Below are 57,671 nucleotides of genomic sequence, written 5' to 3'. Positions count from 1 at the left end.
TTTAGGTGTTTGGGGAGTGTTTACCTTCCTGCTTTTCTTTGGCACCCTAAAACTTAACCGCGCGCTGCAATTTGTATTTGCATCGTTAACGCTGTTGTTTGCCTTATTAACCATCGTTAAAATTACCGGCAGCGAAGAACTGGAGCATATTGCAGGTTACGAAGGTATCATTTGCGGTGCATCGGCTATTTATACCGGTATTGCCAACGTATTAAATGAAGTTTATGGCCGCACGGTATTACCCATTGGGCCGGTAGCTAAATAACCACCTATAATCCTCCCTCCGAAGGAGAGGATTTTAAATCTGCACCTCCTCCAGGTCCTCCTTTCGGGAGAGATTTAGAGGAGGTGGATTTTTTTCCGTTACTTTACCGCTGTGAAAGATTACAAAAAATACTACCTGCTACCTGCAACGCCCGAGGAGATCTATACCGCGCTGACCAATCCTTTTACGATTGAGTTATGGACAGGCGAGCCGGCCGTAATGTCGACCGAACCGGGGACTGAATTTTCCATGTGGGATGGCAGCATATCCGGTAAGAATATAGAATTTATACCCGATACCAGGTTAGTACAGCAATGGTATTTTGACGGGCAGGACGAGCCATCCATCGTTACCATTAAACTGCATCCCGATAAACATGGCACATCTGCCGAGCTAAGGCATACCAATATCCCCGATGAAGCTTTTGCCGATATCAGCAGCGGCTGGGATGAAGCCTATTTTGGTGCGCTGGAAGAGTTTTTTGAGGGAATTTAATAATTATAGTCATGCTGAACTTGTTTCAGCACTTCATTTGCAAGGCGGTTTTACAGTTTACTACCTACCGCATGGGGTGCCGAAACAAGTTCGGCATGACTTAATATAAAACAGGAAAAGGCGCCCGATAGAGCGCCTTTTCCTGTTTTATATTAAAATATCTTAAGCTGTTACCGGTTCTTTAACCAATACCGGCACAACAGCAGCAACAGGCGCAACGGCAACCCGGAAATGTTCGGCGTAGAAACGTTTTTTACAATCGTGATACTCGCTTACGGCGCCTAAAAAATTCATGGTTTTAATGTAATACCAGGCCAGGTCAACCTGGTGCGGTTTAAAGCCGGAACGCGCGCTTTTAGGATACAAGTGGTGATTATTGTGCCATTCGCCGGCTACAATGCCCGGCCAAATTTGGTTTACCGACATATCGTCGCGGTTATAATCAACCCCTTCGCGCCTTTTGTCGTCGCCTTTGCCATGGCCTTCGTAATTAAAGGTACGCACGCCAACAGCCCAAACGCCGGCGGCGCCAAACAAAGTACAGGCCAAAGCATGGCCGCCAATTAAATAGAACGCTAAATACCAGAAAGACCAGCTTAACAATACCGACATTAACGTACGCAATGGGTTAGCCAGGGTACCATATTTCTGGTATTGCGCATAGGTGTTTACGTTTACACCGGTATGCTTCATTAGTTTTACACAACGGCCATAATCTTTAGCGTCCATATTGCGCGCTATAGGCTGGTGGTTTACATCGGCCAGGAAGCAATAAAGAAAGCCTGCCGAAGCGTTATAAGGATCGCCCGCCTGATCTGACTTGGCATGGTGCACATGGTGCGATATCACATAAATTTCTTCGGGGATGATCTTAATAGTTAAGTTTTGTGTAAAAAACCGCCAGAAGTTATTACGGAATTTATATGCCCGGTGCGTGCAATAACGGTGGTGCCAAATGGTACCATGCGTACCTAATATAACCATGCTATATACAAAAGCCGCTATAAACAATTTGATACTAAAAAAATTGAATATGAACAGGAACAGGCATGGCGCGAGTATCAGCACCATGGTCCAGCTCATAAAAGACAGCCAGTTTTTTTTATCACGAAAAACATTAAGCCTTGAGAAAAATTCGGAAATAATTTGTTTCGGGGTGGGTTTAACTAAATTACCGGTATTATCCTTCCATCCATAAGAAGGCTCCTTCAGCACTACATCTAAAAATGTCATTAATACGTTGAATTAGGGTTTGTAATCAATGTTGGGGGATTGTAAATTAGTACAAGGTACCTATTATTAGCTTTGGGTGTACACTTTTCTGAAAAATAAAATGTCAACTAAACAGATTTGTTTAGTGGCCCGGGACAAATAGAGGAAGTGTAAAGAAGAATTTGCAGCCCTCGCCGGCCGCGGTATCAACCCATAAAGTGCCTTTATTCAGCTCAATTAATTCTTTACAAAGCAGCAGGCCCAGGCCTGTACCCTTCTCGCCCGAGGTTCCGGTTTGCGAAAAGTGAAGCTTATGATCAAACAACCGCTCGGTTTGTTCGGGTGTCATCCCTACGCCGTTGTCTTCAACGCAAACCTGCATTTGGCTATCTTTAATAACTGATGTCAGGGTAATCCGGCCATCATTATTTGTAAATTTAATGGCATTGCTGATCAGGTTACGCATAATTACTTTTATGTGATTGGCATCGGCCCAAACATCTGCCTGCGATAAGCAATTATTAATTAACGAGATATTTTTCTGTTGCAGCTGGTGTGCAAATGTTTCCTTCATCTCATCGGCAATTAAACACACATCAACATTTGATGCCCTTACGTTTTGACCGTGCATCTGGCTATCAGCAAAATCCGTCAGGTTGGTTAAGGTTAATTCGGCCCCTTTAATAACCGGCGTTAAATCATGCATCAGTTTGGTTACTTCCTCGGGGGTAATATAATCTACAGCAAACAGGTCGGCAATGCTAATCAGGCTGGCTATCGGTGTACGCAGATCGTGCCCTATAATAGCCAGCAATTTATCCTTTAGCTTGTTCACTTCTTCCAGGTTGGTGCGCTGTATCTCTATTAGTTTTTTCTGATCAAGTAATACCTGGTGCTGTGCCTGCAGCTTATTATTCATCTTGTTTTTTTCCTTGTAATAAACGTATATCACAATTAAAAACGTAACAGCCGTAATTAACGAAACTACCAGTAAAATAATAGTCCGGTTTTGGGTTTTTATCAGCACTTCGTTAGCGCTGTTATTATTGTTGATCTGTTCAATACGGTTAAGCTTAGTATTCAGATCGGCATAGTCCTGTATCAGTTGCAGCGTTTTTGAATCATGAAAATCACTGATGCTTTCGTGAAGTTTGATGGCTTTAGACTGTGATACCAAAGCTTGTTTTAAATTGCCCTGCCTTTGATAAATATCGGTTAATACGTTTAATGCCCGCAACTTTAATTCGGATGAACCAATGGTATCGGCCAGTAAATAACCATCGTTTGCATAAGCGGCTGCTTTTACCAGGTCTTTTTTTAATATAGCTAATCTTGATCGGTCTATTAACAATACGGTACGCAGTCGCTTGTTCTTAATTTTCAGGCTTACCTGGTAACAGGTGTCTAATGCGCGTTCGGCTAAGTCTAACTTGTTTGTACTGATATATATTTGGCCCAGCCGGTTATACAATATACCTATTAAACCAGGGTTATTGGCCATCCGGCTATATTTAAACGCAAATTTAATGTGCATCAGCCCGTTTTCGTAATCGTTGGTAGCATTAAACAACGAGGTTAATTCGGTAAATATCTCGGCCTTACGCGGAATATTTTTGCCGGCTAATTTTATACTTGATTTAAAGTAATGCAAACCCAGTTTATAATCTTTTAAATCAACATAATTGCGTGCTATATTTCTATAGCAATCGCTCAGTGCGCTACTGTCGCCTTTTAAATACGGCACGGCCAGCACCAGATAAAACTGGCTGACCGACAGGCACGACTGCACCCAATAAGTAACGCCAATGGCATTAAAGCTTTGGCCAATACCGCGTTTATAATTGATCTTTTTTGATAGGACTAATGTTTGTTCGGCTATATCACGTGCCGAATCCGGGTTTTTTAGCGTAAGCAGGCGGGCTTGTTTAATAAGCGCGTCTATTTTATGAATAGTGGCTTTATCCGGAATGCTATCTGTTTTTGCGGCCGGATAAGTTGCCTCACAAAATAACATCAGTAAAATTGTCCCTAACCAAATTCTCATTAATGATAGTTTTTACTGATGTTTCTCAAAGTCTATTACGCAACGTTCGTCTGTAAGGTTCTGTTTACATTGATCCAAATCCAAATCGGCCTTAACTTTCAGGGTATTGGCGGCATAATTTTGTTTTTCCAGTTTGCGGCGCCGCGCTTCTTCAAACCTGCGCACCTGTTCCTGGTTTTCCAAAATTAAGCCCGGCACCTCTACAGGTTCGTTGTGCTCATTTTTAGCAACCATGGTAAAATAACTGGTATTAGTGTGTTTAACCACATTGGTCTTTACGTTTTCGGATATTACCCTGATACCCACTACCAGCGATGTTTTGCCTACATAGTTAATGGATGCCATTAAAGAAACCAATTCCCCTACTTCTACCGGGGCCAAAAAGTTAACGGTATCAATAGACGCGGTTACACAGTAGTTGCCGGCATGCTTTGCCGCGCACACATAAGCTACCTTATCCATTAATGATAGTAATATACCGCCATGTATTTTACCGCCGAAGTTAGCGTACGATGGGATCATCAACTCGGTAATCACCGTCCGTGAAAATTGAACAGGTTTATAAAGTTGAGGGCGGTCAGTTAAGGGAGGCATGATCAACAGTATTAATAGTCTACAAGTTTAAACAACAAAACGGGTATTTCATCCATGCAACATAACATTTTATTTTAGCAGGATTATTAAACCGACCTTAAAAATTTGAGTCCAACCTGCTATATTGCCTAAAATCTGTATATCCTGTGAAACTTAATTTTATCACCATCTGCCTTTTGTTGCTATGTACGGGATCTTTTGCACAGGAAACCATAGAGCGGTCGCAAAAATTAATAAAAAAGATCACCGAAGTTTATCATGTATTGCAAAGCGACCCTAACATTAAACATGGCTTATACCAGGCACGGCACGATAAAAAAATAGCTTTGGCCAGTGGCCTTTACGCTCATAATAAAAGAGTAGGTGTATGGCATTTTTTTGATTACGCCGGCAATCTTCTCCAGAATTATAACTACGACCAAAACCTACTTACCTATGAAGCCCCTGACGATAGCGGATCGCGGTTTAAATATCTTTTTGATAAAAAAGTAATCAGTACCGATGTGCTTACCAAGCCGGTTAAAATTGGCGGCCGTTTTTTTGGTTATATCAATTATATGAAGGTATTTAAAAAACCGGCCGATGCGGATTATGAAGATTTAGACCGTGCAAACATAACTATTGAATTACTGATAAGCCCGGGCGGGCACCTGGCTGCTTATACCATACATGTGCGAAACTACAATTACAATAACGATTTAAGCGTAAACATAGACCTGCTGAGCGAAGAAGATAAAACATTTATACCCGCAACCTTAAATAACGAACCGGTATCGGCCCGTATTGTTATACCCTGCCAGTTAGATAGAAATTTCGAGCTGATGTTCTAAACCGTCGCTTAACGGGATCGCAAAACTTTAACTATTACATTCTATCTCGTTATTTTTTTTAATTTTAGCGAAAACTGCAAGCGGTATTGAGAGACTATAGAAAAATAAAGCGGTTCCATAATTTCTTTAAATTCAAAAGGGATTTTAAAACTAATAGTATACGCAAAGTAAACAGCTACCAAATTGTGCTGTTTTGGCTGCGTAACTATCTTAACCGCACACAATTCCTCATCTTATCGGGTATATTAGTGGGCATTACGTCGGGCTTTGCCGGGGTGATCCTAAAACTGCTGGTGCATTATATTCATTATCTTATCACAGCCAAATTCAGGTTCGAGCAGCAGGTGATCTTTTATATCGTATTCCCGCTTTTAGGTATAACTTTAGCTACAGTGCTGGCCATACTATTATTTAAAAAGGGGAACGACCGCAAAGGCATTCCGGGTATACTGTATGATATCGCCCAAAACTCCAGTATGGTGGCGCCGGTGAAAATGTATTCACAAATTGTGCAAAGCGCAATAACAGTCGGTTTCGGTGGTTCAGCCGGTTTAGAAAGCCCAATCGCGGTAACCGGATCAGCTATTGGCGCTAACTTTGCTAAAACTTATCAGTTAGATTATAAAGACCGAACCCTGTTATTAGCAGCAGGTGCCACGGCAGGTATCGCTTCGGCATTTAACGCCCCTATAGCAGGTATGATGTTTGCCTTTGAAATTTTGCTGACCGGTGTAGTTTTCACCGATTTTATTCCTTTGGTGGTGGCAGCCGTATGCGGCAGCCTGGTTTCGCGCATCGTTTTAAACGAGGAGGTGCTGTTTCAATTCCAATCGCGCCACGCGTTTAATTATAAAAACATCCCTTACTATATTCTGCTTGGTATTGCAGCCGGCTTGTACGCCCGTTATTATGTATTGATATCGCACTGGATAGAGCATCGCTTTAAGATTTTAAGGGTTACGCGTTTTCAAAAGGCGATAATCGGCGGTATAATGCTTTCCCTGCTTTGCGTATTGTTCCCACCGCTTTTTGGCGAAGGTTATCAAACCATTAAAGATCTGGCAAACGGGCATATTAAAGATATTATCCAGATCAGTTTTCTTAAATACTTTGACTATCATTCCTGGTTCATCCTGTTATTTCTTGGCCTGATTTGCCTGCTGAAAGTATTTGCCACATCTATAACCCTTTGCAGCGGCGGTACGGGAGGTAACTTTGCCCCTTCGTTATTTGCGGGTGGTGCTTTAGGCTATTTTATAGCCGTGGTTTGCACACAATTAGGTATCCCGCATGTGCCCACAACCAATATGGTATTGGTTGGAATGGGCGGCGTAATGGCGGGCGTAATGTATGCCCCGTTAACTGCTATATTTTTAATTGCCGAATCCAGTTCGGGGTACGATCTGTTTATCCCATTAATGATCGTATCGGTTATGGCATACCTGATCGCTAAAAAGTTTTCGCCCATATCATTAGACCTGAAAAATCTGGTTGAAGATGGTGAAATATTTACCCGCGAGCACGACCGCAACTTATTATCCAGGTTGGAAACAACCGATCTGATTGATAAAGATGTACAAGTGATCGGCATCAACGCGTCGTTTAACGAGCTGATAGATTTAGTGCGGGTTGGCAAACGAAATTTTATAGCTGTAATTAACAACGAAATGTACCTGGAAGGGATTATCCGGCTGGAAGATATCAGGCCGGTTATGTTTAACCGGGAATTATATGAAACACTTGAGGTTAAAAATGTTATGGTGGCCCCGCCCAAACTCATCGATATTAACGATGATATACCCACCATAATTAAAAAGTTTGACGAAACCGCTACCTGGAACCTGCCTGTGGTTCATGAAAACCGTTTTGTTGGTTTTATATCAAAATCGGGCATATTGAACCGGTACCGGCTATTACTAAAGGAATATTCAGCTTAACCGATGCGCCTGCTTTGGACGTTTAATATCTTATCCTAAAAAAACAATTTGTCAGTCTGAGTGAAACGAAGAATCTACCACCAATGCATTACCGCTCTGCTTACGTTAGATTCTTCACTACGTTCAGAATGACAAATTATTAATACGTGGGTAACTTGTTTCAGCATCCATCATACAGGTAACTATGCAAATGGGGTATCGAAACAAGTTCGGCATGACTTTATAAAACAAAAGCAGCCCCCGGGAATCCCGGGGGCTGCTTACTTTTATAAGTAGATTTAGGTTCTCATTACGCCTATTTTTTTGCCGTCCCAATCGGGGAATAAAACCCGATCATTGTTGATCCTTAAATGCTTGTCGGCTACTTCACTAAACACGCTGCGGAAGTCGGTAGTCACCGCTAAATCGCGGCCATCTTCCAGGTTATTAACCGATAGTGGTTTGATATCGCCATGCACTATACCGCCGTTAACATCATTACCTAAAATGAAGTTACATGATGCGCGGCCGTGGTCGGTACCGCCGGTTCCGTTCTGGTGAACGGTGCGGCCAAATTCGGTCATGGTCATTAAGGTAACATCATCCTGGTAGGCTTCAATATCATTCCAAAAAGCAACAATGCAATTACTCAGGTCGTTTACATTACGGGCAAATATGCCGTTATCGCTGCCCTGGTTAAAGTGGGTATCCCAGCCACCCGATTCGGTAAAGGCCACTTCCAGCCCTACATCCATTTTAATCAATTGCGCTATTTGTTTCAGCGAGTTTCCTAAAGCAGTGTTTGGATAAACAGCTTTTGGAGATGGCGTATAATTCTTCACATCATTTTTTTGCAGCATTTTAACCGCATCAAAGCTTTCCTTGCCGGTTTCTTTTAACAGGCTTGATGTGGCTTGTCCGTAAAGGTCTTCAAAACTTTTAGCGGCCATGTTAGCCCCGCTCTGGTTACCGCGCATTTGTATGGCAAAATCCTGCAGGTTGCTGATGGCTACCGACGGGTTATCGCCATAGAACGACCGTGGCAGCGACGAGGTTAAGCTAACCGCACGGAATGGTGTAGCGGCATCGTGGCCCAACAGGCCTACCGCCCTGTTCAACCAGCCGCTGGCAGTACCTTTATTAAAGGGTGTACCGGCTTCCATATAGTCCTGCGCGTCAAAATGCGAGCGGGTATTGTTTGGCGAACCGATACCGTGCACTATGCCTAAACGTTTCTCCCTGAATAAAGGCTCAAAAGCACTCATAGACGGGTGTAAACCAAAACGGCCATCCAAATCAATTAATGATTTTTGCGGACCGGCTTTGGCTGCCGATAAAAACAAGGTTGGCCTGGCGGCTTTCAGGTTTTCGTCAGTAAATGGCGTTACAGCCATTAATCCATCCATGGCCCCGCGCTGGAAAATGCACACCATGATCTTTTTCTTTCTGCCAATTAGCTTATTGCTGGCGGCTGCTTCGGCTAAAAAGGCCGGTATGCCCCCCATCAGGCCTACGCCCAACAAGGCCAGCCCTCCTGATTTGATAAAACCTCTTCTTGATACCATGATCTTATTTTATTTTAATAGGGTGATTATCTTCTTTGAAACTCGGGCGAACCAACAATAATACCAACCACCTGCGCTAACATGGTGTTATTGCCCTGTGCAGTTTGCTGGGCCTGGTATCCGTTCTTTTTACCAAAGTTCTTTTTGCCAGCCTTGCCTTGTTGTGTATCGGCTGCCATCATCATATCCGGACTGCCGGCACTCATATCCTGCTTGGGAGCAGCTTTTTCGGCCGCGTCATTTATCTTTTGCGATAAGGTCGGATCATTCAGCATGGGGGTTAACTGCTTAATGGTAGCTTCGGTATTACGCTCGGGCATAATCAGCTTACTGTAAGTGCGCAGCGCGGCCTCGGGGCTTTCGGGCTCGTGATGATTATTCAGCGCGGCCAGATCAATCCTTACACCCGGGATCCTTTGCGATGCCAGCGCCAAACCAAAGTTCATGCGGTTAAGCAGGGCGCCGGTATTGATCCAGTACTGGCCTTTATCCGGGAAACCGGTTGGCGCCTGGTAGGCATACATTTTTTGGCCCATTTTATTGGCCCAGCTATATAACTGAAAAGGCTGATAGATTTGTCCGTTTAAGCTGCGTATTGAACTGATCACCAACTCGAACGGTGATTTTGTTTTTTCGCGTACCGATGAAGTATTCCAAAACTCAGGCGCCGATGCCATGGTTATCATTACCTCGCGGATATCGCCGTCTTTATCTTTAAATGTTTTTGCCATTTTGTCCAGCAAGCTTTGCGGCGGGGCATCGCTCACAAAACGCACAGCCAGTTTTTTAGTAATAAATTTGGCTGTTGACGCATGGTGTGCCAGCATATTTAATAAATCCACTCCTTCCTGGTAACCTTCGTTACCAAAGTGCTGGCCTAATACAACCTTATTACCGGTATCGTGCCTGCTGGCTGCAAACAGGAAATCGCCGTCGTGAATAAAGCCACGTTCTTTCATTTTTTCTTCGCCACCCATACGTACTAATTGCTGCATCATGCCGGCCCCGCCGCCGCCATATTCTCCCATGGGGTAAACGGTCCAGCCGGTTAACACCCGGGCTGCTTGTGTAACATCCTGCTGGGTATAGCCGCCATCCACACCAAGGGTGTGCAGCTCCATTACCTCGCGCGCATAGTTTTCGTTCAGTCCCTGCGCCTTACGTGCCTTTTGCAATTTTTTCATGGCCTCGGCCATTTGCGGGTTATCGGCGGCCTGTTTTTGCAGCATATCAATACGGCGCTGGGCCTGTGGGGTATTCTGGTTGGCATTAGCGCCCGAGCTTGAAAAATTATCGAGGTAATACAGCATAGCCGGCGATTTGGCGGTGGCCAGCAGCAGATCGCCAAACTTACCGGTTACATTCGGGCGGATCACATCACGCTCGTATGCCGGGATAAACTCGGCACAATCGTTTTTGGTAGTGGATACATTAAAGTGGTTAAACCAAAAATCGGTCAGTACCTCACGTAACTGGTTATTGCTATAAGCTGCGCGCAGCACCTTTTGGTTATATAACTGGCGGAATAATTCCTGCGTCGGTTTTAAACCTTTCTTTTGCATATAAGCGGCCAGTTCGTCGCGGTATTCTTTCCTGTCAACCCTTGCCGAATCTTTGTTAATAACGCCGTCTCTTACGGCCATACGCAGGGCAGCGCCGCCACGTGGATATATAGCCGCTATTTCAGTATTGCTTAGTTTTAAAGCATCATATTGATTTAATAATGTGTTCACCGAATCATCCGGAAGGTTACCATCCAATTGTTGCTCGAACCATTTTTCGAGCCCCATTTTTACCACCGCGTCAATTTGACCGGGCGTTGGCCCGTAACTAAAGCGACTTAATAAATGCGCCGCGGCCTGTCGCTCTGTTAATCCATATTGTTTGTAAGGGAATACCAAACGCGCCTTACCGGCTTTACGAACAGCCAGGAATGATGATAGCACGGCAATACCGCACAGCATCAATACCAATAAGCAGAAGTATTTTAACGGAGTTTTCATAATATGATTCAGTTATTTAATAGGTGTATGTACAATCAGACTGCAACTGATGCCCTAAGGTTTAATTGTATATACATAAAATTATGATTTTTCGCTGACAAAAAGCTTTACACCCTTTTCTGATGCCGCTTTTGTAATAATTTAACACTTTATGCATCTAAAAAGTTACATGATCATTGGTGTAAAATATGGCCCATATCAATGCCATCATGCATTTTTTTGTAACTTAACCCTCCAAATAACTACCCCACTTATGAATGATAAGCCCCTAATCCAGATCAGGAACCTATCTAAATCGTATGGTTCAAAGCTGGCTATCAAACACCTTACACTTGATATATTTCCCGGCCAGGTAATTGGCTATATAGGCCCTAACGGCGCAGGCAAATCTACCACGGTAAAAGTACTGACCGGACTGATCCCCGATTTTAACGGCGAAGTGATTGTTGACGGCATTAACATGACCCAAAATCCGCAGGAGATAAAAAAAATGATAGGCTACGTGCCCGAAAACGCCGAGATATACGATGTACTAACCCCTATGGAATATCTTGATTTTATTGGCAAGCTATATAACATGGAAGAAAAGGTGTTGTACGATCGCGCCAAAAAACTGCTGACGGCTTTTGGCCTGGGCGAAAATATGGATAACCGCATGGATACCTTTAGCAAGGGTATGAAACAAAAAGTGCTGCTGATATCGGGCATTATCCACAACCCTAAGATCATTGTGCTGGACGAACCACTTTCGGGTTTGGATGCCAACGCGGTGATTATGATCAAAGAATTGATCGTACGGTTAAAGGAAGAAGGCAAAACGATCTTCTACTGCTCGCACATGATGGATGTGGTAGAGAAGGTATCAGACCGTATCCTGCTCATTAATAAAGGCGAAATTATTGCCGATGGTACTTTCGAATCGCTGAAGCAAAACCATGCCGACACCCTGGAGCAGATCTTCGCCAAGCTAACCGGCCGCGAGGGATCGGGCACGGAAGCTGATGCTATTATTAACTCTTTTGATTAAGGGCGATGGATAAGATATTTTTACGCTTAGTGGGCTCATTTGATCCTTTGCTGCAAAAAGCCGGGGTAAATACCGATCAGCTACACACCATTTTGCGCGTTAAACTGCTGATGGATAACCGCCGCCCGCGTACCCTTTTTGCCAAAAAACGCAGTAATACCTCATCGGTCACCAACCCGTGGATGGTTACTTTTTTTACCGTATTAATGGGCTTTTTTATTGGCCTGCTATTGTTTTTCACCAATATGCCACTGGCCGGGCACACTTTTTACTTCACCATTTTTATGGTGCTGATGTGCTTTACGCTGGTATCTGATTTTACTACGGTACTGATAGACACCCGCGACCAGTTTATCCTGCTGCCAAGGCCCGTGGACGACAGGACAATTGCCGTGTCGCGCATATTACACATTACCATTTACGTATTAAGGCTGGCCTTATTCCAGGGCTTGCCGGGCATCATTATGGTAGGGTTTGTTGATAAAAGTGTGATATCGCCCATTGTTATTCTGGTAGAGATACTGGAAGCTACTTTTTTAAGCATCTTGTTTGTCAACCTGATTTACCTGGCTATGATGCGCTCGGTTAACCCCCAGCGTTTTAAGGATCTGATCAGTTACTTCCAGATCATTTTTTCTACCCTGATATTTGCTGTTTACTATTTATTACCACGGCTGGTAGATTTCGCGGTGTTGAGGAATATCACACTGCTTAACCATTGGTGGGCCTATATTTTACCACCGGTTTGGATATCCGCGCTTAATGCCGTTGTGGTCCACCCGTCGCAAATAACGGTTGTTACGGCTTTACTGGCATTAGCAGGCCTGGTAACCCCGGTAATTGGTTTATGGCTGGTAGTTAAGGTATTGGCGCCCGGCTTTAACAAAAGGCTGGCGGTACTGGCCACATCCGATGGCACAGATACCACCAACAGCGCGGCTGTAAAAAAAGTATACAAACAAGACTTCAGGGACAAGGTTGCCAACTTTATCAGCCCCGATCCTGTTGAAAATGCCGGCTTCCGCATTACCTGGAAACTGGCCGCCCGTACCCGCGAATTTAAGATGAAGGCCTACCCATCATTTGGTTTTGTGCCGATTATGTTCCTGTATTTTACGCTGAGCGGCAAGGGCCTTAGCATGGGGCAAAAAATATCGAAGATCCAGGATGGATCGGCCTATGTTTTGCTTATCTATCTGAGCACTATCGTATTGTCGTCCATGCTAACCTACATTACACAATCCGAAAAGTATAAATCGGCCTGGGTTTATTACGCCTTGCCTATTGGCCAGCCGGGTAAAATATTATCGGGCATGTACAAGGCTATTGTTACCCTTTACTTTTTGCCGTTTGTGCTGATTTTAGGTGCGGCAATGGTGTTTGTATGGGGCCCTCAGGTGATTAACGATATTATCCTGGCTTTTTTAATCAGCACAATTTATGGTATCCTGATAGCCTTATTTACCGTGAGGGGATTACCCTTCTCTAAACCGGTATTGGCCAAACAGGGCGGCAGGGCTATATCCAACCTGGTTACGCTGGCCCTGGTAGGTGTGTTGGGCTGGGGCCACTATTTAGTGGTTAAATGGGAAATGGTGGTATGGATAGCTATTGTACCTGTAGCAGGGATTTTGTGGATCATGCTGCATTATTATAAAAAAACAAGCTGGAATGATTTAGAATCGTTTGAAGAGAACGAGATAGAAAAACCACCACCCTCCAAAAAAACCCAAAAACCAATATTTCAAATCAAATGAAAAAAATCGCGATTTACCTGTTACTGCTGCTAAGCGCGGCCGCAACAAAGGCCCAGGATGCCGTTAGTTACCAAATGCCGCCAAAAGTTATGGCCGACCTGCTGCTGGCCAAGCCAACGCCCGCCGTAAGTATCGACTCGAAAGCCGAATGGATGCTGCTGAGCGAACGTAACCCCTACCCATCGGTTGAGGAACTGGCCCGGCCCGAATTGCGGATTGCCGGCTTACGTATCGACCCGAATAACTTTTCGTTAAGCAGGCAAAGCTTCATTAATAACTTCACGCTGAAGAATATAAAAACAGGTAAAAGCTATACTATAACAGGTTTGCCATCGCCGCTGTATGCCAATGGTGTTACCTGGAGCCCCGACGAGCATAAAATTGCTTTCACCCAAACCACCCGTAAATCGGTTGATCTGTATGTGATCAATGTGCTTACGCAAAAAGCCATGAAGGTAAATAAGCGCGCCTTAAACGTAGTGCTTGGCAATGGCGTGGTTTGGACGGATAATAACACCATGCTTTATAAAGTGGCCAGCAAGCCCGTAGCCATGGCACCGGCCCAGCCATTAACACCCAAAGGCCCAACTGTGCAGCAAAATTTAGGTAAAGCCGCCCCAAGCGCTACTTACGAGGATTTGATCAAATCGCCCTATGACGAGCAATTGTTTGAGTTTTACGGTACAGCGCAATTGGTGCATAACAAAAATGGTGTGGAAACAGCTATCGGCAAACCGGCCATTTATATCGGGACTACCTTATCGCCCGATAAGCAGTTTATGATGGTACGCACTATTCAAAAACCATACTCTTATTTAGTAACCAGCGGCGGCTTTCCGTCAACCGTATACATTGCCGACCTGACCGGTAAAGTGGTTAAAACATTAGCCATATTGCCATCAACCGAGGGCAGGCCATCGGGCAGCGATAACACCCAAAATGTGCCGCGTAGTTTTGACTGGCGCGATGATGAACCGGCTACCATTACCTGGGCACAACCGCTGGACAGCGGCCTGATCAAAAAGAAGGTTGATTTTCATGATGCCGTATATGAGCTTAATTCGCCATTTAAAGGCGAGCCTAAGGAATTGTTTAAAACACAATACCGTTACCGTGGTATTACCTGGGGCAACGCATCGTTGGCTTTAGTTAACGAGGGGATGCGATCTAAACAGGTGAACAGGGTATCTACCTTTAACCCAACCACCGGCAAGCTGGAAACTTTGTACGAGCGCAGCCAGACCGACGCTTATAACAATCCCGGCACACCGGTATTAACTAAAAACAAATATGGCCGCGATGTGATCCATACTACCGATAACGGCACCAAAATTTTGATGAACAATGTTACCGGCGCCTCAAAAAACGGCGATCTGCCTTTCCTGGCTAAGTTTGACCTGGGCACCAAAAAGAACGAGATCATCTGGCGCTGCACCGAAGGGCATTACGAAATGGTGGTTGATGTGCTTGATCCTGATAAACTGGTATTGTTAACCCGTCGCGAATCGCAAACCGAGGTTCCTAACTATTATATAAAAAACCTGGTGCTGCGTATAGCCGACCGCCAGATCACTAACTTTACCAATCCTTACCCGCAACTGGAAGGGGTTACTAAGGAAAAGATCAAATATAAACGTGCCGATGGCATTGACCTGACCGGCGACCTGTACCTGCCCAAAGGTTATAATAAGGAAAAAGACGGCCCCTTGCCAGTGTTGATATGGGCCTACCCTGCCGAATACAATTCGGCCGATGACGCGGCACAGATCCGCGGTTCTAAAGACCGCTTTACATTAATTGGCGGTGGCAGCCCCATATTTTTTGTAACACAGGGCTATGCTATTTTAAACAATGCCGAAATGCCTATTGTAGCCAAAGCAGGCAAAAAACCTAACGACAGCTTTGTAGAGCAATTGGAATTAAATGCCGAGGCCGCCATCAACAAATTAGCCGAAATGGGCGTAGGCGATAAAAACCGTGTGGCTGTTGGCGGGCATAGCTACGGCGCGTTTATGACGGCTAACTTACTGGCCCACACCAAATTATTTAAAGCTGGCCTGGCCGAAAGCGGCGCGTACAACCGTACCCTTACCCCTTTTGGTTTCCAAAACGAGGAGCGTACCTATTGGGATGACCCGAAACTATATTACGATATGAGTCCGTTTAGCTTTGCCGATAAAATTAAAACCCCTATCCTGCTCATCCATGGCGAGGCCGACGATAACCCCGGTACCTTCCCTATTAACAGCGAGCGTTTGTTTGCAGCTATTAAAGGTTTGGGTGGTACGGTAAGGTTTGTATATCTGCCTTTTGAGGCCCATGGCTATCGTGGTAAGGAAAACCTTTTACACAAACTATGGGAGCAAAATACATGGCTTGATAAGTATGTAAAAAACGCGAAATAGCCATTGAATGAATATAACAGCTAAATTAAAATGGGCCAGGTTTATCATGCTGCTTGCAGCAATTTACAACCTGTTTTGGGGCGCTGTTATTTCACTTTATCCGCAAGTATTATTGTTTGGAAACCCGCCTACCAGCTTCCTGCTCATCATATTAAGATGCATTGGGATGCTGGTAGGTGTTTACGGCATTGCTTACTGGTTTGCCTCGCGCAACCCGCAGCGTTATTGGCCGCTGATACTGGTGGGTTTCATTGGTAAATTCCTGGGGCCGTTTGGTTCGGTGTATTATATTTACATTGGCCAGTTGCCGGTTAGTTTTTTGTGGGTGAACGTTTGGAACGATCTGATCTGGCTATTCCCTTTTGCCTGGATCATGTATTTTGTGCTGATGGAGGAAACAAGTAGAGACAGATGATTATCTGTCTCTTTTAGTTTTAAGGTTGTGAATATCCGGCAAACTGTGTAAAACCTTTCGCCTTTATACTTTCAGCTTTCGGCTTAAAAATTTAATTTCGCTGTTTCAAGAAAAGAGGAAACAGATTTGGATTACTTACAGGGATTAAACCCCGAACAAAGAGGAGCTGTACTACAATTAAAGGGCCCGGTAATGATCATTGCCGGTGCCGGATCGGGCAAAACACGGGTAATTACCTATCGCGTGGCGCATCTGGTACGCAGTGGTGTCGATTCTTTCAATATACTGGTTTTAACATTTACCAATAAGGCCGCCAAGGAAATGCGCGAGCGCATTACCCACGTGGTAGGCACCGAGGCCAAAAACATCTGGATGGGCACCTTCCACTCGGTGTTTGCCAAAATACTGCGTGTAGAAGCCGATAAGCTGGGCTATCCCAATAACTTTACCATTTACGATACCGACGACAGCAAGAGCGTACTGCGGGCCATTTTGAAAGAGATGAACCTGGACGATAAGCTGTACAGCGCCAACTTTGTATACAACCGCATTTCGGCAGCTAAAAACAATTTAATATCGTGGATGGAATATGCCCAGAACGAGCAGATCCAGGCTGACGATAGTTCGAGCGGGCGCCCGTTTTTGGGTAAGATCTACGAAACTTATGCCCAGCGCTGCTATAAAGCCGGCGCAATGGATTTTGACGATTTGCTGTTTAAAACCAACGAGCTATTAAAACGCTACCCTGAGGTACTGAACAAATACCAGCATAAGTTTAAATACATTATGGTGGATGAGTATCAGGATACCAACTTTTCGCAATACCTCATTGTTAAAAAACTGGCTGCCGTTACCGAGAACATTTGCGTGGTGGGCGATGATGCGCAAAGTATCTATGCTTTCCGTGGCGCCAATATTCAAAACATCCTGAACTTTGAAAAGGATTACCCGGATGTAAAGGTGTTTAAACTGGAGCAAAATTACCGTAGTACCCAAAACATTGTAAATATTGCCAACAGTATCATTGCCAACAATAAAGAGCAACTAAAAAAGAACGTTTTCAGTGAGAACGAGGTTGGCGATAAAATTAAGATCATGCGGGCCTTCAGCGATAACGAGGAAGGCAAAATAGTGGCCGAAGCCATTATGCAGGAACGCAGCACCAAAGGACTTAAATGGAATGATTTTGCCATTTTATACCGTACCAACGCCCAATCAAGGGCGATGGAGGAAGCCTTGCGTAAAATGGGTACACCTTATAAAATTTATGGGGGCCTCTCCTTTTATCAGCGTAAGGAGATAAAAGACCTGATAGCGTATTTCCGCCTCACCTTTAATCCTAACGATGAGGTAGCCATGAAGCGGGTAATTAACTATCCAAAACGTGGCATTGGCGATACTACAGTTGATAATATCATTATCAGCGCCGATAAACACCAGGTAACTAATTGGGAAGTAATTACCAATACAGCCCAATACCTGGATGGCCGTAGTTCGGGACAGGTTGCTGCTTTTGGTACACTGATCCAAAGCTTCCAGGTAATTGGCAAAAATATGTCGGCGTATGATGCTGCATTGCATATCGCGCAGCACTCAGGCCTATTAAAGGACCTCTACGAGGATAAATCGATAGAGGGCCTTAACCGTTACGAGAATATCCAGGAGTTACTGAACGGTATCAAGGAGTTCTCGGAGCGTGAGGATATCGAAGATAAGGGCCTGGATGTGTTTATGCAGGATATTGCTTTGCTAACTAACGACGATAACGATAAAAATCCCGATGCCGATACCGTATCACTCATGACCATCCACTCATCCAAAGGGTTAGAATTTCCGCAGGTATACGTGGTGGGTTTGGAAGAGAACCTTTTCCCATCGCAAATGTCGCTTAACTCGCGCAGCGATCTGGAAGAAGAGCGCAGGCTGTTTTACGTGGCCGTTACGCGGGCTAAAAGTAAACTGAGCATTAGCTATGCTACATCGAGGTTTAAATTCGGCACGCTGATCAGTTGCGAGCCGAGCCGTTTTTTGGATGAGATTGATGCCAAGTATCTGGAATTAGACTTTACCGCCAAACCAGCTGCCAGTTCGTTTTTTGATGACGAGCGCGCCGCCTGGAGCCGCAAGTCAGACACGTTTTCAAAACCTAAGGCACCTACCCCATCAGCGCCGCCAAAAACAACATCTATACTGGCTAAAGCACACGTGCCTACCCCAGGCTTTGCACCATCGGATACATCCAAATTACAAACCGGCATGGAGGTTGAACATGAGCGCTTTGGCTTTGGTAAAGTGCTGCAGTTAGAAGGTAATAAACCGGATATTAAAGCCACCATATTTTTTAAAGAAATTGGCCAAAAGCAGTTGCTGCTGAAATTTGCCAAGCTGCGTATAGTAAATTAATGCGTTTAATCAGCATGTAAATTATCAGCGGCAATTGTGAGCAATAATTAACAAACTGCACATAATTACACATTAAGTGGGGATATTATTCCCCACTTTTAAATCTATAATTTAATATTGTATTTTTTATGCTATATGGAGGCTTTTACACTTATGGCATAGCTTTTGGTTATATTTGGTAACCAAATTAATTAAATTATTGATTACCATGAACGAGAACTTCAAAACCCAATCAAACAAATCGGTAGGTAAAAACATACGGGCCGTAAGGCACCAGCATAACTGGAGCCAGGAAGATGTCGCCAATAAATTAGGCATCTCTATCCCCGCCTTTTCAAAAATTGAAACAGGTATTACCGATATCAATTTATCAAGACTGCAACAAATTGCTGATGTTTTTGAAATGAACCTGGTACAATTGCTGGCGTTTGAAGACATACAGGACGAATACCAATCAACCCACTTACTGGATGCCCGGAAAAAACTGGAAACCTGCGAAGGCGAAATTGTAGAGCTGCAACGCAAAGTAATTGGCCTGTATGAAGAATTACGCTACAAAAATGTGACGGCTGTTTAATAAAACCTACAATTAAACTTTCCCATTTTTAACCTATTGGTAAATTAAATAACCTATAACTATTAATTTTTAGTGCTACTTAGTATCTGATTATTTTGACCGCTAACTGAACCTTTTGGTAGACTAATTGCGTACACAAGGCTATATATCCATAATTATATAGCCTATGAAAACGAATTATTTCATATCAATTGGCCAGAATAGTGTTGCACAGCATAACACCATACACGACCCCTGCACGAAGTTAAAAGTTAAAGTAACCAACCTTGTAAAATCACAATTTAAACCACGCGACGGCGAGGTGCAGTATTTTGTAACATCGGGTAGTGAAAAACTGGCGTTTGAAACACAGGGTTATAACAAGCACCGTAATATGCTTATTTTACAAATGATAGCTACCTACTGCGTGTACCTTGGGTTACTGGATGCACGTTTTCATTCAACGCTGCCCTATTAAACTGTGTTGGTCACAGTTAATTAAAAGCCCGCACGGTCGGGGTCGTGCAGCATATCGCTCATATTGATAATTTTATCATCAATTTCCGATACGCACTTGTTCATCATATTAATACATTCCTTTTTATCAACCAGACCCTCCTTTTCCAGGTTCATCAGGCCTTTAAGGGTTGCGATAGGCCCGCGTATCTGATGCGACAGATAGGATGAATATTCGGATAGCTTTTTGTTTTTGATCTGCAGGTCCTTGGTACGCTCGTCAATAATTTCCTCCAGGTGATGATTAATACGGTCGAGGTTATCCTTCTGTCGAGATACCTCTTCATTAAGTTCGGATAGCTTCTTATTAGTCTGCGTTTTACGCTTTACACTTACCACCAATAAAATAGTTAAAATAATAAGTAAACCCGAAGCTACAGCCGTTCCCCATAAAAGGAACAACGTATTATTTTGCTTAATAATAGTAAATTGCTGATTGCGTATTTTAGTTTCCTTTTTATGGTTCTCGTTTAAAAGATCGATCTTTTTGGATACGTAAACAGAATAGTCGGCGCTGTCCAGCTTATAAATATTGGTAAGGTAGGCTAATGCTTTTTCGTAATTTTTACGCTTATATTCTAACTGGTAACGGGTATATTTATAATCGTAATCCATCTTTTTATTTTGCGAATAAGATGAACCTTCGTTGATATATGCTTCTGCCTCAGCAAATTTACCTTCGGCTATATAAATATCTGTCAGTGTAAGATCGATGCTGGATATCGTAGCATTCATATCCAGTTTTTTGGCCCCGGCGTTGGCCTGCAGCAACATGCCCTTGGCTTTATCGTACTGGCCTAAACTATAATAAGCCACACCTGTGTTTTGAAGGCAGCTGATCAGGTTTACATCGTCGTGCAGGTTGGCAAACATCTTCCTGCTGATATCAAACTCGGCCAAAGCGTCAGGATATTGTTTTTTACGCAAATATACATTACCAATATTTAAGTGCAGCGAGGCAAGCAGGGTGGTATCCTTAAGGCTAACCGCAATGCTTAAGCCTTGCTTAAAGTAAGTTAGCGCCCTGTCATATTCATTATCACGATATAAATTTCCAATATTATTATAAACCTTTGCTATACCATTTTTGTTATGTGCATCAGTAAAATGAATTAAGGCTTCCATATAACTGTCAATGGCGCCAACCTGATCATACTGATACCCCAGGCCTATACCAATTACACGGCAGGCTTCGCCCATACCATTATTATATCTTAATTTTGTGGCCAGGGCTAAAGCTTTATTACCAAGCGCAACTGTCTTAGTAGCTTCAGACAGACGGGCTTTGTAAGCTTCTTTATTTAACCTTATCACTTCGTTGGTATCCTGAGCTGTAACATTTTGACTACCAAACACGTACAACGGAGCAAACAAGATGAATAAAAGGAAATAACCTAAATAATTAATTTTCATCAGTGGTAATAAAGAAATAAACTTGTGCCTGAAATTATAGAATTTAACATTAATAATTCTGCTTAATACGTACTAAACTAATAAAAGATATGTAAAATAATTTTGTTAACATTTTTTTTTAATTAAAAAAACATTTATACATTTGTACCATTGGTTTAAATAAGTGCCATAAAACACTTATTAACAGTAAGTTATAATGTTTATTTGAATGACTTTCTATGTTTAATTTTTCAAATTTTAAAACACACAATACAATGAAAAAACTAACTTTTAGCATCATCGCACTAGGTACCATTATGCTATCGGCTTTTACTAAAGATATCCGCCAGCAAAAAACAGTTTCGCACAGTAACAGTATAAAACAGGCCGTTGTTAATTTAAGCAGCAATGATTTTGTTACTAAGCACCAAAATGGCAATAAGGCCAATCTATCGCAAGCCGATGGCGGCGATCAATAACATCCCCTAACCAATAAATTATTGATTAAACGCGTATCCAGCACCCCAAAAAATATGAAAAAATTGATACTTGCAGCAGCTGTAGTATTTAGTACCGCAGTATGCTCATCATGCACTAAAGAGAGTGTAGCCCCAACTCCAAAGGCCATTAAACTGGCAACCGGCGACAAAGGAAACCTGTCGCAAGCTGATTTTGTAAGTGATCCTGATGCCACCACTCCCCCTGCCATTAGCGACAAAGGAAACCTGTCGCAAGCCGATGGCGATGGCGGACACTAAGAACTATCATCCGAATTTCAATTAATTGTACAAAACTTAAAATAAAAGATCATGAAAAAATTAATACTTGCAGCAGCCATCATATTCACAGTAGCACTGTCATCATGCACTAAAGAAAACGTAGCCCCAGCATCAGCAGCACCAACATTAACATCATTTAAACTGGCAACCGGCGATAAAGGAAACCTGTCCCAAGCCGATTTTGTAACCGATTCAGTTGCCCGTACCGGCGATAAAGGAAACCTGTCACAAGCTGATTTCACAGCATCATCTGCTACGCTTGCCGGTGATAAAGGAAACCTTTCACAGGCCGATCTTGCAACCGACAAAGAGAAAACATCGAAAACCAAAACGTCCTACTAATCACATCAATAAATTCAATTAACCCAGATAAAATAATATTAAAATATAAAACATCATGAAAAAATTAATCCTGGCAGTAGCCGTAATATTCTCAGTAGCGCTTTCATCATGCACTAAAGAAAACGTAGCCCCAGCATCAACTCCAAAAGCAACTAAGCTGGCAACCGGCGATAAAGGAAACCTGTCGCAAGCCGATTTCACAGGCGATAAAGGAAATTTATCACAAGCTGATGGTACCGGCGGTAATTAATAAATACCAATTATAAAGTTCAACAACCCCAATAAAATAATATTAAAATATATAAAACATCATGAAAAAATTAATCCTGGCAGCAGCCGTAATATTCTCAGTAGCGCTTTCATCTTGCACCAAAGAAAATGTGGCCCCAACATCAGCACCAAAATCATTTAAGCTGGCAACCGGCGATAAAGGCAACCTGTCGCAAGCTGATTTTACAGGCGATTCAACTTCAACTACGCTTTCTTACACTGGCGATAAAGGAAACTTATCACAAGCTGATGGTACCGGTGGTAATTAATAAATACCAATTATAAAGTTCAATAACCCCAATAAAATAATATTAAAATATAAAATATAATGAAAAAAATAATCCTGGCAGCAGCCATCATATTCTCAGTAGCGCTTTCATCATGTACCAAAGAAAACGTAGCTCCAACATCAACACCAAAATCATTTAAGCTGGCAACCGGCGATAAAGGAAACCTTTCGCAAGCTGATTTTACAGGCGACTCAACCTCAACTGCAATGTCTTACACCGGCGATAAAGGAAACCTATCACAAGCCGATTTTACAACCGGCGATCATTAAGATCCGCAACCAATTAGATTATAGTTTTTATACACATCATTATTATTAATAAAAACATCATGAAAAAATTAGTTATTATATTAGGTATTATCCTAACATCAGGCATTGCAGCTTTAGCTTTATCTCTGGATAAAAGATCTGAAACAAAAACCGCGCAGGTAAAAGCCGATAAGGATGATTTGGCAAGCGTTAAAACCCAGTCGTTCGGCAGCGTTAAAAACAACATTTCAAACGCCGATTAATTAGGTGTTTGAAAGTTTGTGTTATGGTGGCGAAGCCTTTGCTTAAGGCTTATTTCCCGTGCTATGTTTAAATATTATACCTCCGGCGTACTTTTTCGCTGGGGATAATTTTAGCGAATGTGTTTTGTGATAGCTTTTACTAAAGCTATGGCAGAGTTAAAGGATGATGATCTGTGAGTTAAAACGCGGCAACGTGCGCTATTTTACAATTAACAGTTTTTTACTTAACTGCCGGCCGCCTACACGCATTACATAAATGTACATGCCGGCGCTAAGGTCGCCAAGGCTGGCCTGTATTTCATGATAGCCTGCTCCCTGGTATTCATCGGCAAGGGTGCGTACAGGCTTACCTAACATATTATACAATATAATTTGCACTTTACCTGCCTGCGATAGGCTATATCCAATACGGGTAATATCGCGCACCGGGTTAGGATAATTTTGGCCGATACCTATCAGCAACAGCTTTTCTTCAATTGCTTCATTTATCGCATCAAACATTACAAAACTAATTAACTTGTAACCTTTGGCATTAGGGTGCACAAGGTCCTGGTAAAGGCTAAAATCGCGCCCAAGCGACTGATTGACATCGGCCAGGTAAATATGGTAATCCATAGTCAACCGTTTATAAAGGCTATTAATTTGCTTTACCACCAGGTTACAGTTTTTCAAAAACTGGTTATCCTTATCGTTGTAAAATTGTATGGTACCAATAATGGGGATCAGGTTATGTTTTAACGATTCTTCGATATAATACCGCATATTTTTTTCGGTATCAGATAGCTTCATCTTTTTATTTACAATAGCCTGTGCATCGTTAGCGCCCATTAAGATAATTATAAAACCAGTGCGGTTTTCAATTGCCTTTGGGAAACGTGTTAAACCCTGTGTGGTAGTTTCGCCGCCAATACCATTATTGGTGATATCAATGATTTTACCGGTATAACAATTCTCAAAATTTTGCCGCAGGTTGTCCTGAAAACCAAAACCACCAACACCGGCTATTGTACTGGCGCCAAAGGTGGTGATATTGATACTATCCTTGCTGTAAAAACGGGCGGCGGAACTGCAATTCGGCGTTTGAGCACGCGCCGATATGAAAGAGGAGATCAAAATAAGTGTAGCGTAAATTATCTGCCGATAATTACTATTATTCCTTTTCAAAGCCTAACCAATAGTATTTAACAAATATACAAATTACCACAATATTAATAGCCTAACAGTCAACAATCTATTTTAATTTAACCTGGCTATTAATTAATATGCAAATAGGATACCATAGCGCATTTTATCTTATAATTAAAACCATCAGACTTAAAACCGACCACATTTGTTGCACGGCCTGAAAAATAAAGATTTAACGGGGCATTTTAACGGGGAATAAAAAGGAAATATATCCACAATCCGTATTCTCAATAAATAGATTTTATATTTGCTGCAAACTAAATATAATGCAACATATTAAACAGTTTATCGAGGCCAATAAACAGCGCATGCTGGATGAATTGCTGGAATTATTACGCTTCCCATCCGTTAGCGCCGACCCAAAATACAAAGCCGATGTATTAAAAACTGCCGATTACGTAGCCAAAAAGCTAATTGACAGCGGCGCCGATAATGTGGAGGTTTGCCCTACCGCAGGTTACCCTATTGTATACGGCGAAAAGATCATTGACCCTGCCCTGCCTACCGTGTTGGTTTACGGGCATTACGATGTGCAGCCGCCCGATCCGCTGGAACTATGGCATACCCCTCCTTTTGAACCTACCATACGCGACGGTAAAATATTTGCCCGTGGCGCCTGCGATGATAAAGGCCAGTTTTATATGCATGTAAAGGCATTTGAGCTGATGATGCAAACCAATACCCTGCCATGCAACATTAAGTTTATGATTGAGGGCGAAGAGGAAGTTGGATCAAATAACCTGGGTATATATGTTAAAGCTAATAAAGAGCGCTTAAAGGCCGATGTGGTACTGATATCGGATACCTCCATGATCAGTATGGAAGACCCTTCGTTAGAAACCGGGCTGCGTGGCTTATCCTATTTGGAAGTTGAAGTAGTTGGGCCCAACCGCGATTTACACTCGGGCGTATATGGCGGCGCGGTGGCTAACCCGGCAACCATCCTGGCAAAAATGATAGCTTCCCTGCACGATGAAAACAACCACATTACCATTCCGGGGTTTTATGATGATGTACTGGAGCTAACCGGCGATGAAAAAAAAGCGCTGAACTCGGCGCCCTATAACGAGGATGAATATAAAAAAGACCTGGGTGTGGATGAGCTTTGGGGCGAAAAAGGCTATTCAACCTTCGAGCGTACCGGCACCCGCCCAACTTTAGAGGTAAACGGCATTTGGGGCGGCTATATTGGCGAAGGCGCTAAAACCGTACTCCCCTCAAAGGCCAATGCCAAAATTTCCATGCGTTTGGTACCCAACCAGGGATCGGACAAGATAACCAAATTGTTTACCGATCATTTTATCAAAATTGCACCGCCTTATGTTAAGGTTACCGTTACCCCGCATCACGGCGGCGAACCGGTAGTTACCCCCACAGATAGCATCGCTTACCGCGCGGCGCAAAAGGCCATTACCCAATCGTTTGGTAAAGCGCCTATCCCAACACGCGGCGGCGGCAGCATCCCTATTGTGGCCTTGTTTGAAGCCGAATTAGGTATTAAAACCGTATTAATGGGGTTTGGCTTAGATAGCGATGCCCTGCACTCGCCAAACGAAAAGTACGACATTTACAACTATTATAAAGGCATTGAAACCCTGCCGCTGTTCCACAAGTATTTTGCGGAGTTAAGCGCGGCGGCGGAATAGTCATTGAGTCATTAAGTCATTGAGCCATTGAGTCATTGAGTCATTGAGTCATTGAGTCATTGAGTCATTGAGTCATTGAGTCATTAATGGGATTTTTGGGGATAGCGATGGTTTAACACCATCGCTATTTTTATGCGGTAAATTTAAAGGCAGGTACTCATTAATATTTAATAAACCTTTCAGTTCCCAAATAAAACCCTATCTTTATTAAAATTCATCATAACCCACACTCATTCCTATTTACTTAGGCATTGCCAGTTTTCTGATCCGGCAGTATTTAAGCTTTTGCTATACTAACATCAGGACTATCTAACAGGCATTTCATAATAATGCTTTTTTCACTATACCCTTTGTTATCAATTTAACAAGTAGCGGGTTTATTATAAGGCTCTTAACACAAATATATATCCATAAATAACATTACCATGAGTAAAGACAAAGGCGCTAAAAAAGAAACAAAGAAACTACCTAACCCGGTTGGCAAAGGCGCACCATCAGACTATCAGGCAGGCAAAACCCGCTCATCATCAATAGATACCGTACCCAACAAAAAGAAATAATATGGCAACCAATAAAGGAGTAGAAATGCAAGCCACAATGTATGTTTATGATTTAAACAACACCGCGCGCGAATTTGGCTTTAAGCCGGACGAAGGCTGGGAACTAAACGTTGCCACGCAGGACGAAAAGTTGTTTATTGAAAAAAGATACCATCCTACTATCGCTACCAAAGTATTGCCCGAGATCTTATCGGAAATGTTTGGCCTGGTAAAGGATAAACTGATCCAGGTAAAGTCCGACATTCGCAACAACCTGCAAACCGGCGGTACCAACAATACCGAACTGCAATATTTGGTTGCGTTTAACCCCAAAAGGCCGAGACATTAAGGTTAGTGATTAGAGATTAGTTAATTAGAGATTAGGCTTTAACGCGTTTTTCAACTAATCTTTGATTAACTAAACACTAATTAACTCGCATTTTGATAAAAATGCGTCATCCGCATCAGCGCCTATGCCAATGGCATCGGGCATTTTCAGGAAATAACCATCGTAAGTAACACCGTTTACACAAGGATCTTCCAGGTGGCCCAGCTTGCAGGTATCCATATCAAAAAACCTGATGTTTGGGCTGGCGTATACCAAATGCAGCTTGGCGCTTAACGCTATCCTGCTTTCCAGCATCCCGCCCATCATACAGGGAATCCCCCGTTCGGCCGCTCCATCGTGAATTTTTATCGCCTCGTTTATCCCGCCCGATTTTGACAGTTTGATATTGATATAATGGCACGAATTGGTTTTCATCTGTTTCAGCGCGTCGTAATGGTTATACACACTTTCATCGGCCATAATTTTAACCGGCGATAACCGCATCAGTTCGGGCAGTTGGTCGTCAAACCAGGTGCGCATGGGCTGTTCACAAAATTCTATATCATATTGTTCTAAGGCCTGCAGGGCATAAACCGCGTCGTCAAAAGTCCAGCCCTGGTTAGCATCAATACGGATATGCATATCGGGCCCAACCGCCTCCCTGATCTGGCGGATACGCTCGATATCCTCGTCGGCGGTTTTACCCAGCTTTACTTTTAAATAATTAGCCCCTTCGTTACGGAAAGCCAGCGCCCGTTGGGCCATTACTTCGGGTTTAGCTATACCAACAGTAATATCGCTTTCAATCACCCGCGGGTTACCGCCTAAAAACTGCCACAAGGGTAAGCCGGCATTTTTGGCTGCAATATCATATAAGGCCATATCAAACGCGCTTTTTATAGTAGTGTTACCGGCCGTAAAATCGTGTAGTTGCTGCAAGCGGGCGGGGATATCCAGCGGATCCTGACCTTTCCATAGCCGGGCAAAATCCTTCGCCATTACCAGGCAGGTATCCTGCGTTTCGCCAACGATCATCGGGAAAGCCGAGCACTCGCCCACGCCATAAAAACCGGCGTCGGTATGCACACGGATAAAGGTATTTTGCGCATAATCCATAGTGCCGGTAGCAATAGTGAACGGCTCCATGGGTATACTGAAACGGTATATATCTATTTTAGTGATGATCATTTTGTATAAACAGCTTTATTTAATGCCAAACCGGGTTAAATATAAAAAGCGTTTTTTAGGGTTAACACTTTTTTGCCATAAAAAATTACAAATATTTGATAAACAGCAATTTATAAAATAAAAATTCAAAATTGTGTTAAGTTGTGTTAACCCTATCCTGCCATTTTGTTTTGTAAAACAAATGAGGTACATTTGTACTTCTTCTATCATTCAACTTTAGTCGCCCGCTGTTGATTCATCCGGCAGGATCTGTACTAATTTCAGTCTTCATTATACAATATTCATTTAAAATATTAATTATATGGCCTTACAAGAAACGCCTAATTTTGACTATAACTCAACACGGAAAAAACTATTACTGTCTGAATACGGCCGCAACGTTCAGAACATGGTTAAATACATTGTGGAACTCCCTTCAAAAGAAGAACGGAACAAATACGCGCTGGTAGTAATTGACCTGATGGGTTTCCTGAACCCGCACCTGCGCGATGTAGCCGATTTTAAGCATAAGCTTTGGGATCACCTGCATATCATATCCGATTTTAAGATTGATGTAGATTCGCCCTACCCCATACCTTCGGTAGAGGCTATCCATTTAAAGCCCGAACCATTGCGTTATCCGCATCAGCGTATCAGGTACAAGCATTATGGCAAAACCATAGAGCTGATGATAGAAAAAGCAAAAAGCATTGACGAGCCGGCCCGCAAGCAACACATGGTGCAGGCCATTGCCAACTTTATGAAAATGGCTTACGTGCAATGGAACAAAGATTCGGTTGCTGATGAAAGTATCCTGGCCGATTTGCGCGAACTATCAAAAGGCGAATTGAAACTGGAAGACAACATCAACCTGAATAAAGTTGAATACCGTACCGCGCCTGCCAGTAACCCGCGTAATAACAATCCGCGTAACAATAACCCGCGCAATAACAATAATAACAACCAGCGTACCAATAACAACAACCCCCGTAATAATAACAACCAGAACAACCGTAACCGTAACCCCGGCGGCGGCAGGAAATACTAATTGGGCTGCGCCGTTCATGGTTCATAGATCATGGTTCATGGTATAACCAATCTTACCGGCTATGAACTATGAACCATCAGCCATGAACTAATTGTGAACCATCAACTATGAACTAAACATGACTAACGCATTTGAAATAATTGGCGGCAAGCCGCTTAAAGGCGAAATTATACCACAGGGCGCTAAAAATGAGGCGTTGCAGATATTATCAGCCGTATTGCTGACCAGCGAAAAAATGACCATCAGCAATATTCCTGATATTAAGGATGTAAATAAGCTGATTGAGTTATTAGGCGATATGGGCGTGGCTGTTGAGCGCCTTAACGAAGATACCTACACTTTTGAAGCCAGCAATATCGACCTGAATTTTTTCGAGTCGGATGTATTCAGGCAAAAAGGCGGCAGCCTGCGCGGATCGGTAATGATAGTAGGCCCGCTGCTGGCCCGTTTTGGTAAGGCATCTATCCCCAAACCCGGTGGCGATAAAATTGGCCGACGCAGATTGGATACCCACTTTGTAGGCTTTGAAAAATTGGGCGCGCGCTTTGATTTTAATGCAGAAACCGGTTTTTATAATGTAGATGCATCTAACCTGCAGGGTACCTATATTTTGCTGGATGAAGCATCGGTTACCGGTACCGCTAACATTGTGATGACGGCTGTTTTAGCCAAAGGCACCACCACCATTTACAATGCCGCCTGCGAACCCTACCTGCAGCAGCTTTGTAAAATGCTGAACCGCATGGGTGCAAAGATCAGCGGTATAGGCTCTAACTTGCTAACCATTGAAGGTGTAACCGAATTAGGCGGGACAGAACATAGGATGCTGCCCGATATGATAGAGATCGGATCGTTTATTGGCCTTGCGGCGATGACCGGATCCGAGATCACTATTAAGGATGTACATTATAAAGAACTGGGGATGATCCCCGATACGTTTAAACGCCTGGGTATTAAGCTGGAGCTACGTGGCGACGATATTTTTATCCCCGCCCAGGACCATTACGAAATAGAGACTTTTATTGATGGCTCTATCATGACCATTGCCGATGCGCCATGGCCGGGCTTTACCCCCGATCTGATCAGTATTATCCTCGTTGTAGCTATACAAGCTAAAGGCTCGGTATTAATTCATCAAAAAATGTTTGAAAGCCGCCTGTTCTTTGTAGATAAACTGCTGGATATGGGTGCCCAGATTATCCTGTGCGATCCGCACCGTGCTACTGTTATCGGTTTAGATAAACAGGTACAGTTAAGGGGCATCTCCATGACATCGCCCGATATCCGTGCCGGCGTATCGCTGCTGATAGCAGCTTTATCGGCCCAGGGCAAATCAACCATTTATAACATCGAGCAAATAGAACGCGGTTATCAGCATATAGATAAACGCCTGCAAGCGCTTGGCGCAGATATCAAACGGGTGTAAATTACCCTCCTGTTAAAACAAGAAAGGCGGATCAAATTGATCCGCCTTTCTTGTTTTAAAATTCCGCTACAAATGAGGGGGATTTAGAGTGAGGTCTAAAATAAGGTAAACTCAACCCTGCGGTTTTGCTGACGACCGGCAGCTGTTTTGTTAGTAGCTATCGGTTGTGTTTCGCCATAACCTGTAGCTTCAATGCGCGAAGCATTGGCGCCTTTATTTACCAGGTATGATTTGATCGATTCGGCACGGTCTTTTGAAAGCTTCAGATTGGCATCGTTAGAGCCTACATTATCTGTATGCCCGGCCAGTTTCAGGCTAAAATTTTTGCTGACCAGCAGTTCGGCTACCCTATCTAAACTTGGGAATGATTTAGCGCGGATAGTTGCTTTACCAAAATCAAACTCCAGGTTCCTGATGGCTTCCTTAACTACTTTCCTGTCTTCCTCGGTTACATATACCTTTACATCAGGCTTATTAACGGGTAAAGGACAGCCTGCACCATCAACCTTGGTACCCGCAGGTGTATTAGGACATTTATCAAAGAAATCAGGCACACCGTCATTGTCGCTATCCATGGTAAATTTAGCCAGGTTAGCGTTTGTTACGGCTAAGTTTGCGTTAGTAGTGTTCAAATCGTTACGTAACTGGTCGCTTTTAGCTTTCTCTGCCGCAATCTGGTTTTGCAGGGCTATTTCCTTCATGGTATATTCGGTACGCATAGATGCTACCGGGTTATGTGTAGCCAACTGCGGTTTTGATTTTTTGCCTAAGGCAAATTCCAACCCGATATGCCCGTATGAGAACTGATCGTAATTGCCACCGGTAGTATAGCCATCAAGATTATCGCTATGCATAAAATTAACCTGGTAACCCAGATCGATATTTACACCCGATGCAATATTGAATTTTAAGCCAACACCAACCGGCACATAAAATTCTTTAATGTTTTCACCGTTACGGTAACCGGGAGTTGCTACGCCCGATGCATTATATAAAGTTGGCTTATAACCGCTTAAACCACCACCGGCAGTTATATAAGGTTGCATACCGCCCTGTTGGTTACTCCAGCTAATATTAGCAAGGGTAATTACCGCGCTAAGGTCGGCCGCGTAATTAATATCTGTTTTATACTTTTTAAATGTGGTACCTAACGCGGGGTCGGTCCCTTCAATTTGCCCTCTGAAAAAATTAGCCTGTATGCCAAATGAATGCCATATCTGCTTTTTAATATAAGCGCCATAGCCCAAATTTATTTTTTGAGTATGCCAATCTTCCTTACCTTGAAAAGGTGTGTAATTTGATGCAGAGCCACCATGTATACCTATTGACCAGGTACGAAAGGAACTGGCCGGTGAAAATGGTTTAACATAAGTTGCGGTGGCAATTGAATCGGGTGATTGCGCGAAAAGGCTTCCCCCGATAAAAAGACCCGACAATAATAGCGATGTTCTTTTTAAATGTAGTTTCATGATTTTTTTTAGATTTATAATACTATGGTAGTATTCTGAGTTTATACATGCTTTGATATCAAAACATATAATAGTATATTCAACATCAGTGCCAGTAACTACAACGCCCGCTTATTAACGATGGATTAATAGCGTAAAACCTTTTAGTATACATAAGCACAGGCAATTGATCCTGTACAGCACCAGGAGAGAGCCGAATTTGTTTATTATAGAGAAACAATAAAATAGTACTAAAAGCCCTACAAGTTGATGTTAATACGAATCGGCCTAAGGATTATTTGAATTTTGAGTAGAAAGCATCCGTAAAAACTCCGGCATTTTTGAATGTAGCAGATCTATCGCTTCAACACTTTTACCATTCAAGTTACCTTTCATAGTTTTTCGGATCAACTTATTTTCATGTATATAATAACGCCCTTCAAAGGCCGTCTTTAACTTCGTATAATCTAATGAATTTGTTTTTTTATTAGGTACGAAATTTTGTTGTCGCTCATAAATAAATATTACGTTTTGATCTTCCAGATAAAAATCAAATGTTTTTATGCAGAATGACAAACCTAACGAGTAGGTGACTTTAACAAGTTTACTATCTTTAAAATATCCGGTTAACACCTGTCCATTATCTGTAGGCCGATAATTAGGATCGATTCCCGATAGCTTATCAGTCTCAATATCAATCTTTTTAAGTGTTTTGTCCGAATTGATATTTTGAAATACAGACCGTATATGTGCTATGCGGTCAGCATTAGTTTGAGTGAATGCCCCAAATGGAAATATCAGAATAGAGAGAATGATGATAATTCCGGTCCTCATCGCCCCTATTCAGCCGGATGTATAAATACCTGCCAGTTTACAGCAGCGCCGGCGTTCTTTAACGTAGCGGCAACAGAGCAGTATTTATCAACGGATAACTCAACGGCGCGTTTGGCCTTATCTTCATCAATATCTCCGTAAAGGTGAAACTCCATCGTAACATCTTTCCATAATGATGGCTCAACGCCAGCCTCGCGGTCGCCGTTCACTACCATTTTATAGTCTTTTACATCCTGACGCTGTTTTTTCAGGATACTGATCACATCAATAGCCGAACAGCCCGCCAAACCCATCAGTAGCATTTGCATGGGGCGTACGCCAAAGTTTTTACCGCCGCTTTCGGGGCTGGTATCCATTTTAACAGTGTGACCGTTTTGGTCGCTGGCCTCGAAGCCAAAATCGTCGCTAACGCGTGAAAGATTGATTGTAACAGACATGGTAAAATTATTGTTGCAAAGTTATGGTTTTAATTTTTTTTACTATTGATTAATTCAATTTAAAAGCCTTAACTTTAATATATAATCGCAAACGTATGAAAACATTAATTTTATTTATGTCATTTTTTTGCGTTTCTTTCATCTGCTTCGCGCAAAAGCAACTCATCTCTTACGAAGACCTGAAATACTTATTGGAAAACAACCTGGGTAAGGCCGATACCTTCCTGACGGCAAAGGGCTATGCTATTGTTAAGATCAATAAAAAAACCAATAACCGGCGGTATCTGACCAGCATGCCCGGCGGCACAAAATCGGCGGTTGAATTACGCTCGGATGGCAGAAAGGTTTTTGTTGAGATCATTACAGATGATGTTTCGCAGTTTAACATGATCCATAATTCTATCTCATCGTTTTTATTAGCCAGTACCAGCTACAGCGATATCCAAACCTACAATGTAAAGGATTTGGGTACAATTTATATTTCCGTTAATGATACAGTGCCCTACAGCCCTATCCGGAAGGATTATGCTATCCACCTGGTGGCCGAAAAAGGGATAACGAGTTTGAATTAATATTAAAAGTGTGGTAAAGAGCGATCTCTAAGCGATAATTATTAACGTATAAGATTCTCTCTCCATTCCAAATAGCATGATAAAAGAAAGGCCGGCTGCTTGCGCAAACCGGCCTTTTCCATCACTAATCAAACCACTCTACTCTTATGAAAACGCTCTTTTAATTATTTCACAGCAATTTCGCGCGACTGAATTTTAGCTTCTTCCTTTTTAGCTATGTTCAGGTTTAATATACCATCGGTATACTGGGCTTCAATTTTTGCGTAATCAGCACTATCAGGCAAGGTGAACGACCTTACGAATGATTGGTAACTGTACTCGCGTTTGCTGTATTTTTTAGTCTCTTCGGTTTCTTCCGATTTCTTTTCAACCGATACGCTTAATACGTTTTTGTCTAAGCTGATCTTGAAATCTTCTTTCTTTAAGCCGGGAGCGGCCAGCTCAATATGAAATTCATTTTCGGTTTCGGCAATGTTAACGGCCGGGCTTTTGCTTTGTAATTTGCCGTTGATAAACGAGTCGTTAACTATCGCGTCAAATACATCATTAAACCATGGATTAACTGCATGTTGTTTGTGGCCGTTGTTAAATTTTACTAAAGTCATTTTATATCCTCCTAAGGTTTTGTTTTTTATTATTTTCGTAAATGGTTAATCAAAGCAAATACCAACGCGTTTTTTAACCCATATAGCAGACAAAATGTCCGCTATACTTAATAATCTACCGACAAAAAGACATACAATGGCTGAAAATTTAGCTGATTATAAATTTAGCACCCCTATACACATCCGTTTTTCGGATATCGATGCTTTCGGAAATGTGAGTAATACGATCTACCTTACTTATTTTGAAATTGCCAGGCAAACTTATTGGAAAGAAATTATCCAGTGGGATATGAGCCAGGCCGGGGTAATTTTAGGTAAATCTGAAATTAATTACCTGAAACCGCTGGTTTTGGAAGACCAGGTAAAATGCTACGTACGTACATCGCGCATTGGCAACAGCAGCTTTGATGTGATGCACATACTGGTAAAAGTAACCCCCAACGGCGAGGAAATTTGCACCACAGGAAAAAGCCTGTGCGTAAGCTATGATTACAGCGCTAAAAAACCTATAGGCATCCCCAAACACGAGCGCCAGCGGATGATTGAGTATGATGAGCCAGGGTTGATTACGAATACGAATTGAGCGCCTTCGGCGAGTGATTGGAGATTAGTGATTAGAGATTAGGTTAAAAGTTTGTCATTGCGAGGTACGAAGCAATCGCGAACTTTGCAAGATCGCTCTTTGAGTGTGCGATTGCTTCGTACCTCGCAATAACATGGTGTAAATTAGAATATCTTCCCCGGATTCATGATCCCATTAGGATCAAACACCGCTTTAATTCCACGCATCAGTCCGAGGTGCATTTCCGAATACTTTAGCGGCATATATTCCTTTTGTACCAGGCCAATGCCGTGCTCGCCGCTGAGGGTGCCGCCAAGGGCTATCGTCAACTCAAATATCTCGCGGATGCCGCCTTTTAGTTTGGTGTTCCAGTCCTCATCGCTCATTTGGCCTTTAATGATGTTAACGTGCAGGTTACCATCGCCGGCATGACCATAGCAAACCGACTCGAAACCGTAGCGCGAACCAACTTCCTTAATTCCATTGATCAGTTGCGGTAAAGCCGCGCGGGGAACTACCGTATCCTCCTCTTTATAAACCGAATTTGATTTTACCGATTCGGCCATGGTACGGCGCATACGCCATAACTCTTCTTTTTGGGCGGCGGTATCGGCAAATAAAACATCCTTACAATCAAATTCCTCCAGTACCAGGTTTATCTTTTCGCAGGCATCAAATATCACATCCATATTGGTACCGTCAACCTCTATTAATAGAAACGCGCCGATGCCATCGTGCAAATCAAATACAATGTTATCATGCTCAATTACCCACTCCACTCCCCTGCGCTCCATAAACTCCAAAGCCGATGGCACAATACCCGCCCTAAATATAGCCGATACCGCCCCACAAGCCGCCTCGTTAGTAGTAAACGAGGCCAGCATTAAAGCCGTTTGTGTTGGCGCCGGTATCAGTTTCACCACAATTTTGGTAACGATACCCAACGTCCCCTCCGATCCGATAAATAATTGGGTCAGGTTATAACCCGATGCGTATTTCAGGGTGTTGGCCCCCGTCCACATGATCTCGCCGTTGGGCAATACCACTTGCAGGTTAAGGATATATTCGCGGATAGTACCATACTTTACCACCCTTGGCCCGCCCGATCCGTGCGATACGTTACCACCGATAAAGCAACTCCCCTTGCTGGCCGGATCAACCGGGTATAACAGGCCTTTTTCTGCCACCGCATCAATAAACATTTCGGTTATTACGCCGGGTTCAACGGTTGCCTGCAGGTTATCCTCGTCAATTTTAATAATGTTATTAAAGCGTTCCATGCTGATCAGCAAGCCGCCTAATATGGGCAACGCGCCGCCGCTTAAGCCCGTGCCCGCTCCACGTGGCGTAACGGGGATCAGGTTATCATTACAAAGCTTTAACAGGGCCGATACCTGCCCTGGCGTATTCGGTTTAGCCACAACCTCGGGATAGTAATGCAGGTCCTCGGTTTCATCGTGACTGTATTTCTCCAGGTCTTCGTGTAAAGTTATTACAGCGGCATCCCCAACAACTGCCGTTATCGCCTTTAAAATATCTTCAGTTATTTTGTTGTATTGCATCAGTACTATTTATCGTTAGTAACCGTAACCGACGAGTAGGCCACACGGCCTTTTAGCGGCGGGTTCAGTTTTTTTAGTTCCACACGGATATTATCTACATAAGGATAACCGGCCCTGATCCTATCGGCTATGGATTGCGCCACGGCTTCCAGCAGTTTGCGGGTATGTCGCATTTCCTCTTCGGCAATAGCATAAAGCTGCTCGTAATTTACCGTATCGGCAATATGATCGCCGGTCAGGTCGGCCCCGGTATAAAACACCACGTCAATATCCAGCACAAATTTATTTCCCAGCAATTGCTCTTCGGGGTAAAAGCCGTGCAGGGCAAAAAACTCGGCGCCGTGTAAACTAACCTTGATCATTTGCCAAAGGTAATAATTTTGTTAATCCGCGCTCTTATTAACCTGCAACCGGGCCCCTATTTAAACGTCCTCCATTTTAGAATGCTTGCGCGTATCGCCCATTGTGCAATAGATTACCAGCGATATCGCGATACAGATGGTTACATACCAGTAAAACCACTCCTGGTGGCCGTGGTTTTTAAACTCCAATGCTACCCACTCTGCCGAACCACCAAAAATAGATACCGCAATGGCATAAGGGAAACCCACACCCAGCGCGCGGATATGCGCCGGGAAAAGCTCGGCTTTTACAATAGCATTGATAGAGGTATAACCGCTTACTATAACCAGCGCGGCCATTAATAACCAAAAAGCTGTCCACGTTTGATGTGTATTGCCTAAACTATACATCAACGGCACTGTTGTCAATGCCCCTAATATCCCGAAAGCGATGAGCAATGGCTTGCGGCCTATCCTGTCAGACAGTAAGCCGAATAAAGGCTGCAACAACATAAAAATAAACAGCGTTGCCGATGATATCAGCGTAGCCGTGTTTTTGCTAAAGCCCGAAGTAACCACCAAAAACTTTTGCATATAGGTGGTATAGGTATAAAAAGCTACCGTACCGCCCAGCGTTAAACCAATAACCGTTAATACCGCGCGGGGGTGTTGTATTAATGCCTTAAGGGTGCCCCTGTCCGGCTTATGCCCGTTATTTATCTCTACCGATTCCTGCAAACTGCGGCGCAGGTACATCACCGTAATGGCCAAAAACGCGCCGATAGCAAAAGGGATGCGCCAGCCCCATTGATGCAGTTGCGCCGATGTAAGGAATACACGCTGCAATAATATCAGCACACCAAGGGCTGTGAGCTGGCCCATAATCAACGTTACATATTGAAAACTCGAGTAAAAACCACGGTGCTTTTTAGTTGCCATTTCGCTGAGATAGGTGGCGCTGGTGCCGTATTCGCCACCCACGCTAAGGCCTTGAATAACGCGGGCAATTACCAATATAATGGGCGCGGCTATGCCAATTTGATTGTATGCCGGCACCACGGCTATCATTAACGAGCCAATGCTCATTAACATTACTGATGCTGTCAGGGCTGCCTTGCGCCCTTTACGATCGGCATAGGTACCCATTACCCAACCGCCTATAGGCCGCATCAGGAAACCAAGGGCGAAAACACCCGCTGCATATAACAACTGCGCTACCTGGTTATCCGATGGAAAAAACGAATCGGCAAAGTAAAGGGAGAAGGCCGAATACACATACCAATCGTACCATTCTACCAGATTGCCCAGCGAGCCGCCGACAATGGATTTAATGCGATGGGTGGTGGTTTGTGGAGTATTCATAAGAGTTTATTGACGATTTAAACTTAATGATTTTAGTGTGGATTTTACGGCGATTTAACCACAAAGCGCACAAAGATTTTTTCACAAAGTACACTAAGGCCCTTAGTGATGAATAGTAAGTAAAAGTTAAATACTATTGAAAATACCTTAAATCTTTGCGCTCTTTGTGGTTCTCCCTTTGTGCGCTTTGTGGTTAAATTTTAAATAATATTCTATTGTAACATAACATTTAGATATTTGTCTAAATAACTAATAACAACAAAATTGAACTCACTTTTTAAAGCCCTTAACGATCCAACCCGCCGCGAGATACTGGAAATGCTGAAAGATAAGGATATGACTGCCGGCGATATTGCCGACCGCTTCCATATCTCCAAGCCCAGCATCTCGCATCACCTCGACTTGTTGCGGCAGGCGGGGCTGGTGGTTTCGGTTAAGGAAGGACAGTTTATCAGCTACTCGCTTAACACTACCGTGCTGGACGAAATGCTGAAATGGATTATGCAATTCACACAAAACAATAAATAATAACACAATGAAAAAGTTTAATGCCCTTGACGGCGCTGCTATCATCATTTGGCTGTTGCCGATGATATACCTTTATATGATCTACAGTTCGTTGCCTGCCGTTGTGCCGATGCATTATGGCGCTGATGGGCAGCCAAATGGCTACGGCAGCCGCAACAGCTTTGTAATGGCCGAATTATTGATATCCGGAGTTGGCGCGCTGATGTACCTGTTAATGCGTTTCCTACCCAGTATCGACCCTAAAAAACAGGCCAAATATGGCGAATCGGTTTATGGTAAACTGGCTTTGGGTGTGTTATTGTTTTTAACGGCGCTTAGTATTGCCATTACTTATGCCACCATACATAAGGGACTTAAAATAGATAAAATATTATTCCCGCTAATGGGCTTGCTGTTTGCATTTATGGGGAATATGATGAATAATATTAAGCCAAATTATTTTGCCGGCATCCGCACCCCCTGGACATTGGAGGACGAGGATACCTGGCGCGTCACACATCGCCTGGCAGCAAAAGTTTGGTTTGTTGGCGGTATTGCACTTACCATTTGTACCCTGCTTTTAACAGGTACAATAACCAGTATAATTTTCCTCGCCGCAGTAGCAATTATGGTGCTTGTGCCGGTTATTTACTCGTATATCTATTATAAAAACCATCGCCCGGCTTAAAAAAATGCTTAGTTTTGGGTATGCGTAAATATCTGTTCCCTGCCGTTTTTTTGTTTAGCCTAAGCACTTTTACCGCCAATGCCCAACACCAGGCCCTGCGGGATGAGATTAGCCGCATTGCCGCTTCATCAAAAGGTAAAGTTGGTGTGGCTGTGCGTGTACTGGAAACGGGCGATACCCTTACCTACCACAATCAGGACCGCTATGTATTGCATAGCGTAGCCAAACTGGCCATAGCCATGACCGTACTGCGCGAGGTTGACCGTGGCCGCTTTAAACTGAACCAGCCTATCCATATCACTAAAGCCGACCTGCCCCCTACTTACAGCCCCCTGGGCGATAAATATCCGGAAGGTAATGTAGATGTGCCTGTTGATATTTTAATCAATTACATGATATCGCTAAGTGATAATAATGCCTGCGATATTTTGCTGAAACAGTTAGGCGGCACTAAACCGGTAGAAGATTTTGTGCACAGCCTGGGCATCAGCGCTATTGCTATTAAAGCGTCCGAAGCGCAAATGGCGGCGGCATGGCCGGTACAGTATAGCAATTGGTGCCAGCCCTATACCCAAGTGCAGCTTTTAAACAACATCTTCAACAGGTCGGTACTATCACAAAGCAGCAGCGACTTTTTGTGGCGGGCCTTGCTGGCTACATCAACCGGGCCAAAACGGCTGAAAGGCATGATGCCTGTCAGTACGCCCGTTGCCCATAAAACAGGCACTTCGCCCACTAACGATAAAGGCTTGACACCTGCAACCAACGATGTGGGGATCATCATCCTGCCGAACGGACGCCATCTGGCCATAGCTGTTTTTATTACCGATTCCTACGATCCTTTAGCTATCCGTGAATTGATTATTGCCCGGATTGCAAGGGCAGCACATGATGAGTTTTTGAAACGTTGAGATCTATTAATTTGTCATTTCGAACATAGTGAGAAATCTTATACGCGCAGACTGTCTGCGCGTATAAGATTTCTCTTTCGCCCCTACGCATCACCCACCCCCTGCTCTATCGAAATGACAAAAAATTAGCAAAAAAGTCCGCCGGTATTAACCAGGCGGACTTTGATTTTTGGGGTAATTTCCTATTAAGCTTCCGCTAATTCAGCTTCTTCCACTTTCTCTTTTTTCCCGAACAACCTGTTCTTCATGTTCACCCTGATCAGGTACATACATGGCACCAATATCAGTGTAATGATGGTTGCAAAACCAAGACCGAAGATCATGGTCCAGGCCAGTGGGCCCCAGAAGGCAACGTTATCACCACCAAAGTGGATATGTGGTTCAAAGTGTGTGAACATCCTCACAAAGTCGATATTGAAACCTACGGCCAGTGGCAATAGGCCCAATATAGCGGCGGTAGCGGTTAATAGTACCGGTGTCATACGGGTATGGCCCGCTTCTACAACGGCATCATGTACGCTTACGCCCTGCTCTATCAGCATATCCGTAAACTCAACCAGCAGGATACCATTTCGGACTACCACACCTGCAAGGGCTATGATACCGATACCCGTCATTACAATGGTCATAGTCATGCCACAGATACTGATACCCAGCAATACACCAATGATACTGAAGAAGATCTCGCTGATGATGATAAACGTTTTACCAATCGAGTTAAACTGGATCATCAGGATAATCAGGATCAGCCCGAAGGATGTTGCTAAGGCGCTTAATAAGAAGATCATGGCTTCCATCTGGTCTTCCTGGCCGCCACCCTGCCTGATAATTACACTATCCGACTTTTTAAAATCAGGTAACGAACGCAATATTGCGGCATTAACATCATTAGGGTTATAAGGTTTAATAACGCTTGATCCCAAGGTTAACACACGGCGTTGTTGCTTACGCTTAATGTTGCTATAAGTGTTGGTATACCTTACATCGGTAAAGGCCGATATGGGTACCTGACGGATAGCGCCACCTGTAGCCATATCACGATAAGTGATCTTGATGTTACGCAGCTCATCAATATTGCTGCGCTGATTTTCAAGCGCCCTTACCTTTATTTGGTAATCATCTTCCTTGGTATTCCTGTAATCGGCTGCCTTAGTCCCAAAAATAGCCGTATTCAATGCTTGCGTAATCTGCGCGCTGCTGATACCTTCACGATTGGCCCGCTCACGGTCAATATCAAATACTACTTCTGGTTTGTCGCTTTGCACGTCAGCCACCAGGTTTTCAATACCTGGGATATTTTGCTTAGCGATATATGCTTTTAAACGGTTACCGGTTGCTACCAGCGTATCAATATTATCGCCAATAATTTCGATACTAATATCCTTTTGTACCGGCGGACCACTATTTTCCTGCATTACAGAAATTTTTGCGCCCGGCACACCCTGCACCGCCGCGCGGATATTTTGCAGGATCTTTTTGGTATCCTTACCCTTACGCTTGCCAAATTCAACAAACGCAACGGTTACTTTACCCTTGTTCTGGTAATCGCCCTGATCTTCATCGGTAGGGTCGGTAACACCTTTGGTTACGTTTGATATTACAGAAGATACAATATCCTTATCGGGTTCAACCACCTGGGCTACACGTTTCTCTAACTGGCGGGTTACCTCGTTAGTTGTAGCCTGATCGGTACCTATTGGCATGGTGATATATACATAGGCAAAGTTAGGGTCGCCCGAAGGGAAAAACACCGGTGTTTTTCCTAAATAATGGTTAACCACAAAGGCTAAAATAAACAAGCCAAACGTACCTGTTAGTACAGTACCCGGGCGGTGCACAGCCCGCTCCAGCCATTTAGCATACCATTGCTGAAATTTCGGCCATATGTTATTCTGAAATTTATCTATCACCCGCAGCAACACAAAGTGGTTAAGCAGGTATAAAAGGATACACAACACCAGGAAGTTACCCATACCCATAGTCCATTTACCGGCAGCAAACATCAGGTAGCTTAACACCGTCAGTACCGCTAAAACAAGTAGGGTACGTTTGGTCTTTTTGTCAAACTTCATATGGTCGTGCTCACCTTTAAAATGTGGTTTCATAAAATCAACCGCAAATACCGGGTTCATGATATAAGCCACCACTAACGATGCCAGTAACGTTATAATGAGCGTTATAGGCAGGAAGAACATAAAGTGCCCTATCAGGCTATTCCAGAAAGCCAGCGGGATAAACGGGGCCAGGGTAGTCATTGTGCCCGAAAATACCGGCATAAATACCTCGCCTGCAGCCATTTTAGCGGCTTCTTTAATTGGCACTTTACCATTATCAAAAATACGGTGCGTATTCTCAATTACCACAATGGCATCATCCACCACAATACCCAGCGCCAGCAGGAACGAGAACAGTACGATCATATTCAGCGTAAAGCCAATGGCCGGCATAATCAGGAAGGCGATAAAGCAGGATAACGGAACCGATAGCGCCACAAATATGGCGTTGGTAGTACCCATAAAAAACATCAGGATCACAGTTACCAGTATAAAACCAATTACAATGGTATTGATCAAGTCGTTCAGCGTGGTACGTGTTTTATCGCTCTGATCGCCGGTAACGGTAATGGCTAAGCCTTTCGGGAAAACTGTTTTTTGCTTCAGCTTGATCAATTCGTTGATCTTGTCTGATGCCTCGATCAGGTTTTCGCCGGCCCTTTTACTTACGTTAAGGGTTATTACATTTTTAAAATTAGGGTTATCGGGCGTTTTTAAACGGGCATAACTTTCCTGCTCCAAAAACGAGTCCTTAATTTCTGCAATATCGCGCAGATAAATAGCCTGGCCCTTAGGGTTACGGATAGCCATGGCCTGTATTTCGTCGGCATTTTTAAAATCCTGCTTCACATCAATACTACGGCGGATGCCATCTGTTTTAATAGTACCAACCGATGCCAGGATGTTTTCGCTGCCTATAGCACGGGTAATATCATCAAAACTAACCTGCGCCGCTGTCATCTTATTCAAATCAACATTGATCTGAATTTCGGGGGTTAAGGCGCCAACTTCTTCAACTTTTGATATTTCCTTATAGCTTTCTATCTCATCCTTCAAAATATCGGCATATTCCTTTAACCTTTTCAGGTCGTAATCGCCGGAGATATTGATATACAGTATAGGCAAATCGGCTACGTTAATATCTGATATTTCCGACTCTTTCAGGTTATTATCATTTTGAGGTAAATCCTGCTTGGCTTTATCCACCGCATCTTTTACATCTATCTTCGCATCCTTAATTTTCACATTTGCCTGAAATTCGGCTGTAATAATAGATACGTTTTGTACTGAGTTTGAGGTAACCTTTTTTAAACCTTTAAGTGATTTTAACTGCTTTTCGATTTGACGGGTAACCAAATTCTCTACGTTTTGCGGAGATTGCCCCCCCCAGACAGTAGTTACAAACACCTTCGATTGGGCGATATCCGGAAAATTCTCTTTCGGCAAATTATTATAGCTAACCAGGCCCAGTACCGTGATTAAAAATATAAGCACGTAAATGGCGGTTTTATTTTCGATGGCCCAGCTTGAGGGGCCAAATTCTTTGTGAACGTCTTTCATAGTCAAAAGATCAAATTGTTTAATAATTAATTACCCGGAGCTAAAACTTTGATCCTGTCGCCATCTTCTATATCGCTGGCACCCGCGGTTATTAAGGCATCGCCAATTTTTAAGCCTGATAGTATTTCGGTTTGGCCGCCGTAGGTTGCCCCGGCTTTAACGATCAGCTTTTTAGCTACTCCGTTATTGTTCACAAAAACAAAATCACCTGTTTCCGATTTCTGGATAGCTTTAACCGGTACCACAATAGCGTTGTTTTTAGTATAGCTGGCTATTTTTAAAATAGCGGTCATGTTAGGGCGCAGGGTTTTACGCTCGGGCAATTTAACTTCAATAGCAAAACTGCGCGATGTTGGGTCGATCACCTTGGCGGCAAATGTTAAATTAGTAGTTAACGAGTCGCTTGCATCCGGCACTAATATGATCACTTTGTTACCTTGCGCTACTACACCCGAGTATGATTCGGGCACATCAGCCTTCACCTTTAAAATATCGGCATTAACAATACGGATCCCTGTTTGTCCCGGCACAGCTACCTGGCCCAGTTTCAGGTCCATTTGGTCGATACTACCGCTGATTGGCGATTTAATGGTATACAAAGCCGATTGCTGGCGTAAGGCTGCTACCTGTTTTTGGCCAGCTTCGTAATTTGTTTTAGCCTGCAAAAACTGAACTTCGGTACCGATCTTTTGGTCCCACAAATTCTTTTGGCGCTGATATACCGTATTAGTCAGGCCCAATTGTGCTTCGGCCTGTGCAATTTGTTGCTGTAATACGTTGTTATCCAACTGAACCAACAGCTGGCCTTTACCAACATGCTGACCGGGTTTTACATAAATACTGGTAATAGTGGCCTGCACCTGCGGATAGGCAGTTACGTTATCCTGGGCATCAATTTTACCTTGTATTTGCACGTAGTTAGTAAACTGCGATGTTTTAATATCCACCACCCTTACATCCGTAACTTTTGATGAATCGGGCGCGGGGTGTTCTTCTTCTATTTTGGCAATCTTTGAAGCCACATCAGCCTGTTGTTTTTTAAGATCGGCTAATTCTGTTTTATAATCTTTAGGTTTCGAGCCGCAAGCTGCCAAAACCGTTGCTAATGCTATGAATAATATTTTTTTCATTTTGTATAGTGTTTTCGTGTGATTAAGATTTTTATTGAATACGGCCATAAGCTTTATCAAGGTCAACTTTACTTACCAGTGCATCGTACAGGCCTTGTATATAACTATTATCGGCGCTTTCTAAAGCGGTTTGTGCCTGGGTAACCTCTATGCTGGAACCTACCCCCTGCTGATATTTAATTTTTGATACCCGTAAAACTTCGCGGGCCAGTTCCTGGCTTTTTTGCTGATTTTTTAATGTTTGCAAACCATTAACATACATAATCGATGCCTGACTGGCTTGCAACATCAGTGCGTTTTTGGCATTATCCAAATCATTCTGCGCTTTTTGAACCGTAATTTGCGATTGCTTTACCTGGTTGGCACGTTGCCCGCCATTGTATATTGGGATGTTTAACGTTAACCCAATAAAGCTTGATGGAAAACTGGCACTATACAAATTACCGAAGCTGTTATTTTGATACGATAAAGAGTAGTTACCATTAGCGGTTAGCTTAGGCAAGTATTGCGCTTTTTTGCTTTGCAAATCGTACTCATTTAATCGTTTTTGGCTTTCCAGCAAACTATACTCAACCCGGTTGCGATAAAAAGTGGTATCGGCGCCAACCTGCGGCAGGTTATCTTCCAGTTTAATATCCTCCAGCTTATCCTTTAGTACCAGGCTGTTTTCAATAGGCATCCCCATCTGAAATTTTAACAGCTGATAGTTCAGGGCTAATAAACGCAGCACGTTTTCGCGGTTGGTAACCAGGTTATTGTATTGTACAGTTAAACGGTCAACATCAATTTTTTCGGCAAAACCCTGTTTGTTTTGGGCTGTTGTTTCATCAAGTTGTTGTTTGAGCTGTTTAATGTTGGCATCCAGCAAAGCAATCTGCTTATCGCTTACCAATACCTGGTAATAAGCTTTGGTTACGCTTACATTAACCTCAATTTTTGAACGGGTATAATTACGTTCTGATAGTTCCTTATAGGTTTTACGTGCCTTTAGGCCAACAAAGTAGTTACCATCAAAAATGATCTGGCTAACATTTAATCCCAGGCTTGATTGATACTTTACACCAAATTTAACCGGTATAAACGTACCCGGAGGCCCGCTGAAAATTTCTGCCGGCAAAAGCGTGGTCGGGATTTTCAGATAATCCTGAAACGATGCTGTACCATTAATTTGAGGTAAACCCGAACCGGTTATCTCTTTTAGCCTGTAATCGGTGCTTTTATTATCCAGATCGGCATTCTTAACATCGTTTTGATGCTGATAAGCATAACTGATACACTCGGCAAGCGTAAAACTTTTAGGCGAATTATCGGGCGGCGCCTGTTGTGCCATGCCTTTCAGCACGGTTAGGCCCCACATTAACATTATTATTGCTATTTTTCTCATATATGATAAAGTGTATTTGTGTGATGTATGTTATTAATTATTCAAAGTTGCCATGCGGTAGTGACACCCCTATGTCAACAGCTTTTAATCGTGTTTAATTAAGTTTTTATATTGTTCTAACAATTTATAGCCTTCGAGTGTGCAAATACCATAGTTAAAATGCTCCATCAGCTGGAACTGAACGCTCCAGGGACTAAAATCCGACAGGGGAAATATTTCGGTATTAAAACCCATTTCTACCTGGTTAACACGCATGCGGGCCAATACCTTCACATTAATATCCGGCCTGATATAACCCTGATCAATACCCGTGTTCAATAACCGCTCCAGCATGCCAATCATTACACCCGCTTTAAACTGCTGGAAAACATCCCAGGCCTGGGGGTGGTATTTTTGCAAATCGTGCATCAGGATAGGGTTGACACGTGATAAGATCTCTTCGGCGCAACGCATCATTTTTAGCAATTGCTCTATCACGTTGCTATCCGGCTGCGCAATAATCTCTTCCATCTGCTCCCGGTCTTCCTGCATTTTTTTGGTTACCAGGGCAATTACCAGTTCGTTTTTATCAGTAAAAAACTGGTAAATGGTTTTTTTAGATACCGCCAGGTGTTTGGCTATATCATCCATGGTGACGCTCTTAATTCCTGCACGGAAAAAAAGCTCCAGGCTGCCTGTTAATATTCTATCTTTTTGACTCATTGACTTACCGGGTCAAAACTAAGGAAACATTTTTTGATTTCAAAGTTTCCATATTGTTAAGTTTAAAGTTCGGAGTCAAAAGTCGTAAGTCTGACAATTGTGTGATAATACTCAATTTCACAGTCTTAAGACTTAGGACTTAAGACTTTCGACTTGAAAAACTATCTTTGCAAAAAATACGCTTATCTATATGTCAACGCTCACGCCACTGCTGGCCATCTCTCCTGTCGACGGTCGTTATCACAACGCAACTGCTGAATTAGCCGATTATTTTTCGGAATACGCGCTGATCAAGTACCGTGTGTTTGTAGAGATCGAATATTTTATAGCGCTGTACCAGCATCCGCTGCCGCAGTTACAGGATTTTGATAAAAGTTTAAAAGAAAAGTTACAGGGCATTTATCAAAATTTCAGTACAGATGATGCCGAAACCATTAAACTGATAGAGAAAACAACCAACCACGATGTAAAGGCTGTTGAGTATTTTATCAAGAAAAAGTTTGACGAATTAGGTCTGGCCGAATACAAGGAGTTTATCCACTTTGGTTTGACATCGCAGGATATTAATAATACCGCCATTCCCTATAGCTTTAAAACGGCTTTAAATAATGTGTATTATCCGGCTATCACTAACCTGATATCCATTTTAGTGCAACGTGCCAGCGAATGGGAAAACGTACCGATGCTGGCCCATACGCATGGACAACCAGCATCGCCTACACGGTTGGGTAAAGAGATCAGGGTGTTTATCGAGCGTTTGGAAAAGCAATTGGCTTTGCTTGAGCAAGTACCTGTATCGGCCAAGTTTGGCGGGGCTACGGGCAACTTTAACGCTCACCATGTAGCCTACCCGCAAATTAACTGGCAGGAGTTTGGGAACAAATTTGTGGACGAACAATTAGGCCTCAGCCGCTCGCAATACACAACGCAGATTGAACATTACGATAATTTTGCCGCCCAATGCGATGCCCTGAAACGCATTAATAATATCCTGATAGATTTAGACCGCGACATGTGGACCTATATCAGCATGAATTATTTTAAGCAGCAGATCAAGGCCGGCGAGGTAGGATCATCGGCCATGCCGCATAAGGTAAACCCGATTGATTTTGAAAATTCGGAAGGCAACCTGGGCATAGCCAACGCCGTTTTTGAGCATTTGGCGGCCAAATTGCCCATCTCCCGCCTGCAACGCGATTTAACCGATAGTACCGTGCTGCGCAATATTGGCGTGCCGGTAGCGCATACGCTGATCGCCATTAAATCAACCATCAGGGGGTTAAATAAACTATTGCTTAACGAGGCCGCTATTAATGCCCATTTAGAAGCTAACTGGGCGGTAGTTGCCGAGGCTATACAAACCATCCTGCGCCGTGAAGGCTACCCTAATCCATACGAGGCTTTGAAGGAACTAACCCGCACCAATACACAGGTAAACGCGCAAACTATGGCGAGTTTTATTGATACTTTGGCGGTGAGCGATGCGGTGAAGAATGAATTGAAAGCGATTACGCCTGGGAATTATACGGGAATATAAACAGCTATGAAAAGGCTGCATTCACCGCTTGTCATTGCGAGCGATAGCGCGGCAATCTCGTAGTTTGATCTGCGTACAACGAGATTGCCGCGTCGCCCCCATCTCACTGCCTCGGCCGGCTCCTCGCAATGACAAACGGATTTTCAATGGAGTTTAAGTAAGTCATTTTGGAGTAAAAGTAACCGATACCTGCACTTGCAATCAAAATCCTGAGTACATTTGTTAAGTATTAAAATTGCACCGTCATGAATATCAACGTATATACCGAAACAACGCCTAACCCGGCAACCATGAAGTTCATTGTCAACAAGTTGTTGATCAATGGCAGCGCCGACTTTGCAACTAAGGAAAGCGCCGAGAAATCGCCTTTTGCCAAGGAGCTATATAAATTCTCGTTTGTGAACGGCGTATTCTTCGCCAGCAACTTTGTAACCGTTACCAAAACCGAAGGTACCGAGTGGGCCGATATCGAAGCTATTGTTAAAGAGTTTGTAAAAGGTGCTGTTGAAAGCGAATTAAAGATCCAGGCCGAAGAACAGGCTGAAGATGTGGTATTTGAAGGAACCGAATCAGAAATAAAGATTCAGCAGATCTTACACGATTACGTTCGCCCGGCGGTTGAGCAGGATGGCGGCGCCATCAGCTATAAATCGTTTGATGCAGGTGTGGTTACGGTAGAGTTGCGCGGATCGTGCAGCGGTTGCCCATCATCAACCATTACCCTTAAAGCCGGTATCGAAAACCTGCTAAAACGTATGGTACCCGAAGTTACCGAAGTGGTATCAGAGGCGATGTAAAAATTAGTCCGAAAGGCGGGAAGACCGAAAGTCCGAAAGATATATAATTAAAAAAGCCACTTAACGCGGCTTTTTTAGTTATATACAACTTGTCATTGCGAGGTACGAAGCAATCGCACATCCAAAGAGCGACCTTGCATAGTTCGCGATTGCTTCGTACCTCGCAATGACAAGTTGCTGTTTATCAAAAATACTTCTGTACCACTTCCAACATCTCGCCCGTTATTTTCCCATTGGTAGCCAGTAGTTCCCGGGTATCCATTACTTCATCACCACCTTTATAATTCACCACATCGCCGCCAGCCTGGCGAACAATCACTACCCCGGCAGCAATATCCCAGGCATTCAGGTTATACTCGTAAAAGGCTTCAAAACGACCACATGCGGTGTAAGCCAGATCAACCGCGGCCGAGCCTAAGCGGCGCAGGCCGTGGCAGCTTTTCATCAGTTCGGTAAACAATGCTATATAGGCTGGTTGCTTACTGAAATCATAATACGGGAAACCGGTGGCTATCAGGCTGTCGGCTATTTTGGGTTTATTGCTTACGCGGATCTCTTTGCCGTTCAGGTATGCCGGCTGGCCTTTGCAGGCATAAAAGCACTCGTCAAGGTTTACCTCGTACACTACGCCTAAAACGGGTTCACTATATTCTTTCAAAGCAATACTCACCGAAAAGCATGGCAAACCATGGATAAAGTTAGTTGTGCCATCCAGCGGATCAATAACCCAGTTGTAGCGTTCGGCTACGTTGGTTTTGGTTTGTTCCTCGGTAATAAAGCCGGCTTCGGGCAGTAGCTGCTCTAAAGCTGTTACGATGATCTGCTCGGCGGTTTTATCCACATACGATACCATATCGTTCAAGCCTTTGTACTCAATCTTATCCGGATCAAATTTGGCGCGTTCCTGCCGGATAAAATCGCCGGCTTGTTTTGCTATTTCAACTACTTTGGGAAGAATCTGTTGCAGCATGATGACGTAATGATAAACTGAATGAAAATGCTTTATGAATAAAAAAACTGGCGAAAAACAAACTCAATGCCGCAATTGGCCGGGCTACAGGCGGGTAAAAGTTTAACTGGTTCACAAATATTTCCAACAAAAACTGATTGGCAAAAAAGCCGATAATGGCCACCGCCGTAAATCTGAAAAATTGTTTGGAAAAACTGGTTTTCGATTCGGTAAACACAATATAACGGGTCATTAAAAAATTAACCAGCACACCTAAAAAGAATGATACTGCCAGCGATACCGTAAAGTTACGTAAGTGCATCCCTAATACCCAGTAGTAGCGTTTTTCAAAAATATTATGATAAAACAGGTAGAAACAAATAATATCAACCACAAAACCAGTGCCGGCAGATAGTACAAACCTTACCACCTGGTTTTTTGAGATATGTTTAATATAGGCTACAGTCATTCTAAGCCCCTGCATGTGTTTTAGAATGCGTGCGGCCATTATAAATGAGCCATATACCACCCAGTATCAGTATCAATGAGATCATTTCGGCCTGGGTAAAGGGAATCCCGGCCACATGGTATTTGGTGTTTACACGGATCAGTTCGATAAAGAAACGCTCCACCCCGGTTAAAATAAGGTAAATGCCAAACAATACGCCCGGCGCCTTTACTTTATGACGGATCTGCCATAAAAATATAAACAGCAGGATACAGATCACACTTTCGTAAAATGGTGTTGGATACACAGGTGCAGGTAACACATGGCAAAACTTGCAGGTTTCTACCATACGCCCATTCACCATAGCCATTTTAGAAAAACCGGTCATGATCTCGCCGGTATCATTTACGTTATGCGGGTACCTGAACGCCCACATCCAATCGGGTGCCCAGCTTAGCCAGCCCGGTTTGGGAGCAAGGTTATCTATCCCCCAATCCCCATCGCCCGACATTTGGCAGCCAATACGGCCAACGCCGTAAGCCAGCATCATACCCGGCCCGCCAACATCCAGCATATTTAGCGGTTTAATACCATGCTTATTGGCTATATATAGTACAGCTGCTCCGCCGCATATCAAGCCGCCGTAAAAAGTTAACCCGCTAAAACCTACCAGCATCCCCACCGGATCGCGCATAAACTCGTCCCAGTTTTCCAGCGCGTTAAATAATTTGGCGCCTGCAAAGCCGGCAACAGCGGCCCAAAGCAGCAAGTTGCCCATTAATTCGTACGGATGCACGGTAACTTCCTGTCGCTTAGGCGCAGGTAATTGTTGCTTTTTAGCTTCATAATAGGCCCAGTAGGCAAATACGCCGGCAAATAAGATCCCGCCAACCCAGTTGCCCCGGCTTGAGAGCAGGAATCCCTGGGTATCATCAATCAGGGCATGATAGTTTAACGCGGCGTCTACCAGTTTATAGCCTAACAAAAAACCAAAGATCCCGTTGCCGGCAATTTCGGTAGCGGTAGGCGCCTCGCCAACAGTTACCGTACGTTTAAAAGAATGGACATATCCCAGGTTTTCCTTTCGCTTCATCTCCTGCGAGAAAGCCCAATAACCTGCCATAAATGCCAGCGCCACAAAAAACCCGAATGTTTGGAATGGCAGCAGTATATGTATCCCGGTAAAATATTCTATTAAGGACGAAAGGGTTGGAAACATCGTTTATAATTTACAGCGAATATATCATTAATGCACAAATATTTCTACAGCTTCGGTTATCTCCATATCCCCGTCGGCTGCAATATTTGTTAATTGTACGTGCTTCACTTCGTTTACCAGTATGGGGTCATACTTAGCCTTTACTTTCACGTAATTGCGGGTGAAACCGTGCATAAAGCCTTCTTTAATATCGCCCTCAAAAAGCACTTCGGCGTGTTTATTGATCTGAGTTTCGTAAAAGGCACGGCGTTTTTTATCGCTCAGGATATGCAGCATCTTACTGCGCTCGGCACGGGTTGATCCGGGCACGGTACCGCTCATTTCGGCAGCGGGTGTATTTTCACGTTCGCTATAAGTAAATACGTGCAGGTAAGAGATCTCCAGATCGTTCAGGAAGTTATAGGTATCGATAAATTCCTCGCGGGTTTCGCCGGGGAACCCGACGATCACATCCACACCAATGCAGCAATCGGGCATCAGTTGTTTGATCTTGGTTACCCGTTCGCTATATAATTCGCGGCGGTAACGGCGGCGCATCAACCCTAATATTTTGTTATTTCCGCTTTGCAGCGGAATATGGAAGTGCGGCACAAAACGTTTGGACTGCGCTACAAACTCAATAATCTCGTCGGTGAGCAAATTAGGCTCAATGCTGGAGATCCGGATCCGGTCGATACCTTCTACCCCATCCAGCGCCTTTACCAAATCCACAAACTTATCTTTACGCTCACCATCGCGAATACCGAAATCGCCAAGGTTTACACCGGTTAAAACAATCTCTTTTACGCCTGAGGCGGCTATATCTTTCGCTTGTTGCACTGCATTCTCAATAGTATCGCTACGACTTGCACCGCGGGCCAGCGGGATGGTACAAAAGGTACAAGAGTAATCGCAGCCGTCCTGAACTTTCAGAAAGGTGCGGGTACGGTCGCCAAAGGAATAGGCCGAAACAAAGGTATTGGCTTCGCTCACCGGCTGGTTATACACCACGGCTTTGGCATTTTTGGTCAGGTCGGTAATCACATCAACTATCCGAAACTTCTCGGCAGCGCCTAAAACCATATCAACACCGGGTATTTCGGCAATCTCTTTTGGCTTTAGCTGGGCATAACAACCTACAATAGTAACATAAGCGTTAGGCGATACCTTTAACGCTTCCTTCACTACCTTTTTGCACTTTTTATCGGCATTATCGGTAACCGAACAGGTATTGATCACATATACATCGGGCGTATCGGTAAAGTCGACAGTTTGGTAACCGGCCTGGGTAAACAGGCGGCCAATGCTGGACGTTTCCGAATAATTCAGCTTACAGCCTAAGGTATAAAATGCTACTTTTTTATTCATTCTAAAGGCTGCAAAGATAGTTAATTAGTCAATTAGTTGATCGGAGATTAGGTTTTTTGGCTTTGCGGTTACAATTATGCGGTCTTGTTAATCGCCATCGCCTACCTCAGTCTCCTTAATTACATCGCGGATGCGCTGGTCAAGATCATGCGCGGCGGTATCCATTTTTTGCAACACCTCTTTATCCACTTCGTAATTATGGGCCTTAATAATATTCATCAACCCTAATATAGATGCCAGCGGCTGCCTGATATGGTGCGATTGGATATGGGCAATTTTCAGCAGCGCGTCGTTCAACTGTTCGTTACTGGCTTTCATCAGTTTACTATTGCGGTGGATCAGCACATTCTGGTAAAGTATGATGATCAGCAGCGCCAAAAAGAAAAACATCCCAATGGATATCCATACAATTTTGCGGTTTTTGCCACTGTTTAAATCATCCAATACCGCTATTTGCTTATCCTTTTTCCCGGTTTCGTATTTCAACTGCAGTTCGCTGATCTGTTTTTCGTTCTTGGCAATTTGAAGCGAGTCGCGCATTTTATTAAACCTGTTGAGGCTTGCAATGGCCGGCTCGTAATCTTTAGCCGACATATAACACCAGTGCATCGATTCGTAGATTTCCATTTGCCGGAAAGGTAATGCAGACCGCCGCGAAATAGCTATGGCGCTGTCTAAATAGGCTATCCCCTTTTGGCGCTGCCCCATATAATAATAAGCTTCGCCCAGCCAGTTGTAGGAGTACGTTAATGAGCGGGGCTGGTTGTACTTATTGGCTAACACCACTGCTTTGTTAGCATACATCAGCGTTTTATCGTATGCTTTGTTCTCCTTATAAGCCTGAGCTATGTTATTGTAAAACCGGATGCGCATCCGCTCGTATTTTGGGCTCGACTCGGCTATTTTTAATGCTTCAAATTGTAATTGCAAACTGGTATGATCATCCTGCGGATGGCCGTTTTTACGGTAATAGCCGTGCGTAAACATGGCCCTTAAACCCAGCAGGGAAATAATGGACGCCGTATCGCGGTTCTGTTTAGCTTCGTTTAACCCCTTTATGCAATCCTGGAAAGCGGCGGTATAGTTGCCATTTTCCTTATGCATATTAGCCATAATAGAATAAATCTCGGGAATAGGCTGGCGGATCTTCCACTTTTCGGCATTGGTAAGCGCCTGCAGGGTAACCTTCATAGCGGTAGCATAATCGGTGGTGAACCAGTAATAATAGGCTTTAAACATACCGGCGTAGATCATCCCGGTTTTATCATCGCGTAAATTACTTACACTCTCTAATTCCCAGGCAATGCCCGGCAGGGAGTCGGCATTACCATTCTGAAATTTTTTACCCTTTTCTATCAGCGTTTTAATTTGCAGGCTGTCTGCCATTAACGACGAACCGCCGTAGCTGTGCGTATCTTTTGCAGCCTGGCGACAGGCCACCATGCAAAATAATAAAACAATAATAGTTAATATGTAATAGGGCTTTAACATCTGATTGAAAATCAGACTAAGATAGGATATATTTCGGATTATGAAATTTTGATTTGTTGATGAGTTAATATCTGTCGCCCAGAGTAATAGAAATAGCTATTCCTCACTCCACCTGTAGCTCTCATTTTCTAAACCCATCAGGTCTATCACCCGGTTTACCACAGTCATAGCCAGTTCTTCAACGGTTGCAGGTTTGCTGTAAAATGATGGCACAGCCGGGCAAATAATACCACCGGCTTCGGTAATGGTTTGCATATTGCGGATGTGGATCAGGTTTAAAGGCGTATCGCGGGCCACCAATATCAGCTTCCGGCGTTCCTTCAGTATCACATCGGCGGCGCGGGTGGTCAGGTCGTTTGATATGCCGGTGGCGATACGGCCCAGCGTGCCCATGCTACAGGGAATGATCACCATGGTATCAAACCTGGCGGATCCGGATGCGAATGGCGCCATAAAATCGGCCTTATCATAAAACTTAAACGAATAATTCTGATAGTCGTGATTATCCAGTTCCAGTTGCCAAACCTGGCGGGCATTGTCGCTCATTACTACACCAACCTCGGTAATTTGCGTGCCCATTTGCTGCAGCTTATCCAGCAAAAGTTTGGCATAAATGGCCCCGCTGGCCCCTGTAACGGCGATTATGATTTTTTTACCCATACTATTAATCACAACAAAGTTAAAGAATAAAAGTTACGGGCATAAAAAAGGGTCGAATACAAGTACTCGACCCTACATCTACCTATGAAAAACATACCCTATGAAAGGGTAAGTACAAAGGTATAACACTTTTTTATTTATTAACAAATATTTTACATTTTTTTAAACGGAAGAACCATGGTACTCATCTATCAGCGTTTGGATAATCCCGTCGACCATGCCAACGCTGGGCACATAAATATTTTTGATGCCTCCCCATTTCAATACACTAAGATAGATCTCGCAGGCGGGTATAATTACATCGGCCCGATCCTGGTTAAGGCCAAGCACATTAATGCGGTCTTTCAGCGAAAATGAGTTGAGATAATTGTATAAACTTTTCAGTTTTGCAAATGATAACGGGCTTCCTTCCTTTTCATCGGCCAGCTTATACAACTTATTGATATTACCGCCGGTACCAATACCCGACAGGTTTTTATAGTGTTTGGTATGCACACGCAAAAACTCCCTCATCTCCTCCCAGGTCTCGTCCTTGTCCTGGTTATCCAGTATGCGGATGGTGCCCAGGTTAAACGATTTAGAAACCACCATTTCCCCGTCCGAGAATAGCGACAACTCGGTACTGCCGCCGCCAACATCAATATACAAATAGTTTTTGCTTTTATCTATGTTTTGCTCTACATGGCTGGCATAAATGATATTGGCCTCTACCTCGCCGTGCACTATTTCCAGGTTAATATCTGCCTCATCCTTAATGGTGCGTACAATATCAGGCCCGTTCTTAGCTTCACGCATGGCCGATGTAGCGCAGGCCCGGTACTGACTCACTTTATAAACATCCATCAGGTTTTTAAAGGCCTGCATGGTTTTCACCAGGTCGGCAGCTTTTTTTGGCGAGATCTGCTGATTTAAAAAGGCGTCGTCTCCCAAACGCAGCGGCACCCTGATCAGCGTATTCTTTTTAAACGTTACCGACCCGTTACTCTCGTTTATATCGGCTATCAGTAACCTAACCGCGTTCGATCCTATATCAACTGCTGCGTATCTCAATTTTTGTTGTATTTATTTTTCAGATAATTGTAAATATCCATTTGTGCCCTAACCAGCACATCCGATTTTGTTTTGTGGTATTTATTGGTATTGCCGGCGTTAATTTCGCGGGCCTTGGTATTATCCGCTAACTGGATATTAATAATATCGCGGATCTCCTTACGCAGTTCTTCGCTGTAAATGGGGAAACCTACCTCTACCCGGTTATCAATATTACGGGTCATAAAATCGGCCGACGTGAGGTAGATCAGCTCTTTACCGCCATTGCCGTATATCTGCACACGGGCATGCTCCAGGTATTTATCAACAATACTAATCACGCTGATGTTTTCGCTCACATCCTTCACGCCCGGCACCAAACAGCACATCCCCCTGATGATCAGCTGTATCTTTACCCCTGCTTTGCCGGCCTGGTATAGTTTTTCTATCAACTCTTCATCGGCCAGGCTGTTCATTTTCAAGATCATATAGGCTGGCTTGCCATTTTTAGCCTGGGCTATCTCATTATCTATCAGTTTATAAATAGCCGGCCGCGAATCAATTGGCGAAACGATCAGATGTTTCATATCCCGTGGCAGGATACCTTTG

57 protein-coding genes (2 of these 57 only partly in view) are annotated in these 57,671 nt (G+C 43.4%); 30 read left to right on the top strand and 27 right to left on the bottom strand.

Annotated features, from left to right (window positions below; genetic code table 11):
- Together AC07M6_RS03690 and AC07M6_RS03685 are read left to right on the top strand one after the other, a co-directional pair.
- Window positions 1-265, top strand: partial view of an acetate uptake transporter gene (locus tag AC07M6_RS03690; protein WP_494887565.1) — the 3' portion only. The gene continues 326 nt to the left of window position 1, outside the view; 265 of the gene's 591 nt are visible here — the last part of the coding sequence; its start codon lies beyond the left edge, outside the window; the stop codon is at window positions 263-265.
- A 111-nt stretch (window positions 266-376) separates the two neighbouring features.
- A complete protein-coding gene (locus tag AC07M6_RS03685; RefSeq protein ID WP_494887564.1) occupies window positions 377-760 on the top strand; it encodes an SRPBCC domain-containing protein in 384 nt (127 codons plus the stop codon).
- 162 nt (window positions 761-922) lie between these two features.
- Here AC07M6_RS03685 and AC07M6_RS03680 read toward each other — a convergent pair whose 3' ends face one another.
- From AC07M6_RS03680 to AC07M6_RS03670, 3 genes are all read right to left on the bottom strand, one after another.
- Window positions 923-1,993, bottom strand: coding sequence for a fatty acid desaturase (locus tag AC07M6_RS03680; RefSeq protein WP_494887563.1), 1,071 nt, complete (start codon window positions 1,991-1,993; stop codon window positions 923-925).
- A gap of 121 nt (window positions 1,994-2,114) precedes the next feature.
- On the bottom strand, window positions 2,115-4,016 hold the full coding sequence (locus tag AC07M6_RS03675) for a tetratricopeptide repeat-containing sensor histidine kinase (RefSeq protein ID WP_494887562.1): 1,902 nt from the start codon (window positions 4,014-4,016) through the stop codon (window positions 2,115-2,117).
- A gap of 12 nt (window positions 4,017-4,028) precedes the next feature.
- On the bottom strand, window positions 4,029-4,610 hold the full coding sequence (locus tag AC07M6_RS03670; protein WP_494887561.1) for an acyl-CoA thioesterase: 582 nt from the start codon (window positions 4,608-4,610) through the stop codon (window positions 4,029-4,031).
- Window positions 4,611-4,756: 146 nt separating this feature from the next.
- On the opposite strand from AC07M6_RS03670, the gene AC07M6_RS03665 reads away from it, so the two are divergent.
- Both AC07M6_RS03665 and AC07M6_RS03660 read left to right on the top strand, forming a co-directional pair.
- Window positions 4,757-5,440, top strand: a complete 684-nt coding sequence (locus AC07M6_RS03665; protein WP_494887560.1) for a hypothetical protein — start codon at window positions 4,757-4,759, stop codon at window positions 5,438-5,440.
- An 86-nt stretch (window positions 5,441-5,526) separates the two neighbouring features.
- Window positions 5,527-7,377 (top strand): chloride channel protein, encoded by a 1,851-nt coding sequence (locus AC07M6_RS03660; RefSeq protein ID WP_494887559.1) that lies wholly within the window; start codon window positions 5,527-5,529, stop codon window positions 7,375-7,377.
- 278 nt (window positions 7,378-7,655) lie between these two features.
- On the opposite strand, the gene AC07M6_RS03655 is transcribed toward AC07M6_RS03660, so the two are convergent.
- Together AC07M6_RS03655 and AC07M6_RS03650 are read right to left on the bottom strand one after the other, a co-directional pair.
- Window positions 7,656-8,921 carry a DUF1501 domain-containing protein gene (locus tag AC07M6_RS03655; RefSeq protein ID WP_494887558.1) on the bottom strand — a complete coding sequence of 422 codons (1,266 nt, stop codon included), beginning with the start codon at window positions 8,919-8,921 and terminating at the stop codon, window positions 7,656-7,658.
- A 26-nt stretch (window positions 8,922-8,947) separates the two neighbouring features.
- Window positions 8,948-10,924, bottom strand: a complete 1,977-nt coding sequence (locus AC07M6_RS03650; RefSeq protein WP_494887557.1) for a DUF1800 domain-containing protein — start codon at window positions 10,922-10,924, stop codon at window positions 8,948-8,950.
- Window positions 10,925-11,177: 253 nt separating this feature from the next.
- Here AC07M6_RS03650 and AC07M6_RS03645 point away from each other — a divergent pair, with 253 nt between their 5' ends.
- From AC07M6_RS03645 to AC07M6_RS03615, 7 genes are all read left to right on the top strand, one after another.
- Window positions 11,178-11,951, top strand: coding sequence for an ABC transporter ATP-binding protein (locus AC07M6_RS03645; protein WP_494887556.1), 774 nt, complete (start codon window positions 11,178-11,180; stop codon window positions 11,949-11,951).
- Between the two features lie 5 nt (window positions 11,952-11,956).
- A complete protein-coding gene (locus AC07M6_RS03640) occupies window positions 11,957-13,708 on the top strand; it encodes a hypothetical protein (protein WP_494887555.1) in 1,752 nt (583 codons plus the stop codon).
- Complete coding sequence (locus AC07M6_RS03635) at window positions 13,705-16,113, top strand: alpha/beta hydrolase family protein (RefSeq protein ID WP_494887554.1); 2,409 nt, start codon at window positions 13,705-13,707, stop codon at window positions 16,111-16,113. Before AC07M6_RS03640 ends, AC07M6_RS03635 begins: the two co-directional genes overlap by 4 nt.
- A 7-nt stretch (window positions 16,114-16,120) precedes the next feature.
- Window positions 16,121-16,528 (top strand): hypothetical protein, encoded by a 408-nt coding sequence (locus tag AC07M6_RS03630; protein ID WP_494887553.1) that lies wholly within the window; start codon window positions 16,121-16,123, stop codon window positions 16,526-16,528.
- Between the two features lie 126 nt (window positions 16,529-16,654).
- Window positions 16,655-18,931, top strand: coding sequence for an ATP-dependent helicase (locus tag AC07M6_RS03625; protein WP_494887552.1), 2,277 nt, complete (start codon window positions 16,655-16,657; stop codon window positions 18,929-18,931).
- Window positions 18,932-19,139: 208 nt separating this feature from the next.
- Window positions 19,140-19,508, top strand: coding sequence for a helix-turn-helix domain-containing protein (locus AC07M6_RS03620; RefSeq protein WP_494887551.1), 369 nt, complete (start codon window positions 19,140-19,142; stop codon window positions 19,506-19,508).
- Window positions 19,509-19,674: 166 nt separating this feature from the next.
- The gene (locus tag AC07M6_RS03615) at window positions 19,675-19,965 is read left to right on the top strand and encodes a hypothetical protein (RefSeq protein ID WP_494887550.1); all 291 of its coding nucleotides are present in this window, start codon (window positions 19,675-19,677) and stop codon (window positions 19,963-19,965) included.
- 20 nt (window positions 19,966-19,985) lie between these two features.
- On the opposite strand, the gene AC07M6_RS03610 is transcribed toward AC07M6_RS03615, so the two are convergent.
- On the bottom strand, window positions 19,986-21,416 hold the full coding sequence (locus AC07M6_RS03610) for a tetratricopeptide repeat protein (protein ID WP_494887549.1): 1,431 nt from the start codon (window positions 21,414-21,416) through the stop codon (window positions 19,986-19,988).
- A gap of 254 nt (window positions 21,417-21,670) precedes the next feature.
- On the opposite strand from AC07M6_RS03610, the gene AC07M6_RS03605 reads away from it, so the two are divergent.
- From AC07M6_RS03605 to AC07M6_RS03575, 7 genes are all read left to right on the top strand, one after another.
- Window positions 21,671-21,874: a hypothetical protein gene (locus tag AC07M6_RS03605; RefSeq protein ID WP_494887548.1), complete on the top strand. Its 204-nt coding sequence runs from the start codon at window positions 21,671-21,673 to the stop codon at window positions 21,872-21,874.
- Window positions 21,875-21,928: 54 nt separating this feature from the next.
- Window positions 21,929-22,153 carry a hypothetical protein gene (locus tag AC07M6_RS03600; protein WP_494887547.1) on the top strand — a complete coding sequence of 75 codons (225 nt, stop codon included), beginning with the start codon at window positions 21,929-21,931 and terminating at the stop codon, window positions 22,151-22,153.
- Window positions 22,154-22,204: 51 nt separating this feature from the next.
- Entirely contained in the window at window positions 22,205-22,516 is a 312-nt protein-coding gene (locus AC07M6_RS03595; protein WP_494887546.1) for a hypothetical protein, read from the top strand.
- Between the two features lie 55 nt (window positions 22,517-22,571).
- Window positions 22,572-22,766 (top strand): hypothetical protein, encoded by a 195-nt coding sequence (locus tag AC07M6_RS03590; RefSeq protein ID WP_494887545.1) that lies wholly within the window; start codon window positions 22,572-22,574, stop codon window positions 22,764-22,766.
- Window positions 22,767-22,827: 61 nt separating this feature from the next.
- Complete coding sequence (locus tag AC07M6_RS03585; protein ID WP_494887544.1) at window positions 22,828-23,055, top strand: hypothetical protein; 228 nt, start codon at window positions 22,828-22,830, stop codon at window positions 23,053-23,055.
- A gap of 59 nt (window positions 23,056-23,114) precedes the next feature.
- The gene (locus AC07M6_RS03580; protein ID WP_494887543.1) at window positions 23,115-23,345 is read left to right on the top strand and encodes a hypothetical protein; all 231 of its coding nucleotides are present in this window, start codon (window positions 23,115-23,117) and stop codon (window positions 23,343-23,345) included.
- A 59-nt stretch (window positions 23,346-23,404) separates the two neighbouring features.
- On the top strand, window positions 23,405-23,587 hold the full coding sequence (locus AC07M6_RS03575; protein WP_494887542.1) for a hypothetical protein: 183 nt from the start codon (window positions 23,405-23,407) through the stop codon (window positions 23,585-23,587).
- Between the two features lie 198 nt (window positions 23,588-23,785).
- Here the strand turns inward: AC07M6_RS03575 and AC07M6_RS03570 are convergent, their stop codons facing one another.
- Complete coding sequence (locus AC07M6_RS03570) at window positions 23,786-24,700, bottom strand: SGNH/GDSL hydrolase family protein (protein ID WP_494887541.1); 915 nt, start codon at window positions 24,698-24,700, stop codon at window positions 23,786-23,788.
- Window positions 24,701-25,038: 338 nt separating this feature from the next.
- Here AC07M6_RS03570 and AC07M6_RS03565 point away from each other — a divergent pair, with 338 nt between their 5' ends.
- From AC07M6_RS03565 to AC07M6_RS03555, 3 genes are all read left to right on the top strand, one after another.
- Window positions 25,039-26,418 (top strand): dipeptidase, encoded by a 1,380-nt coding sequence (locus AC07M6_RS03565; RefSeq protein ID WP_494887540.1) that lies wholly within the window; start codon window positions 25,039-25,041, stop codon window positions 26,416-26,418.
- Between the two features lie 425 nt (window positions 26,419-26,843).
- Entirely contained in the window at window positions 26,844-26,978 is a 135-nt protein-coding gene (locus AC07M6_RS03560; protein WP_494887539.1) for a hypothetical protein, read from the top strand.
- Window position 26,979: 1 nt separating this feature from the next.
- Complete coding sequence (locus tag AC07M6_RS03555) at window positions 26,980-27,306, top strand: hypothetical protein (RefSeq protein WP_494887538.1); 327 nt, start codon at window positions 26,980-26,982, stop codon at window positions 27,304-27,306.
- A gap of 69 nt (window positions 27,307-27,375) precedes the next feature.
- Here AC07M6_RS03555 and AC07M6_RS03550 read toward each other — a convergent pair whose 3' ends face one another.
- Window positions 27,376-28,473 carry a mandelate racemase/muconate lactonizing enzyme family protein gene (locus AC07M6_RS03550; RefSeq protein ID WP_494887537.1) on the bottom strand — a complete coding sequence of 366 codons (1,098 nt, stop codon included), beginning with the start codon at window positions 28,471-28,473 and terminating at the stop codon, window positions 27,376-27,378.
- A gap of 301 nt (window positions 28,474-28,774) precedes the next feature.
- On the opposite strand from AC07M6_RS03550, the gene AC07M6_RS03545 reads away from it, so the two are divergent.
- Both AC07M6_RS03545 and murA read left to right on the top strand, forming a co-directional pair.
- The gene (locus tag AC07M6_RS03545) at window positions 28,775-29,500 is read left to right on the top strand and encodes a DUF4290 domain-containing protein (protein WP_494887536.1); all 726 of its coding nucleotides are present in this window, start codon (window positions 28,775-28,777) and stop codon (window positions 29,498-29,500) included.
- Between the two features lie 118 nt (window positions 29,501-29,618).
- On the top strand, window positions 29,619-30,926 hold the full coding sequence (gene murA, locus AC07M6_RS03540; RefSeq protein ID WP_494887535.1) for a UDP-N-acetylglucosamine 1-carboxyvinyltransferase: 1,308 nt from the start codon (window positions 29,619-29,621) through the stop codon (window positions 30,924-30,926).
- A gap of 95 nt (window positions 30,927-31,021) precedes the next feature.
- Here the strand turns inward: murA and AC07M6_RS03535 are convergent, their stop codons facing one another.
- From AC07M6_RS03535 to AC07M6_RS03525, 3 genes are all read right to left on the bottom strand, one after another.
- Entirely contained in the window at window positions 31,022-32,395 is a 1,374-nt protein-coding gene (locus AC07M6_RS03535; protein WP_494887534.1) for an OmpA family protein, read from the bottom strand.
- Between the two features lie 267 nt (window positions 32,396-32,662).
- Entirely contained in the window at window positions 32,663-33,208 is a 546-nt protein-coding gene (locus tag AC07M6_RS03530; protein WP_494887533.1) for a hypothetical protein, read from the bottom strand.
- A gap of 5 nt (window positions 33,209-33,213) precedes the next feature.
- A complete protein-coding gene (locus AC07M6_RS03525; protein ID WP_494887532.1) occupies window positions 33,214-33,645 on the bottom strand; it encodes an OsmC family protein in 432 nt (143 codons plus the stop codon).
- Window positions 33,646-33,740: 95 nt separating this feature from the next.
- Here AC07M6_RS03525 and AC07M6_RS03520 point away from each other — a divergent pair, with 95 nt between their 5' ends.
- Complete coding sequence (locus AC07M6_RS03520; protein WP_494887531.1) at window positions 33,741-34,217, top strand: hypothetical protein; 477 nt, start codon at window positions 33,741-33,743, stop codon at window positions 34,215-34,217.
- 164 nt (window positions 34,218-34,381) lie between these two features.
- On the opposite strand, the gene AC07M6_RS03515 is transcribed toward AC07M6_RS03520, so the two are convergent.
- Window positions 34,382-34,822 carry an Hsp20/alpha crystallin family protein gene (locus tag AC07M6_RS03515; RefSeq protein WP_494887530.1) on the bottom strand — a complete coding sequence of 147 codons (441 nt, stop codon included), beginning with the start codon at window positions 34,820-34,822 and terminating at the stop codon, window positions 34,382-34,384.
- 136 nt (window positions 34,823-34,958) lie between these two features.
- Here AC07M6_RS03515 and AC07M6_RS03510 point away from each other — a divergent pair, with 136 nt between their 5' ends.
- Entirely contained in the window at window positions 34,959-35,405 is a 447-nt protein-coding gene (locus AC07M6_RS03510; protein ID WP_494887529.1) for an acyl-CoA thioesterase, read from the top strand.
- Window positions 35,406-35,548: 143 nt separating this feature from the next.
- On the opposite strand, the gene AC07M6_RS03505 is transcribed toward AC07M6_RS03510, so the two are convergent.
- From AC07M6_RS03505 to AC07M6_RS03495, 3 genes are read right to left on the bottom strand one after another with little or no spacing between them, the layout of a single operon-like run.
- Window positions 35,549-36,946 (bottom strand): FAD-binding oxidoreductase, encoded by a 1,398-nt coding sequence (locus tag AC07M6_RS03505; protein ID WP_494887528.1) that lies wholly within the window; start codon window positions 36,944-36,946, stop codon window positions 35,549-35,551.
- A 5-nt stretch (window positions 36,947-36,951) separates the two neighbouring features.
- A complete protein-coding gene (folB, locus tag AC07M6_RS03500; protein WP_494887527.1) occupies window positions 36,952-37,308 on the bottom strand; it encodes a dihydroneopterin aldolase in 357 nt (118 codons plus the stop codon).
- 60 nt (window positions 37,309-37,368) lie between these two features.
- Window positions 37,369-38,649, bottom strand: coding sequence for an MFS transporter (locus tag AC07M6_RS03495; RefSeq protein ID WP_494887526.1), 1,281 nt, complete (start codon window positions 38,647-38,649; stop codon window positions 37,369-37,371).
- 264 nt (window positions 38,650-38,913) lie between these two features.
- On the opposite strand from AC07M6_RS03495, the gene AC07M6_RS03490 reads away from it, so the two are divergent.
- The 3 genes from AC07M6_RS03490 to bla are packed head-to-tail and all read left to right on the top strand — an operon-like array spanning window position 38,914 to window position 40,755.
- On the top strand, window positions 38,914-39,177 hold the full coding sequence (locus AC07M6_RS03490; protein WP_494887525.1) for an autorepressor SdpR family transcription factor: 264 nt from the start codon (window positions 38,914-38,916) through the stop codon (window positions 39,175-39,177).
- Between the two features lie 7 nt (window positions 39,178-39,184).
- Window positions 39,185-39,844 carry an SdpI family protein gene (locus AC07M6_RS03485; protein ID WP_494887524.1) on the top strand — a complete coding sequence of 220 codons (660 nt, stop codon included), beginning with the start codon at window positions 39,185-39,187 and terminating at the stop codon, window positions 39,842-39,844.
- Window positions 39,845-39,864: 20 nt separating this feature from the next.
- Window positions 39,865-40,755, top strand: a complete 891-nt coding sequence (bla, locus tag AC07M6_RS03480; protein ID WP_494887523.1) for a class A beta-lactamase — start codon at window positions 39,865-39,867, stop codon at window positions 40,753-40,755.
- A gap of 185 nt (window positions 40,756-40,940) precedes the next feature.
- On the opposite strand, the gene AC07M6_RS03475 is transcribed toward bla, so the two are convergent.
- From AC07M6_RS03475 to AC07M6_RS03460, 4 genes are all read right to left on the bottom strand, one after another.
- Window positions 40,941-44,369 carry an efflux RND transporter permease subunit gene (locus tag AC07M6_RS03475; protein WP_494887522.1) on the bottom strand — a complete coding sequence of 1,143 codons (3,429 nt, stop codon included), beginning with the start codon at window positions 44,367-44,369 and terminating at the stop codon, window positions 40,941-40,943.
- A 26-nt stretch (window positions 44,370-44,395) separates the two neighbouring features.
- Complete coding sequence (locus AC07M6_RS03470) at window positions 44,396-45,499, bottom strand: efflux RND transporter periplasmic adaptor subunit (RefSeq protein WP_494887521.1); 1,104 nt, start codon at window positions 45,497-45,499, stop codon at window positions 44,396-44,398.
- Window positions 45,500-45,530: 31 nt separating this feature from the next.
- Complete coding sequence (locus tag AC07M6_RS03465; protein WP_494887520.1) at window positions 45,531-46,862, bottom strand: TolC family protein; 1,332 nt, start codon at window positions 46,860-46,862, stop codon at window positions 45,531-45,533.
- A gap of 105 nt (window positions 46,863-46,967) precedes the next feature.
- Complete coding sequence (locus tag AC07M6_RS03460; protein ID WP_494887519.1) at window positions 46,968-47,585, bottom strand: TetR/AcrR family transcriptional regulator; 618 nt, start codon at window positions 47,583-47,585, stop codon at window positions 46,968-46,970.
- A gap of 190 nt (window positions 47,586-47,775) precedes the next feature.
- Between AC07M6_RS03460 and purB the strand changes: the two genes are divergently transcribed.
- Window positions 47,776-49,122, top strand: coding sequence for an adenylosuccinate lyase (purB, locus tag AC07M6_RS03455; protein ID WP_494887518.1), 1,347 nt, complete (start codon window positions 47,776-47,778; stop codon window positions 49,120-49,122).
- 245 nt (window positions 49,123-49,367) lie between these two features.
- On the top strand, window positions 49,368-49,919 hold the full coding sequence (locus AC07M6_RS03450; RefSeq protein ID WP_494887517.1) for a NifU family protein: 552 nt from the start codon (window positions 49,368-49,370) through the stop codon (window positions 49,917-49,919).
- 184 nt (window positions 49,920-50,103) lie between these two features.
- On the opposite strand, the gene AC07M6_RS03445 is transcribed toward AC07M6_RS03450, so the two are convergent.
- The 8 genes from AC07M6_RS03445 to ppk1 form a co-directional block, all read right to left on the bottom strand.
- The gene (locus tag AC07M6_RS03445; protein WP_494887516.1) at window positions 50,104-50,889 is read right to left on the bottom strand and encodes an inositol monophosphatase family protein; all 786 of its coding nucleotides are present in this window, start codon (window positions 50,887-50,889) and stop codon (window positions 50,104-50,106) included.
- Window positions 50,858-51,337 carry a GtrA family protein gene (locus AC07M6_RS03440; protein ID WP_494887515.1) on the bottom strand — a complete coding sequence of 160 codons (480 nt, stop codon included), beginning with the start codon at window positions 51,335-51,337 and terminating at the stop codon, window positions 50,858-50,860. The genes AC07M6_RS03445 and AC07M6_RS03440 overlap by 32 nt, the downstream gene beginning before the upstream one ends.
- 1 nt (window position 51,338) lies before the next feature.
- Complete coding sequence (locus tag AC07M6_RS03435; RefSeq protein ID WP_494887514.1) at window positions 51,339-52,535, bottom strand: prolipoprotein diacylglyceryl transferase; 1,197 nt, start codon at window positions 52,533-52,535, stop codon at window positions 51,339-51,341.
- 27 nt (window positions 52,536-52,562) lie between these two features.
- Window positions 52,563-53,882 (bottom strand): tRNA (N(6)-L-threonylcarbamoyladenosine(37)-C(2))-methylthiotransferase MtaB, encoded by a 1,320-nt coding sequence (gene mtaB / locus AC07M6_RS03430; protein WP_494887513.1) that lies wholly within the window; start codon window positions 53,880-53,882, stop codon window positions 52,563-52,565.
- Between the two features lie 87 nt (window positions 53,883-53,969).
- Window positions 53,970-55,373, bottom strand: a complete 1,404-nt coding sequence (locus tag AC07M6_RS03425; RefSeq protein ID WP_494887512.1) for a tetratricopeptide repeat protein — start codon at window positions 55,371-55,373, stop codon at window positions 53,970-53,972.
- Window positions 55,374-55,469: 96 nt separating this feature from the next.
- Window positions 55,470-56,033 carry a UbiX family flavin prenyltransferase gene (locus AC07M6_RS03420; protein WP_494887511.1) on the bottom strand — a complete coding sequence of 188 codons (564 nt, stop codon included), beginning with the start codon at window positions 56,031-56,033 and terminating at the stop codon, window positions 55,470-55,472.
- Between the two features lie 162 nt (window positions 56,034-56,195).
- Window positions 56,196-57,083, bottom strand: coding sequence for a Ppx/GppA phosphatase family protein (locus AC07M6_RS03415; RefSeq protein ID WP_494887510.1), 888 nt, complete (start codon window positions 57,081-57,083; stop codon window positions 56,196-56,198).
- On the bottom strand, window positions 57,080-57,671 hold the 3' portion of the coding sequence (gene ppk1, locus AC07M6_RS03410) for a polyphosphate kinase 1 (RefSeq protein ID WP_494887509.1). Its footprint extends 1,463 nt past the window's final position; the window shows 592 of its 2,055 coding nt (coding positions 1,464-2,055); its start codon lies beyond the right edge, outside the window; its stop codon occupies window positions 57,080-57,082. The genes AC07M6_RS03415 and ppk1 overlap by 4 nt, the downstream gene beginning before the upstream one ends.

The sequence above is a fragment of the Mucilaginibacter sp. GW821-FHT07H05 genome (genome assembly GCF_059418485.1).
Note: the sequence above shows the minus strand (reverse complement) of the source record. Positions and strands in the feature narration are given on the sequence as shown.

Excerpts from the sequence above, each read along its gene's own strand:
- AC07M6_RS03680 (WP_494887563.1), bottom strand. The coding sequence starts at position 1,993 with ATGACATTTTTAGATGTAGTGCTGAAGGAGCCTTCTTATGGATGGAAG.
- AC07M6_RS03675 (WP_494887562.1), bottom strand. The coding sequence starts at position 4,016 with ATGAGAATTTGGTTAGGGACAATTTTACTGATGTTATTTTGTGAGGCA.
- AC07M6_RS03670 (WP_494887561.1), bottom strand. The coding sequence starts at position 4,610 with ATGCCTCCCTTAACTGACCGCCCTCAACTTTATAAACCTGTTCAATTT.
- AC07M6_RS03655 (WP_494887558.1), bottom strand. The coding sequence starts at position 8,921 with ATGGTATCAAGAAGAGGTTTTATCAAATCAGGAGGGCTGGCCTTGTTG.
- AC07M6_RS03650 (WP_494887557.1), bottom strand. The coding sequence starts at position 10,924 with ATGAAAACTCCGTTAAAATACTTCTGCTTATTGGTATTGATGCTGTGC.
- AC07M6_RS03645 (WP_494887556.1), top strand. The coding sequence starts at position 11,178 with ATGAATGATAAGCCCCTAATCCAGATCAGGAACCTATCTAAATCGTAT.
- AC07M6_RS03640 (WP_494887555.1), top strand. The coding sequence starts at position 11,957 with ATGGATAAGATATTTTTACGCTTAGTGGGCTCATTTGATCCTTTGCTG.
- AC07M6_RS03635 (WP_494887554.1), top strand. The coding sequence starts at position 13,705 with ATGAAAAAAATCGCGATTTACCTGTTACTGCTGCTAAGCGCGGCCGCA.
- AC07M6_RS03630 (WP_494887553.1), top strand. The coding sequence starts at position 16,121 with ATGAATATAACAGCTAAATTAAAATGGGCCAGGTTTATCATGCTGCTT.
- AC07M6_RS03620 (WP_494887551.1), top strand. The coding sequence starts at position 19,140 with ATGAACGAGAACTTCAAAACCCAATCAAACAAATCGGTAGGTAAAAAC.
- AC07M6_RS03615 (WP_494887550.1), top strand. The coding sequence starts at position 19,675 with ATGAAAACGAATTATTTCATATCAATTGGCCAGAATAGTGTTGCACAG.
- AC07M6_RS03610 (WP_494887549.1), bottom strand. The coding sequence starts at position 21,416 with ATGAAAATTAATTATTTAGGTTATTTCCTTTTATTCATCTTGTTTGCT.
- AC07M6_RS03605 (WP_494887548.1), top strand. The coding sequence starts at position 21,671 with ATGAAAAAACTAACTTTTAGCATCATCGCACTAGGTACCATTATGCTA.
- AC07M6_RS03600 (WP_494887547.1), top strand. The coding sequence starts at position 21,929 with ATGAAAAAATTGATACTTGCAGCAGCTGTAGTATTTAGTACCGCAGTA.
- AC07M6_RS03595 (WP_494887546.1), top strand. The coding sequence starts at position 22,205 with ATGAAAAAATTAATACTTGCAGCAGCCATCATATTCACAGTAGCACTG.
- AC07M6_RS03590 (WP_494887545.1), top strand. The coding sequence starts at position 22,572 with ATGAAAAAATTAATCCTGGCAGTAGCCGTAATATTCTCAGTAGCGCTT.
- AC07M6_RS03585 (WP_494887544.1), top strand. The coding sequence starts at position 22,828 with ATGAAAAAATTAATCCTGGCAGCAGCCGTAATATTCTCAGTAGCGCTT.
- AC07M6_RS03580 (WP_494887543.1), top strand. The coding sequence starts at position 23,115 with ATGAAAAAAATAATCCTGGCAGCAGCCATCATATTCTCAGTAGCGCTT.
- AC07M6_RS03575 (WP_494887542.1), top strand. The coding sequence starts at position 23,405 with ATGAAAAAATTAGTTATTATATTAGGTATTATCCTAACATCAGGCATT.
- AC07M6_RS03565 (WP_494887540.1), top strand. The coding sequence starts at position 25,039 with ATGCAACATATTAAACAGTTTATCGAGGCCAATAAACAGCGCATGCTG.
- AC07M6_RS03560 (WP_494887539.1), top strand. The coding sequence starts at position 26,844 with ATGAGTAAAGACAAAGGCGCTAAAAAAGAAACAAAGAAACTACCTAAC.
- AC07M6_RS03555 (WP_494887538.1), top strand. The coding sequence starts at position 26,980 with ATGGCAACCAATAAAGGAGTAGAAATGCAAGCCACAATGTATGTTTAT.
- AC07M6_RS03550 (WP_494887537.1), bottom strand. The coding sequence starts at position 28,473 with ATGATCATCACTAAAATAGATATATACCGTTTCAGTATACCCATGGAG.
- AC07M6_RS03545 (WP_494887536.1), top strand. The coding sequence starts at position 28,775 with ATGGCCTTACAAGAAACGCCTAATTTTGACTATAACTCAACACGGAAA.
- murA (WP_494887535.1), top strand. The coding sequence starts at position 29,619 with ATGACTAACGCATTTGAAATAATTGGCGGCAAGCCGCTTAAAGGCGAA.
- AC07M6_RS03535 (WP_494887534.1), bottom strand. The coding sequence starts at position 32,395 with ATGAAACTACATTTAAAAAGAACATCGCTATTATTGTCGGGTCTTTTT.
- AC07M6_RS03530 (WP_494887533.1), bottom strand. The coding sequence starts at position 33,208 with ATGAGGACCGGAATTATCATCATTCTCTCTATTCTGATATTTCCATTT.
- AC07M6_RS03525 (WP_494887532.1), bottom strand. The coding sequence starts at position 33,645 with ATGTCTGTTACAATCAATCTTTCACGCGTTAGCGACGATTTTGGCTTC.
- AC07M6_RS03520 (WP_494887531.1), top strand. The coding sequence starts at position 33,741 with ATGAAAACATTAATTTTATTTATGTCATTTTTTTGCGTTTCTTTCATC.
- AC07M6_RS03515 (WP_494887530.1), bottom strand. The coding sequence starts at position 34,822 with ATGACTTTAGTAAAATTTAACAACGGCCACAAACAACATGCAGTTAAT.
- AC07M6_RS03510 (WP_494887529.1), top strand. The coding sequence starts at position 34,959 with ATGGCTGAAAATTTAGCTGATTATAAATTTAGCACCCCTATACACATC.
- AC07M6_RS03505 (WP_494887528.1), bottom strand. The coding sequence starts at position 36,946 with ATGCAATACAACAAAATAACTGAAGATATTTTAAAGGCGATAACGGCA.
- folB (WP_494887527.1), bottom strand. The coding sequence starts at position 37,308 with ATGATCAAGGTTAGTTTACACGGCGCCGAGTTTTTTGCCCTGCACGGC.
- AC07M6_RS03495 (WP_494887526.1), bottom strand. The coding sequence starts at position 38,649 with ATGAATACTCCACAAACCACCACCCATCGCATTAAATCCATTGTCGGC.
- AC07M6_RS03485 (WP_494887524.1), top strand. The coding sequence starts at position 39,185 with ATGAAAAAGTTTAATGCCCTTGACGGCGCTGCTATCATCATTTGGCTG.
- bla (WP_494887523.1), top strand. The coding sequence starts at position 39,865 with ATGCGTAAATATCTGTTCCCTGCCGTTTTTTTGTTTAGCCTAAGCACT.
- AC07M6_RS03475 (WP_494887522.1), bottom strand. The coding sequence starts at position 44,369 with ATGAAAGACGTTCACAAAGAATTTGGCCCCTCAAGCTGGGCCATCGAA.
- AC07M6_RS03470 (WP_494887521.1), bottom strand. The coding sequence starts at position 45,499 with ATGAAAAAAATATTATTCATAGCATTAGCAACGGTTTTGGCAGCTTGC.
- AC07M6_RS03465 (WP_494887520.1), bottom strand. The coding sequence starts at position 46,862 with ATGTTAATGTGGGGCCTAACCGTGCTGAAAGGCATGGCACAACAGGCG.
- AC07M6_RS03460 (WP_494887519.1), bottom strand. The coding sequence starts at position 47,585 with ATGAGTCAAAAAGATAGAATATTAACAGGCAGCCTGGAGCTTTTTTTC.
- purB (WP_494887518.1), top strand. The coding sequence starts at position 47,776 with ATGTCAACGCTCACGCCACTGCTGGCCATCTCTCCTGTCGACGGTCGT.
- AC07M6_RS03450 (WP_494887517.1), top strand. The coding sequence starts at position 49,368 with ATGAATATCAACGTATATACCGAAACAACGCCTAACCCGGCAACCATG.
- AC07M6_RS03445 (WP_494887516.1), bottom strand. The coding sequence starts at position 50,889 with ATGCTGCAACAGATTCTTCCCAAAGTAGTTGAAATAGCAAAACAAGCC.
- AC07M6_RS03440 (WP_494887515.1), bottom strand. The coding sequence starts at position 51,337 with ATGACTGTAGCCTATATTAAACATATCTCAAAAAACCAGGTGGTAAGG.
- AC07M6_RS03435 (WP_494887514.1), bottom strand. The coding sequence starts at position 52,535 with ATGTTTCCAACCCTTTCGTCCTTAATAGAATATTTTACCGGGATACAT.
- mtaB (WP_494887513.1), bottom strand. The coding sequence starts at position 53,882 with ATGAATAAAAAAGTAGCATTTTATACCTTAGGCTGTAAGCTGAATTAT.
- AC07M6_RS03425 (WP_494887512.1), bottom strand. The coding sequence starts at position 55,373 with ATGTTAAAGCCCTATTACATATTAACTATTATTGTTTTATTATTTTGC.
- AC07M6_RS03420 (WP_494887511.1), bottom strand. The coding sequence starts at position 56,033 with ATGGGTAAAAAAATCATAATCGCCGTTACAGGGGCCAGCGGGGCCATT.